Consider the following 57,099-nt stretch of genomic DNA (forward strand, 5'->3'; position numbering starts at 1 on the left):
GTATGGGATTCAAGGCGATAGAAAATACTGAAAAACAGAGGGCGAGTCCAGATGATGCAAAGAAGTACCTTACCAATGCGTGATACTTTCGGTAGATTATTAGCTGAATTGGGAGAGAAAAATAAAGATATAATAGTTATTACTGCAGATGTTGGAAACTCTACTAGAGCTATGTACTTTAGGGAGAAATTCCCAGACAGATATTTTAATGTAGGTATTTCTGAGCAGGATATGGTTAATTTTGCTGCGGGCTTATCGGTTACTGGTTTTAAACCGATAGTCGTTGGGTTTGCAATGTTTGTAATGAGAGCATGGGAGCAAATAAGAAACTCTATTGCTAGAATGAATTTAGATGTAAAAATAATGGTTACTCATTCTGGATATAGTGATAGTGGTGATGGTTCTAGTCATCAAGCCTTAGAGGATATAGCTTTAATGAGAGTGTTACCAAATATGAAAGTAATTATTCCAGCTGATTCGGAGGATGTAAAAAGGTCTTTACCAGTAGTAGTTAATGAACTTAGAGGTCCATTATATTATAGAATGGGAAGGGATTATACGCCAGTAATTACAGAAGGATTAGATTATGACTTTAAATTGGGCAAAGCTTACGTGTTAAGAGATGGAGAAGATTTAGCAATTATGGGTGCTGGAGTTGTTCTAGCTGATGCCTTAAAAGCTGCTGAGGAATTAGAAAAGATGGGTATAAGTGCTGCCGTTATAAACTTAATGAGTATAAAGCCTATTGACGAAGATTTAATAGAATATTATGCGAGAAAAACCGGGAGAATAATTACAATAGAAGAGCATTCTATATACGGTGGTATAGGTTCAGCTGTAGCTGAAGTTGTAGTAAAGAAGTATCCAGTACCAATGAGATTCATTGGTGCTATTACCTTTGGAAGATCTGCTAGGAGCGAGAGAGATTTACTTGATTTCTATGGTATAAATTATAAGTCTATCTTAAATGCGGTTATGGAATTAGTGAAGTGAATGAGTGCTGAAATTGATGAATTACGAAAAGAAATAGAAGCTATAGATAAACAAATATTAGAATTATTATCAAGAAGATTAAAAATTTCTGCTAAAATAGGAGAGATTAAGAGTAGAATAGGCAAAGATGTTACAGATGAGAAAAGAGAGCAGAAAGTCAGAGAGTATTGGTACAATTACGCTAGAAATTTAGGAATTCCAGATTCTATGGTAGAGAGTATTTTACCTATTTTATTTTCTTATTCAAAGATGGTTCAAATCAACCCTGGAAAAAAGAAAAACATTACAGTTATTGGATATGGTGGAATGGCAAGATCACTAATTTCTTTGTTCTCGTTAGTTGGTCATAATGTGGTCGTAACTGGTAGAAACAAAGAGAAAGCTGAAAGATTAGCTTCTGAATTTAAAGTAGTTTATATGGACTTAGATTCTGCCTTAAATTGGGGAGAGTACATAATTTTAGCCCTTTCTCCTTCTTCTTTTGATTACATTCTAAGAATTTCACCTAAATTCACAAGTAAAGTAGTAATGGATATTTTTTCTTCTAAAAATGAGATTTTTAAGGAATTAGAAAAATTATCTGAAATTTATTCTTTTAATTATATCTCTACTCATCCACTATTTGGTCCTATAACTTATCCAGTAGGAGAAAGAATAGTGATTATTCCTTCAAAAACATCCAAAAATGTTAATGAAATAGTAAACTTCTGGAGAGAATGTGGACTAAATACAACTGTTTCCACAGTTGAAGAACATGAAAAAGCCATGGCTATAGTACAAGTTTTAGCTCATTTTTACATTTTAGGTTTACACAGGAGCATAGATGAATTAAGAAAGGAGTTAGGTATAGAAAATCTTTCCAATTTTTATACGACCAATTTTAAAGAATTAAATAAAATTATAGAAAAAGTAAGCAACATTCTTCCAGTAATTTTAGAAATACAAAAATCAAACCCTTATGCTTATAAAGTTAGAGATATAGGAGTAAACGAATTACAAAAAATAAAAGAAGAATTGGGTGGTTAAATGATTTTCATATTAAGAGAAAAAGCGGATTATTCTGTATTAAGAGAAAAATTACAAGATTCATCTGCCTCTTATAAGTTTCTAGATCTTTATGGTAAAAAAATTGTAGTAGCATGGCCAGACGAATATGTATCAAATATTGTAGATCCAAGTATTGAAATAACAGTAAAACCGAAAAAGCCTTATCAATTAGTGAGTAATGAATGGAAAAAAGAACCAACAAAAGTTAAAGTGAAAGATGCTGAAATTGGAGATAATAAAGTAATAGTAGCCGCTGGACCTTGTGCTGTTGAAAACGAAGAACAAGTTTTAACAGTTGCTAAGGCAGTAAAGAGGGCTGGAGCATCGATTTTAAGAGGCGGAGCATATAAACCTAGGACTAGTCCTTATTCTTTTCAAGGTCTAGGAGAAGAAGGTTTGAAGATATTGAAAAAAGCATCAGAAGAAACTGGTTTACCTATAGTTTCTGAGATTATGGACACTAGAGATATAGAAATTTTTAAAAAATATGTAGATATGATGCAAATAGGGGCAAGAAATGCACAGAACTTTGACCTACTAAAAGAGGTTGGAAAAGCTGGTTTACCAGTATTACTAAAAAGAGGAATGGCAAATACTGTTGAAGAGTGGTTACTTACAGCTGAATATATATTATTAGAAGGGAATGGAAATGTAGTTTTATGTGAAAGAGGTATAAGAACTTTTGAAAAAGCTACGAGATTTACAATAGATATAGGAGGAATGGTTGCGGCTAAATTACAGACTCACTTACCAATTTGTGCTGATCCTAGTCATCCAGCAGGTAAAAGAGAACTCGTTCATTCATTAGCTTTGGCAGCAGTAGCTGCTGGTGCAGATATGTTACTTATTGAAGTTCATCCTCATCCAGAAAAAGCATTAAGTGATTCAGAACAACAATTAACCCCAGAGTCCTTTGAAGTATTAATGAATAGGATTAGGGCATTAGCTAATGCACTAGGTAGAACTGCATGAGGATAGTAAATGAGAATTTATGTAATAATGAGATTTCTATAGTAATTGGAAAAGGAGCCTTATCTGCATTAGAGGAATTAAAAGATAAGAAGGTTGCCCTTTTTTATTCACAAAAAATTGATCCCTCTAGAGTGAAGAGTCATCTGAAGAGTTTTATCGAAATACCAATTATTGACGGTGAAGGTGCTAAAGACATTCAATATGCATTAAAGCTTGTGAAACTTCTTTTTGAAAATGGCTTTGATAGAGGAGATTATGTTATTGCTTTAGGTGGTGGTACAGTAACAGATGTGGTAGGTTTTGTTGCGTCTATCTATATGAGAGGGATAAATCTAATCAATATTCCAACTACTCTTCTAGGTATGGTAGATGCGGCTATTGGTGGAAAGACCGGTGTAAATTTTGAAAATGTGAAAAATGTTTTAGGTACATTTTATCAGCCAACTATGATAATATCAGATTTAAATTTTTTAGAAACTCTTCCATTAGAAGAGATAAAGAAGGGCTTAGCTGAAGTTATTAAATATGGTTTAGTTCTAGATAAAGATCTATATGATTATCTGGCTATGAATAAAGAGAAGATTTTTGCTAAAGATGAAAGTGCATTAGAGGAAATTATATATAAATCAAGTGTAGATAAGTTTTCTGTAGTAAAGGCTGATGAAAGGGAGACAAAGGGTATTAGAATTGTATTAAATTTTGGTCACACAATAGGTCATGCTATAGAAGCAGGAAGCAACTTTACTGTACCGCATGGTTATGCTATATCTGTTGGCATGGTTTGCGAAGCTAAGATGGCCGAAGAAGTAGGGTATGCCGAAGAAGGAGTTGTAGAGGACGTTACATGGATATTGTCTCAATATGAATTACCTCTTACCGTGGACTCTCTTAATGCTAAGATTGATGTTAAGAAAGCTATTGATGCAATTACAAAGGATAAAAAAGTAAGAGGTGGATATGTAATGATGCCTTTTCCAACTAGGATAGGTGATTGGAAAAGAGTAGATGTACCGATAGAAACTTTAAAGGGGTTTGCAGAGCAATGCTTGAGATAAATTATGATACGAAACTTTTAGGTGTAGTTGGCGAAAATATATCATATACATTATCACCAGCGATACACAATTATTCTTTTCAAGAATTAGGTATTAATGCTGTTTATTTAGCATTTGATATAAAAAGTGATGAATTTAAAGAAATATTCCCTGGGTTAGTCAAAATAGCATATGGTTTGAATATTACTATACCTTATAAGGAAATTGCAATAAAATATGTAGAAGCTCAGAGTGAAGCAAAAAGAATTGGTGCAATAAATACTATTTTTAATGGCAAAGGATATAACACAGATTATATTGCAATTAAGAGTTTGGTACAAGAGAGAATAGATAAATTTGAAACGTGTACTATATTCGGTGCTGGTGGGGCAGCTAGGGCAGCTATTTTTGCTTTACATGATTTAGATTGCTCAATTAATGTTATAAATAGGAGTAAAGAGAAAGCTGAAAAATTAATAGAAGAAATGAGGAATAAAAATATAGAAATAAAAATTACATATAATTGCAAAAGTGATATAATAGTTAATTCGACTCCTAATCCAGATTTTGTTCCAGATGAGTGTGTTAATGGTAAATTAGTAATCGATTTTGTCTATAAACCAGTCATAACTTCATTGATCAAGAGGGCTCAGAATAAGAATATAAAAACAATAAACGGTATCGAAATCCTTGTAAGGCAAGCAATGGAAGCTGAAAAAATTTGGTTTGGAAAATCATTAGAAGATGAAGAAGTGGTGAATTATCTTTATGCCAGGAAACTCATTTGGTGAATTATTTAGAATAACAACTTTCGGAGAGAGTCATGGTCCTATGGTTGGTGTCGTGATAGATGGAGTACCAGCAGGATTACCAATAAAAAAAGAAGACATAGAATTTGAATTGTCCTTTAGGAGACCTGGTAGACAATTCGTTACTGGTAGAAGAGAAAAAGATGAACCAGAAATTGTTAGTGGGGTTTATAACGGAAGAACAACAGGTGCTCCTATTACTATTTTGGTTAAAAATACTGATGTTATCTCATCCTTATATGAAGAAATACATTACAAGCCTAGACCTGGTCACGCTGATCTCCCTTATATTATGAAATACGGGTTTGAAAATTGGGATTATAGAGGTGGTGGAAGGGCAAGTGCAAGAGAAACAGTTGGTAGGGTAGCTGCGTCTGCAATAGCAAAGAAGTTATTAATGTTAACTGATACATGGATTGCCGGGCATTTAAAAAGCCTAGGATATGTTGAACTGAATGAACCGGTAACTTTTGAAGAGGTTTTATGTTCAAAGTACAGTCCAGTTAGAGCTAGTAAGAAGTGGTTAGAGAAAAAATATGAAGAATTAGTAAAGCAAGCTACAGTAGAGGGTGATAGTTGGGGAGGAATAGCTGAAATAATAGTTAGAAATCCACCAATAGGCCTCGGAGAACCAGTATTTGATAAACTTAAAGCTGATTTGGCTAAAGCTCTATTATCTATTCCAGCCGTAATGGGATTTGAATATGGGCTAGGATTCAATGCAGCGAAGATGAAAGGAAGTGAGGCAAATGATGAAATAGTAAAGAAAGGAGATAAATACAGATGGAAATTTAATAATTCTGGAGGTATTTTGGGAGGTTTATCTACTGGAGAGGATATACTGGTTCGTTGCGCATTTAAACCTACTAGTTCCATAAGAAAACCCCAGAAAACAATAGATTTAAGGACTGGAGAGGAGACTACGATTTCTGTGATTGGAAGACATGACCCGGCTGTAGCCATTAGGGGTGTTTCCGTAGCTGAGGCAATGGTCTCTTTAGTTATTGTCGATCATGCAATGAGAGCGGGATATATTCCTACAGTTAGGATTTCAGATGATCAAATAAAAATAATAGAGGAAAGATGGAATAAGTATATTAGCTTATGCAAACCTACGCAGGTATCTCAGTAGTTAACGCTTTACCTAGCTGGTATGGTTCGTCAATGGCAGTAAATTTAACAGTTAGTGTAAGCATAAAAGAGGCAGAAAAATGCAAAAAGAATGATATACTTATAGATACTATTCTGAATTTCTTTCATGAAAAATATGGAATTCCATGCCTAGATATAAATGTAGAGTCACAAATACCAGAAAAAAGTGGTTTAAAAAGTAGTAGTGCTGTATCAACTGCATTAATTGGTGAAATATCTAAAAAGTTCGGAATAGAGATTGATGTTCCTAAATATTCAGCTATTTTATCATTAAAAGCTGGTGTTTCATACACTGGGGCTTTAGATGACGCAACATCATCATATTATGGTGGTGTTAGTTTCACTTATAATAAAGAATTTAAAATAATAGATATAAAAGATCCTCCAGAATTATCTGCAATTATATTGCCTAGAGGGGGTAGAAATATTAAGATAGATCTACAGAATCTTAAAAAATATAGATTAATATTCGAAGAAATATTTAGAGTATCTAGACAAAATATTGTTTTAGGCATGAAGTTAAATGGAATTCTTGTAGCAAATATTTTAGGTTATGATACAAATGAAATAGAAGTAGCACTTAAAAAAGGTGCTTTAGCGGCTGGAATAACTGGAAACGGTCCTTCAATATTTGCGGTAACAAAAATAGGTGAAGAAGGACCTATTGTAGACGCTTTATCAAAATTCGGAAACGTAATTGTAACGAGGTCTGTAGGGTATGTTAGTAGAGATTAATCCTTCAAAAATTTATGGGAAAGTTAAAGCCCCTCAGTCAAAAAGTTTTGGAATAAGACTAGTTCTATATTCATTATTAAAAGAAAGTAAGCTAGACAACTTAATACCTTCTGATGACGTTAATGTGGCTATTAATGTTGTTAAACAGCTAGGAGTTAGTGTTGAAGGCACTTACTTTAAGAGGGAAAAAGAGCTTGTAACCCCAAAATTTTTGTATTTCGGTGGTTCTGCAACGACATTAAGGATGAGTATACCAATACTTTCTGTTTTAGGTGTGGATACAATAATCGATGGAGATGAAACTTTGAGAAAAAGACCATTAAATGCTATTATTAAGGCATTAGAGGGTAGTGTTTCTTTTTCTTCGTCATTACTTCCGACAAAAATTAGTGGAAAGCTTAAGGAGAATTTTGTACGAATAGAAGGTGGAGAAAGTAGTCAATACATATCTGGATTCATCTATGCTTTTTCATTAGTAGGTGGTGGAGAAATAGAAATAATTCCACCTATATCCTCTAAGAGTTATATTTATCTCACAATCGAATTATTAAATAGTCTAGGCGGAAATATAAAAATGAAAGGAAATAAAATATACGTTGAAAAGGGAGATTTCAAACCTTATATAGGTAAAGTTCCAGGAGATTATGCTTTAGCTTCATTTTATGCTTCCTCCAGTATAGTTTCAGGAGGGGAAATTGTAATCGAGGACGTTTATGAGTTACCTAATTTTGATGGAGATCATTCTATAGTTAATTTTTATAAGATGATGGGGGCAGAATCTTATGTTAAAGATAATAAATGGATTGTAAAGAGTAGTGAAAAGCTAAACGGTATTGAGGTCAATGTTGATGATTATCCCGATTTAGCTCCTTCTATTGCATCATTAGCTCCTTTTTCTTCTTCACCTACAATTATAAAGGGTATAAAGAGACTTAAGACAAAGGAAAGTAATAGAGTTGTAACTATTTCAGAAACATTATCAAAATTTGGAGTAAAGGTAGAATATGATGAGGACAAAATCGTTATTTATCCTTCTGAAGTTAAAGCTGGTCATGTAATTTGTCCTAATGATCATAGGATAGCAATGTTAGCATCAGTTTTATCTTTTAAGTCTGGTGGTACAATTGAAAAAGCAGAATGTGTAAATAAGAGCAATCCAAATTTCTGGAAAGATTTAATTTCCTTAAATGGGAGAATAATAATAAGATGACTTTTGTTGTAGCATCTTTACCAATACGTAGTGAAAAGGATTTAGATAAAATTCCGCGATTATTAGATGCTGATTTTGTTGAGCTAAGACTAGATTACTCCACTTCTCTTCCAGAAATACAAGTTATTGAGAAGTATAAAGATAGAATAATTGTGACTATAAGAGATGTAGATGAAGGAGGAATAAACAAAATAGACCCAGAAATAAAAGCGGAGTATTTAATAGAATTAAATAAGAAAAATATACTATATGATGTTGAGGCTAAATTCGCTAAAAAATATAATATTCCGACTAGTAATAAAATTGTTTCAATACATTATCTAGATAGGGTTCCTTCTTACTCAGAAGTTTTTGAGTCACTAAGAGACTTCATAAAAGAAAGTTTTCTGTTAAAAGTTGCTGTAATTGGAAAAGATGGATATAAAGAGCTTTTATCAAAACTTCTGGAACTCGAGAAAATAGCTGTAATGCCTATTGGTGTTAATCCTTTAGAGAGAATAGCGTTTTCAATTTTGGGATCTAAACTGATTTATGGACATGCAGGCGAAGAAACAGCTAAGGGTCAATTTCATTATAAAGTTGCTAAGCAAATACTAGATTATTTAACTTCAATCTCTATTTCGTCTCCTTCAATTTTAACTGGATAAAGTTTTATAGGATTTTTAGTTGCACCCTTTATAGCTCTTCCGTCTTTCAGAGAGAAATGAGTAAAATGGCACTGACATATAAGTTCTTCCCTTATTACTACACCTACTTTTGATAAGTCGCATCCTAGATGCGGACATCTACTATCTAATGCATAGAAATTATTTCCACCTAAATATATTATTAGTATATCTTTACCATTAATAATAATTTTCTTTTTCTCTCCAACTTTGAAATCAGATTTTTTTAATCTCACAAATTATGAATATAGTTTAAATCCTTTAACCCTAATTCTCTAAATTGTAGTAATATCCCTTTTAAGTTACTAAGTATTTATAATATTTCATCAACTTTCATATGCAAAGTATTTATAATGTCAAAATCATATTATATAATAGATAGAAGAGGTGTAATAAGTTGAGTATAAATGAGGAAAAGCTATTAAATAAGATTGACTATAGGATAATAGAAATAAAGAATATTTCACCATCTGCAGAAGTCAGAGCAATAGTAATAACCAACAAACAACCATCAACTGAAATAGTAAATGATATTTCAACTATTGCAAAAGTAGAACTTGTAATGCCATTTCTTTCTACGGTTAAAGTAAAAGCAAAAGCTAAAGATTTACTTACTTTGGCTGAAAAGGATTACGTTAAATTCATTATGTTAGAAGAAGTTTTAGCTAAGCTTGAAGAATTTTAAAAAGTGGAGTTAAGAGATTGGCAAAAGCAATTAAAAGATAAAGTAATAAATGCTGTCAAAGAAGGTTTTTTAGTCGCATTAAACTCCCCTACGGGGAGTGGTAAAACACTTTTTTCTCTTTTAGTTGGTCTTAATACTAAGGGTAAAGTGATCTTTGTAGTTAGAACGCATAATGAATATTTTCCAGTATATAGGGATGTAAAGAAAATTGATCCTTCTCTAAAATTTTCGTTTGTTATAGGTAAGCCTAGTGCTTGTCCCTTTGCAGCTAAGGATGTAGATACTGAAGATATTAATTGTAAATACTGTGAGATAAAAAATGCTATAGAAGTTAAAATAGATAAATCCCCTTTTGAGAAACTTAAAGAATTAAAAGAAAATGGTATAAAAGAAGGGTTCTGTCCCTATTATTCTCTGTTAGAATCAGCAAAGGAAGCTGATATCATTACAATAACGTACCCTTATTTTTTTATTGAAAAATATCTTAGTTTACTTGACATCAACTTAGAAGAATATTTCATAGTAATAGATGAGGCTCATAATATAGATAAAGTAAGTGAAATTGAGGAAAGAACACTAAGTGAATTTATTCTCTCAATGGCAATAAAACAGAGCAAGAGCGAAGAAGTAAGAAGGATATTAGATAGACTCATAAAAGAGTTAAAAACTCTAACTTATCAAGATGAAAAATATATAAAATTAGATAAAGTGCCTGAGTTGTCAGATGAGGAACTCTCACTGTTAGTTGATGAGTACGAAGAATTAAGAAAAGAGGCAATAAAATCGAAAAGCGTGTCTAGAATCTATCTGGGCTCTGTGATCCGTTTTTACGCTACGTATTCTACTGGAAATTTTATACCTTTTTCTTTTTCTAATAAAATTGTCCTAAAAACATTAGAGCTAAACCAATATTACAACTTACTAAATGATGAAAATCTTTCTATTTTATTAATGTCCGGTACTTTACCACCAAAGGAATACTTAGAGAAAGTAATAGGAATTTCTAGAAAAATTTTATATATAAACGTAGAGAAAGAAGTAAAGAAAAAAGTAACAGGCAGTTATCAATGTAAAATAGCGATAGATGTGACTTCTAAATACGATCTAAGAAGTGAAGCAATGTGGAAAAAATATTCCTCGTATTTGTTAAAAATTTACTATCAAGCTAGAAATCATGTGTTAGCAGTATTTCCATCTTATCAGATAATGGAAAAAGTAATGAGTTATGTTAATGTAAATAAAATCTTAGAAAATGAAGGAACAAGAATTGATGATGTTATAAAAATAGTTAAAGAGAGCAGACAAAAATATATAATAGCTGGCGTAGGAAGAGGAAAAATAACTGAGGGTGTAGAGATAACGGATAATGATAGAAGTTTAATTTCAGATGTAGTCTTAGTTGGTGTCCCTTATCCTCCAGAAGATGATTATATGAAATTACTTTCTAAGAAAATTTCAGAAAAACTGGGAGGAAAAGAGAAAGAATATCTAATAATGATACCGGCTTTAATTACTGTAAAACAAGCTATAGGTAGGTCTATAAGAAATATAAATGATACTGCATTAGTTTGGTTACTAGATAAACGATATGATTCCTTATGGTGGAAGAAAAACCTAAATTGTTTTAATTCAACAAAAATAAGGCTATGAAAGTAGAAATATTTACTCACAAGAATTGTATTGAGTGTAATTTTCTAATTGAATTTTTAGAAAAGAAAGGACTTTTGAGTAAGGTAACGATAATTGATACAGAACTTTATCCATTTTTAGCATTTGAGAGAGGAGTAATTTCTACTCCGTCAATATTTGTTGATGGAAAGTTAATATTTGCTGGTGTTGTTGATTATGATGAGTTACTAAAGATATTATCTGGAGAAAAAGTAAGTGTAAAAATAAATAAAGAAGAACTTATCGACAAACTAATGTTTGGGATAATTAATTCATTCGCTGCAACGGCTTGGTTATATGTTAATAAAGATTTTGACGCTCTAATGGCTCAAAAGGATTTTGTATTTGCCATAACTGGGTTAGCACTAATAAGTGAAAGTGAAGCTGAGGAAATGTATAATTATCTTAGGAATGTTATTGTAAAGGAAGGAGATATTTATTTCGAGAAATGGAAAGATACAATGAAAAGAGTAATTTCATCTAACTTTATCAGGGAACTATATTGGTTATATGAGAAGAAGTTGGAGAAAGAATATGTAATGTCAAAATATCCTATTGAAGTTTTTGCACATTGGCTTATGGTTAGAGGAGGTGCAGTGGGTAGAGTTGGTTTAAGGATTCATTCTCTTAGTGAAAAAGAAATTATAACACGCATTAGTGAAGTTTATATTTATTTATTCAATAATTACGATAGTTTATGGGATAAAGTAATTAAAGAACAAGAAGAAATTCGTAAATCAAATAAAGAGCAAGTTAGATTCTTAAATTTTTAAACACTCAATACTAATATGAAGTATGTCACAGCAATTAAAACTAGATCTAAGAGGTAAGCCTTGTGAAGAATATATTTTAGAAATATCAAAAATTCTAGTATCTATGAAAGCAGGAGACGTATTAATTGTTATAGCAGATCAAGATAGGATAATTTGTACGCATCAGCTTTTAAGAAATTCCCCTAGATATCTTTTCAAGGCCGATATAGTTGGTGACCATGCTGAAATTACGATAAGACGATTAAGATAAACTAAGAACTTAAAAATAAATTTTATTCTTTTGTGTTAATTCCTACACGGATTTTATTTCCGTTAATTTCTGCTTTAAATCCTTTTTTATTTAAAAGCGCTATAATAAAGTTAGCATAATTTTCATTAATACCAATATCACTTAGATTTATTTCACCAGTTTCCAAAATTTGTGGCAATAAAGTATCTACTAATTCGCTTAACTGTGTTAGAGTATCTTTATTGTTAGCCAATTCTATAGCCTCCTTTAATTCAGAAATTGAACTATATAATCTGGATATTTTTTCACAATAAGGCATTTCTGAAGTTTGAAGAGTCTGTATTTCTATGTTTATTAGACTTATCATATTATCTATTTCTGCACTCTTATAAATAGTTGATATAGTTTTTAAAGTATTCTGTAATTCGATTAGCTCTACTAGAAGAAAATTATTTAGTTTTTCTAGTAATTTAGTTGCATTTCCTACTTTGTTTATAGTGAATGGTTGTAATGGGATATCTGCTAAAGATTTCTTTATCTCATAACTTTCTTCCTCAGTGAAAAGCTGGATAACCTCTAATGCTTTACTAGCACATAAGTCTAATTTTTTACTTAGAATTTGAACATCCATATTATTTAATCTTTCACTGATATAGTTCATATTAATAATGTTTAATTTATCTAAATTTACTCCGATTGTCTTGTTTGTATTTTCAACAAATGCATTTAGGAGGTTAGTTGCTAAAATTATGTTTGTTTCAATTGTTTGTTTTAGATGTCTATAAAAATCTATAAACTGTTCTAATTTTATTTCTTCCTTTGGATACTCAATTTCTGATAAATTTATCCCAATTTTCTTTAGTTTCAATGTAAAATCGTTATATCCTCTTATTTTGTCGAAAATTAAGTTGTTAATTTCTATCGTTAAAATTCTTTTCTGGCTAAGTAACTCGTCATTTACCTCACTAAGGCAATTTATATTTTTACATTCATTCAGTTTATTTTGTATAGCAGATATAGAACTAAAAGTTCCATCTATAATTTTAATTAAATCTCCCCCTTCTTTTCCTATTTCACTTCTTAAAGAATATAATACTGCCTGTATATTCTTTATTTCTTCATTAATTCTATTTTTTAAATTAGCGGTAGCTTCTCTGTTTTCATTTATAGTTTTAGTAAAGTTAATTACTCTATCTATTATATTTATAGCTAAACTTAAAATAATACCATAAAAGAAATATGGAGAATTAAAAAGAGTAGAAAAGTAATAAGCAGAAATAGTAATAGGAATAATTCCAACTACGCTATAAAATTTTGAGTTAATTGAATATAGAATTGAACCTATTAAAATTAATATGATTGATTCTAGAATTACATGATTATTAAAATTTACGGTAAGTAAATAGATGAAGGGTAAAAAGGAAAATATTCCATCTACATAAGATTCATTGAATGAAACACCAGAATAATATAGGATAGCTGCTATGGTTGGATTAAAGTTCTGAAGAATTAAGTTCCCAGCTGTTATCAAAGACCTAGAATTTCTTCTTATCGCTAAATGTATTAAAGGAATGATAAGTAAAAAAACTAATAAGAAAGCTATTTTTTCTATGTTAGGAAAAGAGACTATACCATTAATAATTTCTTCAAGTAAATTAAGATTAGATACAACTATTGATGAAATTATTAAAACTGGTAGTAAAATATTCTCTATTAGAAATGATATTGCAAATACCAAACCTAGTGTAATATATGCAAAATTTAGATTTGTGAAATGTAATGCAATATAAAAACTTAGCACACCATTAATTATCATTATTATGATCTTCTTAGTTAATTCTTTAGCGTCATTAATTAAGATACTCATTTCAAAATAAATATAATAGTAGAACATAAATAAATTTTATTAGTTCAATTTAACGTATTATAGTTCTCTCTTCTGTAAAAAATCTAAAAATGTTGTTAAACTCTATCATAAAAGAAGAATTTTCATAAGATTATTTGCAAATAATTATTAGCGTTTATAATATGTTAAAAAGCCTTTCCCCTTAGATTAAGTAATATAAAAATTTTAAATAACTCTTTTTGGATTGCCAAGAATTTATGTAGCGCTAGGATCAGAAGAACAATTATTATGGTATCATCCTAACTCATTCTAATATCTAAATATTATTCCTTTTATTACGAATATAAGATTACGAGTATTAAACAAAGGAAGAAAATCTTTAAATAATAATGTTTTTCTATATTCTTATTGAAAAGTTCATATATTGACTCGTCAATTATACAACTAAAATCAAACTAGTATTTAGTAGTTATTCTAAATAAGATATTTAATCTACTATCCAAAATCTCTTTTATGGCAATACAAATACAATTCAAAAAGTACGAACTACCTCCACTTCCATATAAGGTAGATGCATTAGAACCATATATAAGTAAAGATATTATAGATGTTCATTATAACGGGCATCATAAGGGCTATGTTAACGGTGCAAACTCATTTTTAGAGAGACTAGAGAAGATAATTAGAGGTGAAATCACTTCTGGACAGTACGATATACAAGGGTTATTAAGAGGATTAGTATTCAATATTAATGGACATAAGCTTCATGCATTATACTGGCAGAACATGGCTCCAGCTGGTAAGGGTGGAGGAAAACCTGGTGGTGCCTTAGCAGATTTGATAGATAAACAGTATGGTAGTTTTGATAAATTTAAGCAGTTATTCACAGAAGCTGCTAATAGCTTACCAGGTACTGGTTGGACAGTCTTGTATTATGACACGGAGTCCGGTAATTTAGAAATAATGACATTCGAGAACCATTTCCAGAACCATATAGCTGAATTACCAATAATATTGATATTAGATGAGTTTGAGCACGCATACTACTTACAGTATAAGAATAAGAGAGCTGATTATGTGAACGCATGGTGGAATTTAGTAAATTGGGACGAAGCAGATAAAAAATTGCAGAAATATCTTAATAAGTAATTTTTTTATCTTTGTATCCTATATTTCTTATGGTCTCAGCTATAGTATTAGCTGGAGGATATGCAACTAGATTAAGACCGTTAAGTCTCACAAAACCTAAAGCTCTTTTACCCATTTTGGATAAGCCTCTTTTGGATTATATTTTAGATTCATTAGAAATAGCTGGAATAAATGAGGTATATTTATCCCTTCGTGTTATGGCAGACAAAATTTTGTCTCATATTGAAGGTGAAAATAGAAAAGTAATTCCAGTAATAGAGAAAGAGAGACTAGGAGATGCAGGACCATTGAAATTGATCTCACAAAGATATAATCTATCTGATGATGTTCTTGTAATATACGGAGATATTTATAATGAATTGGATATAAAATCATTACTTAAATTTCATGAAAAAGAAGGTTGTGATGCAACGATAGTAGGAAAACCTGTAGAAGATCCTAGAAGATATGGTGTTTTAATAACGGAGGGAGAACGCTTAGTACAAATAATAGAAAAACCAAAGAATCCGGTATCTAACCTTATAAATGCGGGTATATATGTATTTAAGAAAAAATTATTAGAAAAAATAGATGGGCAAAGCATAGCTAAGAATTTTCTACCAAAACTTCTATCTGATAATACTTGTATAGCTGTTTATAAATATGATGGATTATGGATGGATATTGGAGTACCATCAGATTACATAAGAATAAATTTACAACTTCTATCTTTAAAATATCCTAAGGGATATATTAATGAAGAAGCAAAAGTGAGTGAAAAAGTTAACCTAATTCCACCTTATTATATAAGTAGTGGCGTAAATATAAGTGAGGACTCATTCATATTTAATAGTATTATTGGTAAGAATACGTCAATTGGTAATGGTGTTTATATAGACCAAAGTATATTAATGGAAGATGTTAAAGTCGATAGTTTTAGTTATATTAGAGATAGTATCTTAGGTGATAAAGATAATTTAGGAAAATGGGTTAGATTAGATTCAGTTATTTTGGGTGATGAGGTAGTAATATATGATGGTGTATTTGTAAATAGAGATACAATAATTTTACCCTATAAAGAAGTTAATGAGTCCGTATACGATAAGGGAAAAATAATATTGTGACTCTACTCTCTTCTTTTAATACTCTAGAGATATTATGTGAGAAAGCTTCTGCTATCACTATTAATTATTTTAATATTTGTAGCATTATCTAGCACGGTAACTAATAGTTATGCACTAAAGATAATTATTAAAGGACCCGTGGAAGTCTTAGTAATTACCAATGACTCATCGATTTTCCTACATAATTCTACTCTCCTAACTTTTAATAGAAGTGTAATAATTTCAGTTTCTCCTCTAAATCCAAGTTACTATGTGGAGATAAATGGGACAAGGTACATCGAATACACTAGAGCTATAAATAGTTCTGAAACACTTAATATTACAGCCATACCAGAATTTGTAAAAGTTTCTTTAAATCTTAATGGATCTGGAAATATTAGAGTAACTTTTAGTAATGGGTCTTCGCTTATAATAAATAAATCAACAGAGTTTTATGCTTTAAATAATTCTCTTCTTTATATTTATTCATCAAAAACTATGTTTATTAACAATATTACTACAAATTTTTATATTCTAGCTCTTAATAATAATATAACATTAAATATAACTTTCCTTAATGATAAAAGCTCTAGTGCGGATAACGTATCTAATTCTCAGGGATTTATTGGTATAGGACTTGGTTTAATAGCTTTATCATTCTATTTGTTTCTTAAAAAGAGACAACAATAATCCAAACAAATTTATTCTAATACATCATTAAAATATGTTAATGAATAGGTTAAAAGAAAGTAAAAGTGCATTTCTTTTACAAGCTGTGAATAGTCCTATTGATTGGTATCCTTGGGGAGAGGAAGCTTTTGAGAGAGCTAAAAAAGAAGATAAACCAGTACTGGTTGATGTGGGTGCTTCTTGGTGTCACTGGTGTCATGTGATGGACGAAGAAACTTATAACGATCCAGAAGTCGTGAAAATAATAAATGAAAATTTTGTTGCGATAAAAGTAGATAGGGATGAACTTCCAGATTTGGATAGAGAGCTACAAAATCTAGTAAGCGCAATCACCGGAGAATCTGGTTGGCCATTAACAGTATTTATGACACCAGATAAGAAAGTGTTTTTCGGAGGGACTTATTTCCCTCCAGAAGATAGATACGGAAGAATTGGTTTTAAGAGACTTTTAAGAGAAATTCTGAGAGTATGGAAAGAAGATAGAGAAAAGATATTAGAAGTTACTAAGGCTACTTCATCTCTGAAACTGCAATTTAATACTATGACTCCAGAATGGGAAGTAATAGAAAACTCTATTTCAAGTATTGTTTCTGTTTATGATTTCGAGAATGGTGGACTTCAAGGAGAAATGAAATTTCCGCATCCTACAGTAGATGAGCTTTTACTAGGTTACTCTTTTTATACTAGTAGTGATACGGAAAGAAAGCTTTCTCTCTTTACTTTGAAGAAAATGTTCTATGGAGGAATATTCGATCAAGTTGGTGGTGGTTTTCACAGATATACGGTGGACAATGAATGGTATGTTCCTCATTTTGAAAAATTACTTATAGATAATGCTGAGCTTTTATTAGACTATTTACAAGCATACCAACTAACGCAAGATTCAGACATATACGACTGTTTGAGGCTTATGTATAATTTTCTTGTTAGAGATATGAAAATTGAAGGAGGTTTTGCAAACAGTCTTGACGCTGATTCTGAAGGCATAGAGGGTTATTATTATACATGGACTGAAGGAGAATTTTCTGATGCGCTAAAAGGTGAAGATATTGATTTTTGGTTCAAATTCTTTAATTTAAAGCTAGGTAAAGAGGTAGAAGGAAGAAAAGTCTTAAGGAGGACTATAGACTCTAGAGATCTTGCAAAATATTATTCCGTGGAAAAATTAAACGAAATAAGGAATAAACTTCTAGAGTATAGAGAGAAGAATAGGAAAAAGCCTTTTAGGGACGAGAATTTATATACTTATCCTAATTCTAGGGTAGCAGAAGCTTTACTATATACTTATCCAATACTAAAAGCTGGATTAAATGATGCATTAGAAATTGTAAGTAAGTTAAGTAAGAACATTACAAGAAGACTTGAAGGAGGCAAAGAAGGATTACTGGAAGACTATGCGTCATCTACTTTAGCACTAATAGCTGCTTATGAGGTAACTGGAAATGATAAGTATAAAGATATGGCTTTATCCCTTTCACAAACACTAAAAGATAAAGAGGGTTATGTGCTCGATTCCCCTAATGAGTCACCAGAATCATTAAGGCTGAAAGCTCTCATTAAGCTCTCTCAAATAACGGAGGAAAAAATAGACGTAAAAATTTATGAAAGTTCTCCTGCTTTTACTTCTGGTGTTTTGTTTAGTGTAATGAGCTTTCTTAAAGGAGTAGCTCATATAGTTATTGTAGATGAAAAGGATGGCAAAGCTGAAGGGTTACATGATACAGCTTTAACCTTATATTATCCGATGAAGGTTGTAGAATTAATAGATGACTCAAAGAAAGACTACCTTCCGTCATATATGCGTTCTATGATAAATTATAATAAAGGAGTAAGTAGAGCCTTTGTATGTATAGGAAATAAATGCAGTATGCCTATAATATCTGGGGATAAATTAAAAACATACTTAGGTGGGGTAAGATGAGACTAAAAGGAAGACGCGTATTAATTGTTGGAGTGAGCAAAGGATTAGGCTATGCTCTTGCATACTTTCTACTTAAGGAGGGAGCCAGTGTTGTAATTAATTCTCGTAATGAAGAGAAACTAAAAGAAATAAAGAAGAGTCTAGAGAGTATAGGTGAGATAACTTATGTTGTCGGAGATGTATCAACGCTGGAAAAGGCTAGGGAAGTTGTTGAAAAGGCTGGTAATTTTACTGACTTAGTTGTAACTGTTGGAGGTTACATAGAAGATACTGTAGAAGATTTAAAAGCTTTAGATGAGATGATAAATAACCATATTAAAATTCCTTTATATGTTGTACACTATTCTTTAAGTAAATTAAAAGAAGGTTCAACTATAGTTCTAGTTTCAGCAATTAGGGGTATTTATACAGCTTATCCTACACAACTTTCTTATGCTGTTGGAAAGGCAGGTTTAGCTAAAGAAGTTGAAATTTTAGCCTCTGAATTGCTGAGTAGAGGAATTAGGGTTGTAGGAATTGCTCCAAGTTTTATAGATGGAGACTTTGTACCAGACAGGGACTGGAAGAAATTGAGGAAGCTTGGCGATTTTAAAGCTCCTCCCGAAGATTTTGCAAGGGTTATCGTTTGGTTATTAACTGAAGAGGCTGAATGGGTTAATGGTGTTGTTATACCAGTAGATGGTGGTGCTAGACTAAAATTATAAGTGTAGATTTTCCGATAAAACCAAGTTGATTATCTACCTTTTTTATTTCGATCTCTATTTTACCATGTATAAATGGGATAAAAATTTTCTCCCCTTCATATATAGGTTGTTTAAATAAAATTTTCCTTATATAATCTTCTAATCCATCTATCCTTAAAGGCGTTTTTATAACTACTTCTCTAGACTCTTCTATCTTCTTTGGTTCAACCTCAGCTTCATCTTCCCCTGATATAAAAAGTCTACTAATTCCTATCTCGTTATCATCAATTTTATTACTGACACCTACTTTGAGTACGATCTCCTTGGTTTTAGTTATAATCCTTGCATAATCTCCTAGATACTCCGCGTTCTTTTTTGAAACTACTGCATACCTCTTTCCTTTATATGGTGAGGGAGGCGGTACAATCTTTAATTTCATCAATTTAATATTAGAATTCAAAGTTTTAAATTCAAACAATATTAACAATCATATTATATTCTGTACCTAATGAGTGAAGTTAGTTTTCATTTTAAGTGTAATCAAGACTCTATATTATTCAATTGCAACTATAAACTCTACAGTATGGAGTATAGCAAGTTAAATAATGACATAATAATTAGACTTAATTCACCTAAATTCAGGGTTAGCTTTGAGAAAGGAAAATTCTTTGATATGCACAATTTGCTAGTAAAAAAAGGTGTTGAAGGAGAGGAAAAAATAAAGCCTATAGTTAGAGAATTTTCTGAAATTATGAAGGAAGGTATAGCTCAATTTTCTCTTCAAAATAATTTACCTCTTTCAATTCTCATGAAATTCTTAGATGAAATGCAAGATATTTATCTAGATCCTAGAAAATATCTTGATTTTGAAGTTATAAGTATATTAATAGATGTTAATAAAGAATTTATGAAAGATAAACCCGGATTTACTACTAATAGAAAAATAACTATGGAATTGCAATCACAAAAGGGTTGTGCTAAAGTTATCATACCAGAAGATGGAAATATAACTCATTTCTACTCTCTAGACTGTAAAGAGTGGATTGAAGATTTTTCAATGTATAGAAATTTACTCTACTCTCTTCATCCAACAATTAGTGAAATAAATGAAATAGTCAATTTCATGAAAAAAGTTATTTAAGCAATTTCCCCTAGTAATACTGTGACTCAAGTATTACTAAATCCTAGTTTGGAGGAAGCATACCATTTTCTTGTTAAAAACATGTATAACAATCTTATAACGTTGTTTGGTGATTGCGAAATTCAATACGAAGGAAGAGCTTATTCTCATGCTTCTCTCGCTTCTAGGCTAATAATAATTAAGGTTGATGGCAGTGTAATTGTTCATGAACACACTAAAAGGGAACCAATAAATTGGCAACCTCCTGGTAGTGTAATAGTTGTGAGAAAAGAGTCTGGAGTATTAAGTATAGAGTCTATAAGAAAGAGACCGAAAGAGAGACTATATATTATTCTTAGAAGACTCTATTATCTTACCTCTGCTGAAGTAAATAGCGGTAATTTCGATATTAAAGGAACAGAGAAAGATATAGTAGACCTAGTACTGGAAAATCCTAATTTAATAGAAGAAGGATTTAAACCCATACAGAGAGAATATAGAATACCTTATGGTATAGTTGATCTTTTTGGATATGATAAGTTTGGAACGCCTTTTGTATTAGAGTTCAAGAGGAGTAAGGCAACACTTCAAGCGGTTTCTCAACTTCACAGATACTACATGTTCTTTTTGGAGAGTTATGGAAAGGCAAGAGGTGCGTTAGTATCTCCCGGTATATCTGAAAAAGCTTTAAATCTGATTGAGAAGTTAAGATTAGAGTATATTGATGCTAATAGAATTTTTGATTCCATTACCAATTCTAGCAGATATACTATTAATATATCAAATATACAAAGAAGTTGAGCTAAAGAAAATTAACGGTGACTTTAATGGGTTCGCATCAGTAATTATACCAATCAAAGGATTAGATGTTAATCTTGAAGAAAATATAAAATCCCTCTTAGCGCAAGATTATCCCCGTTACGAAGTTATATATGTAGTTGATGATTACGAGGATCCTTCAGTACCTATTCTTAAAAAATATAGTGTGAAAATAATAAAGAGTGAAGATGTATGTAGTTTATGTAGCGGAAAAATAAAGGCACAATTAACTGGCCTTAAATATGCTTCAGGCAATATCATAGTGTTCGCTGATTCAGATACATGGTATCCAAGCTATTGGCTTAAGGAACTTGTGAAACCTTTATCTAATTTTGTAGCTACAACAGTTTTCTCATGGCCTAAACCATATAAATTAACTTTAAGAAATTTCATAAGGGCAGGGTTTTGGACTTTTGGCTTTGAGTCACAAGCTGTAGGAGGTACATTCCTTTGGGGAGGAAGTATGGCATTCAGAAGAGATTTCTTCGATAAATATGTTATTGAAGAGCTCAGTAAGAACTGGTGTGACGATTGCACTTTAACAAGAATTGCAAAGGAGAGAGGAAATATAGGATTTATAATTAATGCTGTTCCGCTCAATATATTTGATGAAAGAAATTTAATAAAATGGTCAGAACGTCAGATGATAACTGTATATATGTATTCAAGAAGAGGGTTTCATGCATTTATTCTTCTCTCTGTTTTCATGCTAGTTTTTCTTATTTTATCTTTTTTATCCCCTATCTATAGCACTCCTTTAATACTATGGGTTCTAAAAAATATTATAAGGGGTTATCGTACAGGATATTATATTATTCCTGCAATAGCATCATTATTTGCTATTTTCTATGCTCTTATTCTTACTCCTTTTGCGTTAAGACAAAAATATATATTTTGGCGAGGAAACAAATATAAAGTGTGAAATGGAAAAAAATATTAATTATTGGAATTTTCTTACTATTGTTCTCTATAGGATTAGGGGATTATCTGCTTACTCTAAATTATAATGAGATTGTATTAAAACCGTATCAATCTACAACTATTTCCCAAGCGGAAGTTTTAGCTAACGGACCTATACGTGCTCAATCAATTGCTGGAACTTTAGTTGAGGGGACAAACACGTATAGTGTAATTAGCGGACCTGCAGTTCTCATTAATAATAATACTAAGCCTATCAGTTTAGTTGTGATTCCTAACAATTTATTGTTAGAAATTGATTATTTACTTATATTGATAAGTTTTGGTATGATACTACTTTCTGCTCTACTTCTTTTTTACAACAAAGTGACAAAGAAGAGATAGTTCTAATAAAAAATTTTTATGTTGAAAGCATCCGTAGCGTAATACGACATTAGATTTTTCCATTTTCTTTAGCTACTTTTTCTGCAACTTGAAAGAGGTCTGGATACATTTCTTTTAAGCCTCTTTCTAAGGCTTCCTTAGCAGTTCTACTCATTTTGAACCCTGGGACTGTATTATAGAGGTATTGTAGAACAAGGTATGAAGGATAGCTCCATATACCAATTTTTGGATCTTTATCTATAAATTTTTTCATTATTTCTTCTATATTATTATTCGAAACTTCATTTGCGTTTGTCGTGATACTTTTATTCTCTTCTACGGTTTTTTCTACTTGTATTTCAGTCTCTTTCTTTTCTTCTTTTTTCTTTCTACCAAAAATAAGATCTAATTCACTCAACTTTCTAACACCAGTTTCGCTAATTCTTCAAAAATTGGTGAGAATTTTAATTTCTTGACTCTAAACTCTTCATATCTGACTGCTGGAACTCCGAGTCTAGAGGCTTCATAAAAGAGTTTAGAGGGAGGAATAGAAATCTCTACACTCTTCACAGAAGAGAATTCAATCTTTACAGCTCTCTTTGACATATTAGTAAAAGCTATGGCTTGTTTTTTCAGAGTAGTAAGTCTAGAGTCTAAATTCTTAGCAGCTTCTATTGACAAAGGTTGTGGAGTTATTGGGGAAATAATCTTATCAGCTGCTATCATTGCCGAAACCGAAAGTGTACCTAAATTTGGAGGCGTATCTATAACTAAAACATCATAAGAATTCGATAATTTCTTTAAATCATTTACTATAGTTTCAATGTCACCATTTAGTTCTAGTTGAAGTAAACCTATATGAGAAGGGAAAACCTCGACGTTAAATATATTTACACTTTTTTCTCCAAGTTTAAGTTCTTTCTTATCTCTCTTCATACCAAAAGAGATTGTTGCTCCTCCCTCTGGGTCTAAGTCCATTAAAGCTACGTTATTTTTTATTTTACTAAACGTATAAGCTAAGTTGACCGAAGTTGTAGTTTTTCCTACACCACCTTTTTGGTTAATAACTGTAACTATCATGTCTAGAGTCTTAAGTTAGGACTCTTAATTTTAGATTCTTCACATAATACTCTTCTTAGTCAGTTTGCAAATTACCAGTTAAAAAAGGTTGTAATAAAAGCAAAAATCCTTAAAAATATTAAAGGAGGTCTGCTATATGAATTGGCTTAAGTCCCATTTTAATAAAAGCCAATGAGCAACTAGGATTTGTAGACACTACTGTGTTCACTCCACTTTTTAGAGTCTTCTCTTTCTTTACTTGCATTACCTTCTCAGAAATTTCTTCATGAAATAGGAAATAATCACCACCAGCTCCGCACTCGAAGGAAGGTTCCTCCGATTCACTAATTTCAACTCCCATCTTGCTAAGAACTTCTCTTGTATACTTATTTAACCCTAGAATATTAGCGTGACAAGGTTCGTGAATAGTTAGCCTTCTTTCTACTTTCGGTAAAGGTAGATTAAATTTGATTATAAATTCTGGAAAATCATATACTTCTAAACCATTCTCTTTCATATGGGCTGAACAGTTAGAAGATAAGGAAACAATTGTCCTTCCATGAAACTCCTTCCTTAATTTTTCTATCAGCTCTTTACTTCTATTTAATTCACCAGCATTCTTATGTGCTAAACCACAACAACCATTATATATCTTTACTCTATAGCCTAGACTCTTCAAATAATTTAGTGTTTTTTGCACAGTTTCTTTAAAGAAAATTGAGGTTATACATCCGGGGAAGAGAATTATCTCTTCATTATTGTCTCTATACTCTATAGGTTTCTCAGCCTTAACTGGAATCTTTTTAGCATATTCTCCTCGTATAAAATAAGGAAGAATATGAGGTCTCTCTAATAGTCTTAACATTACTTTTTGTATTGTATTTGGTTTTCTAACTCTTGTTATAATCTCAGAATATATTACTCCACTAGGGCAAGCTAGCTCACATCTTCTACAATACATACACGTATTAATACCCTCACTAAGAATGTTTAGTTTTACAGCAGTTATTCTGCCTCTTGGAGAGTGAACTTCAGATCTTGTTACTACATAAGTAGGGCAAGCTTCTAGGCAAAAACCACAATGTACGCATTTTTTTAGTTCCTCTTCTAATCCCATTCCCAAAGCACCTTAATTTCTTTACTTTTTATTTCGCATCCTCCAAACATTTTACAAGGATTGAATAAATTATTTGGATCAAATTTGTTCTTAATCATCTTTAGTATTTCCAATTCCTTTTCATTGTAGTAAATATTCATATATTTAATTTTTTCAATACCAATTCCGTGTTCTCCCGACGGAACTCCTCCATGTTCTATTACAAACTTTTCGATCTCATCGCTAGCTCTTACAGCTCTCATAAAACTATCAAAATCATCTGGATCATATGAGATTAAGGGATGTAAGTTTCCATCACCAGCGTGAAATACGTTAGCGATATAGACTCTATACCTTTCAGCTACACTTGATATAAACTCTAAAACATTTGGCAAATCACTTCGTAGAACATTACAATCTAATGTAATATAGGCTGGAGAAATAGTTCCCATAGCTGGAAATGCTCCTTTCCTCGCATTCCAGAATCTAGAGTCATCAGTTGGTATTATTACTTCTCCCTCATTCTCTTCTATTGCTCTCTTCACTCTACTCTCTTCCTCATTTACCTGAATATTATGACCATCTAATTCTATGAGAAGTATAGCCTCTACATCTGGAATCCCAGCTTTATATCTACTTTTTTCTATAGCCCTTATAGCATTTCTATCCATTAATTCTAATGCAGATGGTATTACACCATTTTCAAAAACACTAATAATCGCTTTACCCGCATCTTTTATACTATTAAATATTCCAATCACAGTCTTCTTAGATAATGGCTTTGGGAATAAGCGCAATTTTGCTCTTAATATTGCACCTAAAGTCCCTTCAGCCCCTATGAATAAGCTAGATAGGTTCAAATATGGAGTTGGATAGAATTCTTCGACTTCGCCATTTGGTAGAATAACTTTAAGCGAGATTACGCTATTAAACGTTGGACCATATTTCACTACATGAATACCACCAGAATCATGGGATATATTTCCTCCAATACTAGATACCTGAAAACTAGCAGGATCTGGTGCATAAAATAAATGAGACGGTGCATTTTTTGTTACCATTGCGTTAACTATACCGGGACCTACTTCTATTTCAAACCCCTTTTGAGAATAAACTTTGTTTAGCCTAGAAAGAGAAACTATATATTCATCCTCTTCTATGGGAACTGTAGCACCACTTAAACTTGTACCCGAACCTCTAATTATAATCTTCTTTTTGTTATGTATAAGTTCACGTATTACTTCTATTGTTTCTTCTTCATTACCAGGTAATATAACGGCTTCTGGTTCTTTTTTAACTGCAGTTAGGCCATCAAATCCATATAACTTTTTATCCTCAGTAGTGATCACCCATCTATCGCCAACGATTTCTTTTAACTTTTTTAGCATCAGTAGTGATTGATTTATGTAGTTTAAATTGCTTATACATAATGCTGATTGTAAAGAAATATATTACCCCTCTTCTTATGAAGAAGTAGTTAATTTGATTAGAAAGGCTAACGAGCAGAAATTAACTGTACATCCTTTCGGATTAGGGACAAATCATATAGGTAAACAGCTTTTTGCAGATGTTTGTATTTCTATGTCTAAATTGAATAAAATAATAGAAATTTCAAAATCAGATTTATATGTTGTTGCTCAAGCGGGAGTCTCTGTGGATATGCTAGAAGAAGCTATAAAGAGCGAGGGATTATTTCTTCCATTTACTTATTCTGGTACTTTAGGTGGTTTAGCCTCTACAAATAAACCATCGATTTTTTCATTACTTTACCCTTATCCTAAAGACTTCATATTAGGTGCAAAAATAGTAACTGGCAATGGAGAAATAATAAGAAGTGGAAGTAAAACAACAAAATTTTCTAGCGGATATAAAATATGGAAAGTCTTATCTGGAGCTTTAGGTAGCCTCGGAATTTACTTAGAGTTAATATTTCGTCTAATTCCAAAACCTGAAATGATAGCATATGCTGAGGTAGAAGATCCTTTTAGATATATTTCTCTTAGACCGTGGGGAATACTATCAACTGTAAATAGTGCTAAAATTACAAATTACTTAATATTTGGTGGGTTTGCCAATTTTATAAAGAAAGTGAGCGAAGAATATTCAATTAACTTTAGTGAAGGCTTACCAAAAATAGACTTAGAATGTGAAAAAATACTCGGAATAATAACTGCTAGGGGGGAAGAAATTGAAGTATTAAGGCTATTTCAAAAAGGAATAGCATATGTGGGTGCAGGTTACGTTAGAGTTTGTGACCCTAATGCTTTAAAATTAAGAGACAAGGGATATACAGTGATAATAGAAAAAGGTTGCCAAGATGATGAAAAATGTTTTGGTTTTTCATATTCAACATTTAAATTAATTAAGTCAGCATTAGATCCTAACAATATTTTCATAGCGGGGTTGGATTAATGAGCGAGTATTTTCTTAATTTTAATGGAGAAAAAATCTTTGTTATACTTATAGGTCATGCTGAGAATAAATACTATCTTTATTATCCAAAAGGAGATACTTTAGTAATACTAGATGATAAAGGAAATATTGAAATGAAAGAAATCCTTGAAGTAATAGGCGAAGCCCCTTCGGGCTTTAAGGTAGCCGAATTATCCGAGCCTTGGGAAAAAGTGAAGAATAGAAAAGTAGTATGGAATATAGTTAATGAGGAAATTGAAGGAGATAACGTATATGTGGTTGTTAAGAACGTAAAAGATTACAGAATAATTGAAAATTCATCTGCTCCAGATAGATTAAAATACTACATATTTAAAGATGCAGATCCGTGGGAATTTAAGGATTGGTGTTGTGTACTAATAGTCTCGACAAAGGATATTAATGAGCTTCCTCCATCATTTAAAAAAGTATATTTTGATGAGAAAAAATAAAATTCTAGGATTTATGATTGATCAATTCTTTTTCTAAAAAAGTAAAAAAGTTAAATTAAATCAACTAAAATTAGTCTACTTCCCTTTCTTTTAGTAACGGGTCAATTATAGTGGTTAATTTTCCTTCTTTTTCGATTAATTGTTTAGCGGGTGTATAATCAAGATATGCTGGTGAATTAGCTTTTATACGCTCCTCATAACTGGGCACTAGTTCATTTTGGTAAAATATTCCAATTGGTATTCTGTCTCCCCATTCTAAGCTCTTATCAATTGCTCTCTTTATTTTTTCATTTACTTCTTCTGGTTTTTTAACTACTGGATCCCAGTCTGGCAATGTGTCTAATTTATAAATTCTTTTGTCATACCACTCTTTAGTATTTATATCGTTGTAAGTAGGACAAGGTTGAAGTACATCAATTAGGGCTAATCCTTTATGTTTTATAGCACTCTTTATCAATTCTTTTAGATGTTTTACATCATAAGCATAACCTCTTGCCACGAAAGTATAACCACTTGATATTGCTAAAGCTATTGGGTTTACTGCATCATTTATGTTAGGTCTAGGTAAAGACTTAGGTTTTTCTCCTCTTTTTAATGTGGGTGAAGCTTGTCCCTTTGTTAAACCATAAACTCCATTATCATGAAGAATAACAACCATGTCAACATTTCTTCTTCCTGCAGCAACAAAATGTCCCGCACCTATTCCTAATAGATCACCATCTCCTCCATTTACGATAACTACTAAATCTGGATTAGATAACTTTATTCCAGTAGCGAAAGCAATTGCTCTTCCGTGTAGAGTATGGACTCCAGAGATTGGAGTTCTAAAGAAATGCGGTATTTTACCAGAGCAACCAATTCCCGATACCACTACTACATTCTTGGTATCTACTCCAAGCTCAACTATCGCTTGTTGTTCAGCATTTAAAATTCCGAAATTACCGCATCCAGGGCACCAATCATTCCATTGAGGTTTAAATGCCGCCATTTAACACCACCCTCTTTTCCCCATCTTTAATAACTTTAATTAATGCTTCTTCTAATTCATCTCTTAAGAATGGTCTACCATTCCATTTTAGAATTGAATTAGTAACGTCTTTACCAGTATACATTTTTACTAAGAGGGAAGTTTGAGCAAGATAGTTTCCTTCTACAGTAATTATCTTATCTCTACCCTCCATAAGCTTACTCACTAAATTCTTAGGGAATGGAGAGAACATTCTAATTTGTAGTAGGGTAAAATCGAAGTTTGATTCTTCAAGTATATCCCTTAGTACTCCAGTGGGTGATCCCCAAGTGATTATTAAGTTTCTTGAGTTCAAATCACCATAAATCTTCACTCTACTCTCTTCTGGTATTTCTTTATCTGCAACTTCAAGTTTCTTCATTCTCTTTTCATACATCATAGTTCTGTTAACTACATCCTCTGATATATGTCCCTCTTCATTATGTTCATCACCAGTATAGTACATTGTTGCCTTACCTAAGAAAGCTCTTGGAGAAATTCCATCTTCAGTAAACTTAAACCTCTTATAACTAATATCTCCAGACTCTACAATCTTCCCTCTTTCCGCTTTTAATTTATCCAATTCAAGTTCCTCATAAGGAATCGTTGAATAAGAGTTTGCCAAAGTTTTCTCAACAAGATGAATAACTGGTGTTTGATATTTTTCTGCTAGGTTCAATGCCCAGATAGCATCCTTAAATGCTTCGGCATGATCTCCAGATGCTAAAACAATCTTTGGAAATTCTCCATGTCCAGCAAATATAGGGAATATTAAATCGGATTGAGCAGTTCTAGTAGGTAAACCTGTTGAAGGACCTCCTCTAATATAATAAGTAATTACAACTGGAACCTCATTCATTCCAGCCCATCCTAATCCTTCAACCATTAAAGAGAAACCTGGACCAGAAGTAGCTGTTGCAGCTCTAACTCCAGTTAGTGCTGCACCAATAGCCATATTTATTGCGGCTAATTCATCTTCAGCTTGGACTACAACGATAGTACCCTTCTTTTTATCTCCAGTTATTGGATCCTCCATTAAAACATCCTGATGGGCCTCTATATATACACTTTCATCTGAGGCTGGAGTTATCGGATAATATGATTGAAATCTTACTCCTCCATAAATCTTTCCTATGGCCACAGCAGTGTTACCATCTAACCAGAATCTTCTTCTCTCCTTTGAACTCGGTTTTAGATTGTATCTTGATTCAACTATATCATAAGAATCTTTAACCGCAAGTTCATTCATTTTCCTATAAAGATCTTGCTTAAAAGTACTGTTTATAGCTTCAATAAGGTAATTTACATCTAGACCAAGTAACTTATATGAGATTGTAATTCCTACAATATTTTTAACTCTCTCAGTAACTGATAAAGGAACTTTCATCTCATCAGCGACTTTCTTAGCTATTTCGTCATAGTTAACTGGTATTAGTGTCACGTTATTTTTACTTGCATATTCAAGAGCTCCCTTAACTGTAGTTTCATACCCTTGTTTAGTTAGAAAATCCTTTATTCTTTCAGCTAGTTCTGGTTCCATTGATTGTACAGCATCGATTTTTGTTGTTTCTACTGCCTTATTATAAATTAGAATATCTTTAACGTCATAGAAATGTTGAAATACAGTTTCTGCATCAAAAGATACTAAAATATCAATCTTTTGAGTATTACTCCTTACTCTTTTGTCACTAATTGTTAAAGAGAAATAGCTATGTCTTCCTTTTATATTAGAGTAATACTCTCTGTTTCCATATATATAATAACCAGCTGAGGCTACTGCATTTCCAAAAATATTAGCGGCCGTATCAATCCCAGTACCTTGTGCTCCTCCTATAACCCAACTAAGTCTCATAATTGTCAATATTCTTATTCTTTTTGAGGTATATAAGTAAATTTGAAAAATAATTAATATTTCACTACATATTTTTAAAACATATTTACATTAGAATTTGAAGTATGATGTTTAATTTATTAGTATTGTATTTTTAATTAAAAACTAGGTAATTTGTAAATTAAACCATTTAATATAATTTCTTTGTTTATACTGTTTTTCTTATAGTCGTAATATAACTCGGCTTTGCTTTCTGCTGTTAAAGTAGTACCATTTATAACATCGTCTCTTGTAGCCTTTCCCTGGATTATATTAAAGTGGAATTCTCCATCTCTTATATTAATTTCTATTTTATTTTTATAGGGGTACACATTATTACTTAGAATCGTAAGATAAAATATTGATTTTAGTGATGTGAATAAATTTACACTAACTTTATTTCGAGATTGTAATACTTGTGTAACACTCCTAAAATCTGTAAATATATTCCTTTTTCTATCGTAGTTTTTCACAATTCCATTTTCAAATTCAACAATTATGTCATCATCATTTTGGGTTTTTATTGCTTTTTCCATGTCTTCTATATTTGAATAAGGCATAAAAGTGAACCTCACTTTTCCATTTAATATTACAGCTCTAGGAGGAATCCAATTATTTTTAATTATCATAATTTCAGTTTTTTCACTTATTGGTATAGCATAATAAATAAAATGAGTAAAAATTTCTTCTGGTTCAGTATTTAATATCTTTTTTGCTTCTTTTATGAATAAATCTCTACTATAGCTATATTTTTTGAAAATATCCTTTAATTTAGAATCTAGCATTTTTACTAATTTTTTTAATAAATCATCTTCTAAATAGAATGAGATTAGCGGAACCAAATTGTTTTTCTCTGAAAAATCTAAAGCTTCCCTAACTACTGATTTTAAGCTATTGACTTCCATGAGAAGTTCTACTGACTGCACAAATAGAGATTTTGGGATTAATTAAAAACTCTATTTCTCTATATAGGTAGATGTAATTCATGATTTATATAGTTAAAAAATAGTTTAATTATAGCATTTCATTACTGAAACAGAGTGAAATAGAGATAAATATTTAAAAACGAAACGTTTTACCAAAGAGTGATGAAAGCACTATTAATTGGATTAATAGCAATGGTAGCTGTAGCTGCAGGGATTTTTGTAGCTGGAGTGAATGGATATGGTCCATTAGCATATATCTCTTATCATGTGCAAGTAAGTAATTCAACGTCTCAGATAATTCCAGCATATATTAATCTAGGAAATATAACTCCTGGAGAAAAAGGAAATATTACATCAAACGCCACTGTGATTGTCTCAAGTAATGGAACTTACGTTATTCAACTACTTCATTCAGAGAAATTAAGTAAAGTATTTACTGAGTTTAATATAACTATTGAAATAGGAAATAAAACATTATTACTTAATTTATATCAAACAAAAGTTAATGTTAATTTAACGGCAGGAAAATATATAGTTTATATAAAAATATTTTATCAAGTCTCGGAGAATCCTAAGGGAGATCTTAACGTCGTAAAAGAACCATTGTTAATAATTCATCCTAAAGATAATGAATAAAGTAAAATATTTTTTCCTCCTTTCAGTTTTCTGTTTATGATGACCGCGTCCTTAACTGATTTATGAAGAGATCCACCGGGACTGATCATTCTAACTCCTTAATATCAAACTGTTTATATTCTTTAAGCCTTTCAATTCTAAAACTCATATAGGAAAGAGGATTAATATCAATAACAATTTGTCCTTCTTTATCTCCTAATTCACCTATAGGTTTTGCCTCAATAAATCTTCCTCTGAGCGAAGGTATGTATGCTATGCTCATACCTAGATACTCTGGAGGAGAAAAAGCATTTGCATTAACTAGAGCTATTCTATTTTCTAAAACTCTTACTTTCAAATATTCTCTCCATAAATCTATTCCATCCTTAGGAATTTTTGAGGGTACTAGTAGTATTTCCACTCCTCGTAAAAACATTTCTCTAACTATTTCTGGAAAGTCTACATCATAACATATCGCTATTCCTATCTTTATTCCTCTATATTTAAAAATTATAGCTGAACTGCCTGAAAGTAATCTATTTTTTTCATCTCCGAAGAGATGTATTTTCTTAGCTATAGCTTTTATTTCTCCATTTGGGTCAATTAGAGGGGAGATAATTGAAACTCCATCTTCTATTGCCCCTGGTATGATATACGCTGTATATTTCTTAGCTAATTGTTGAAAATTATGTAATGGTAAATCATCTAGCGTTCTTATCCATTTTTCTGGTAATAGTACTATCTCTGCTCCCGACTTTAGAGACTCCTCAGTAAGATATAATGCATTAGTTGTATTTAATGGTTGGACTATACCAATCTTCAACCTTCCTCTGCCTTTGGCTTTCTTCCTTTCGCTTCAATTTTCTTTAACTCTCTAGTTACTCTTTCCTCTAATTTTTCTACTGCTTTCCTAACAGCAGTTACTGGATCCCAATCAGAGTCTTTACTTATGAAATCACCAATCTTTGTTACTGCTCTTGCAGTTACTTGGTAAACTTTCTTATCTTGACTTTTAGCAACTTCTTTGAAGGTAACTTTAAAGTTTATCACTTCTGTTAACTTTTCGAGTCTTGCCAAATATCTCTCTAGAATACCGTCAATCATTGCTTTAACGTCTCCTTGCTTTAATTCTCCACTTAGTTTAGCCTCTATTGGCATCTCAAGTTCAAATTTCTTTGCAATAAGATTTACAACATCAATACCACTAAACATTCCCACTATCAAGTCACCTTCAATGACTGGCATACCAGATATCTTTCTCCTTAACAAGGTCTCTAAGGCTTGCTTAACGTTCTGATTTCCATCTGTAGTAATAACTGGATATGTCATAATTTCTCTGACTGGGAGTGCCATTAATCTTTCTTCTTCAGTTAGAATTGATGATTTCTTTTTACCTCCTTCTGAATATAGTCTGTTTACAATATCTCTGGTCGTAACAATTCCTACAAGTTTTTTGTTTTCCAAGACCGGTAATTTAGATACATGATTATTACTCATAAGCCATCTAGCTCTTGCAACCGAATCGTTAGCATCTATCGTAATAACTGGACTGTTCATCACTTCTCTAACTTTTGCGTCTGGTATTTCCCCCCTGCTAAGATAATATGATAAAAATCCTTCTCTACTTATAATGCCAACTAATCTTTTCTTATCATCGACGACTATTAAGGCTCTAGATTTAGTTGTATAAAATTTTGCTACAACTCTTGCTTCATCTTCACTTTCTAAAACATTATTAGAAGGTATCATTAAATTTATTACCTTAGATTCTGGACTTACTTTCCTTCTAAGCAACTCATTATAACTTATAACTCCTATAACAACCTTATCTCTAACTACTGGAACAACCCACTGATTATTTTCTTGCATTCTGGAAATGACTTCCCTTACTCTATCATTATATGATGCAACTACCTTAGGCTCTTCCAAAAGCTCTTTTGGTATCATTAAGGAAAAATCCAGATGTGCATTTATATAGTTTTTCAACGAGTATAATATGTGTGCATAAGACAGCGTTTGTATGGGATGATAGATACTTAAACTATTCCTTTCCAGGTAATCATCCTTTTAAATCTCTTAGAGAAGCAATGACTAAGAAACTCTTAGAAGAAAGAGGAGCATTTCACGAAATAGATATAGTACCTCCTAAGGTAATTAGCGAAGAATTATTATCTCTTATACATACAAAAGAATATATAGAATTTATTAAGAGAAAGAGCGAAGAGGGTAGTGGATTATTAGATGAAGGAGACACTCCAGCATTTAAAGGAATTTTTGAAGCTGCTCTTATTAGAGTGAGTGGTACTGTTACAGCTGTAGAGCTTCTACAATCTTATGATCATACTATAAATATTGGAGGCGGATTTCATCATGCTAAAAGATCCCAAGCGTCTGGTTTTTGTGTGTTTAATGATGTAGCGTTAGCTATAAAGTTGGCAGAGAGAAGTTTCAAAAAAATTGCATTAGTGGATATTGATGGTCATCATGGCGATGGAACTCAATACTTGCTTTATGATGACCCAAAAGTTTTGAAAGTCTCTCTTCATATGTTTCATCCAAGATTTTTCCCTGGTACTGGAGATGAATATGAGATAGGTTCTGGAGAGGGAAAAGGTATGACTATTAATATTCCGTTGCCTCCAGGGACTGGAGATGATATGTATCTTTACGCGTTTAATGAAATAGTTGTTCCAAAGATTAAGGAGTTTAAGCCAGATTTGATATTTCTTCTTAATGGTGGAGATTCTTACTACGAAGATCCTCTTGTAGAGCTTAAACTTTCTACAAAAGGTTATCTTGAAGTAGTAAGGACTGTTCACTCGCTTGCCCATCAATTTGCTAATGGTAAGTTAGTTATGACAGGTGGTGGAGGATATAATTATGAAGCTACAGCAAGAATATGGGCTTTATCAATAGCAGAAATAGCTGGATTGGATTTTACTGAATTTGAAACTTTAGAGGATTGTTGTTTAATAGCTTCTAGTGAATTTGTCAAGAAAAGAGTATTAGAAATAGTAGATAAATTAAAGAAAATACATGGTCTAAGTAACTAGGACTAATGAAGCTGCTTTCCTTGCTTTTTCCTTTGCTTCCTCTACTGTATTACCAGTAGCTAATACCACTCCCATTCTTCTTTTATAATACGTTGATGGTTTTCCGAATAGCCTTATTTGAACACCAGGAATTTGCAAAGCTTTTTCTACATTTAAAAATTTAGGTGCCCATCCTTCATTATTTGCCAAAATAACGTGTGCAGCAGCTGGCGAAACTATCTTCACCTCAGGTGTAGGTAAACCTAATGCACTCCTAACGTGAATTTGAAATTCATTAATATCTAGGCTTGCCATTGTAACTAATCCAGTATCATGAGGCCTTGGGGATACTTCACTGAATAATACCCTATTCCCAGAGACTATTATTTCTACACCAAATATACCGAAACCGCCTAATTCATTAACAACTCTTGTAGCATATTCTTGGGCTCTTTCTATTATATCTTTATCCACTGTTGAGGGGTGCCAAGATTCCACGTAGTAATACACATCTGAGGGTCTTTGATGTTCAATTGGGGTAATTGTCTTAGTTACAACTCCTTTATCATCTAAATACCTATAGGTTAAAACTGTAAGTTCTCTGTCAATTTTAACGTATTCTTCTACTATTACTTGTTCGCTTTTTCCTCTTGCGTGTGTAATAGCTTCTTTAAACTTTTGTTCTACTTCAGATTCATTATATACAACCTCATGCCCGTGTCCACTAGAACTCATTTCTGGTTTTATTATACAAGGATATCCAATATCCTTGCAAATTTTCTTTACTTCTTCAGGATTTTCAGCAAATCCATACTGTGTTGTTGGTACTTTAACTTTTTCCGCCGCTAACTTCCTTAATTCAATTCTATTCATGCAGATTTTTACGGCCTTAGCGTTAGGAATTACTTTGTATCCTTCACTTTCTAACTCTAATAGCGCATCTGTGTTTATAGCCTCAATTTCTGTAATTATTGCGTCTGGGTTCTCTTTCTTTATAATACTCTTTATTGCGTTTCCGTCTAACATATTAACAACGTATTTTCTATGGGCTACGTGCATAGCTGGGGCCATATCATACCTATCAACTACAACTGTCTCTATACCCATTCTTTGTGCCTCAATTACCATTTCTTTTCCTAACTCTCCTCCACCTAGCCAGAGAAGTTTCTTTGCTCCTTCGAATAAAGGAGTACCTATCTCCATGAAATTCATTTACTTAAACTATGTAATAAATTTATCTTTCTACTTGTGGTTTTTTACTTAATTATGTAAAACTCAATCCATCTAAGCAATCTCTCTGGATCTTTAACAAAATAGTAAAAACAAATCCACTTACTCGCTTTACAATTTCCACTCCAAGGAAATACTATTGCACCTATGGGAAACTTCTTTTCATATTCTCTTATCTGTTCATTGTTATAATCTCCAACTTTTGCTTCTATTGCTATTTTTCCTTCAACAATAAAATCTGGTTTATTATGAACTTTCATACCGTATATGTAGTCATAAATTTTCTTATTTCTCTCTACTTTATAATATTTCGAAAGAACAGAGAATACATATTCTTCAAACACATAACCAATTAACTGGTTTAGTTTTAATCTTCTAGATCTAATGTCAGGATAAGCAAGTGCATAATTAACATCAACTTTAACTCCAGTAATTTTTTCTAATTCATTCAATTTCTCTAATAACAAACTTTCGTCACCTAAAAAAGAAAAAGAATAGTTAGTTATTTCATTTCCGTTTTTATTAAAAACTTTAACACCAATTCTATCTACAATAACTATTATATCACCATTATCATGTGGAACTAATTTATTTCCATTCATTTTGTATAAAAATACTTGCATGATGAAATATAGGTGAACTTATAAATAAACAGTGATCTTTCATATTGTATGCCTCTTTTGACATTAGCTGACATATTATGGGGAGTTATACTTACAATTTGGGTCGGTATTGTTACCTTATACATTTCCAAGATAATTAGTAAGTATACAAGTGTTTACGTAGCAAGAAAAGCCATTCATATGCTGGGTGGTGGTGTAGTTGCGGTATTATCCCCATTTGTATTTACGTCTCCTCTGGTTCCTATTATAGCATCTTATACATTGATGACATACCTTATAGTAAGGAGGATTAAAGATGGTATTATGGGATGGTTCCAAGAAAAAGATAATTATGGAGAGATATTTTATACTTTCTCATATGGTACATTACTATTAATAATGTGGGTTATTGATGGAAACTATTGGTCTACTAAAGATGTTTTCATACCATTACTTCCAATATTTTATATGTCATTTGGTGATGGAGTTACTGGTATAATAAGGAATTATGTATATAAGCGAAGAGTAAAAGGTTTTTGGGGAAGTCTAGGTATGGCTATTGTTTGTATCCCCCTTGGTTATTATCTCTTTGGTCTTTACGGTGCTATTTCTGGTATAATAGCTACTATAGTTGAAGCTCTACCTTTAGTTGATGATAACTTAAGTATACCATTTGTTTCTTTCTTGTTCCTATATTCCGTCATAAAATTGTTTTAGATTGTAAAAGCTTTTATTATCTATAATGTTTATTTTCATAACCTTAGAATTTATGGTAATAATTCCATTAATTTTACTATTTTTAACATCGTTTAACGTGATATCTGGAGTCTTGGAATACTTTCTTATCAGTCTCATCAAATTTCTAATTTCATCTTCCGATCTTTCATTTGGATCCTTTAGTAACTCCTTAGGAATTGGAGGCAAGTAAAAAGAAGGTACTGCAATATAGAATTCATTCGCAATATTACTATAGCGGGATATTTTTAAAGCTAATCTACTCATTAAGAATTCTTCTGGATTAATAGCATTAATAGGTGGAACATACCCAGTTTCCACTTCAATGCCAATATCTGTACCTTTAATTGCATAAATATCTATTACTCCTCCACTTACCTCTACTTCTACATAAACTCGAAATCCGCGATTAATTAGGAATCCGGATAAAATAAGTTCTAAGATGGAATGATTTATATTTAGAATTCCTACCTTACTTAAACCTAATAACTTCTTGTAAATATCTTCTATATTCACATTTTTTCCAAAGTAATTAGTCACTTTTTCATACATTATCTGTAAATCTTTAGAGTGATCTCCTCTCATTTTAATCACTCAGACTGGGAAGCGCTCTTCATCAGTCTGTAAACCGTCGTGTCATCATTAATTGAAAAATCATTTATCATTCAAGCTTAAAAATAATATACATGATAAGTTGGTTACTAGGTTCTCCTCCTCCACCTTGGCATTACCTAGATGATGTATTTCAAGAGTATAGTAATGTAGCTGTATATCTTAATGCTTATGGTAATATCGAGATCATAAAAGTCAGCGATATTGATGAATTTCATGCACCCACTTCAGTATTAATTAGTGGGTATTATTTGTTAACACTCAAACCATATTATATAAAGCTTAGGAAATTTGTTGCATTTCCAACTAGAAGATTACCAGTTATTAAGCGATTAATCAAATATCCTAGATGGAGGTCAATGGAATACTATTATAAAGACGAATTTCTAATTGGATGGTTAATATACGATTGTGATAACTGCAAAGAAAAACAAAGACTCCATTTAGAAGTTAATGAAGAAATTATGTCTGATGATGAAATAGTAGAAAAGCATTTACAGATTTATAATTCATGAGGTTCTTTACCTAATTCAAAATCTGAGACGTTAGAGAAACGATCTATTATATATTCTTTCTCTTCTGTACCTTTTGTTATGAAGTCAACTAATAATTTAGCAATCCCAGGACCTACTTCTGCACCGTAACCGTTCAATCCACCTGCAATATAAACTTTATCAGTTATTCTACCGTAAACCGGTTTCATATCTGGAGTACCTTCACAATACCCTTCTCCTCTAAATAAAGGTCTCAATTCCCCAACTCTCTCAGTTGCCTTTTTAACTGGGGATAGATCTCCAAATCTCTTAGTAAAAGGATCACTTACTATGGTATCTCCATCTCCTACAATATTAAGCTTCATTCCCAATCCAAATAGAGGTCTTGAATAATATCCTAATTCATAGTCATATATGAAGACTTTATCTAGAAGAGAATTAGTATTACTAGTAACCCATGCCCAGCAATAATACGATTTTAGGGGAAGTTTGAAATCAGTTATATAACTATTCCAGGCACCAGCAGTTAAAATTATAATATCAGCGTTTACTGTTTTACCATCAACTTCTACTACACTATTTTTTATTTTTGCTACTCCATCAATATAAGGTACTTTATCGATCAACTTTTTTATTGCTACGAGGCTATCGGTATTTTTTCCTACTATTGCATAAGAATTTAGCCAGTTTATGTATTTTTCCTCTACGTTAAAACCATAGGACATCCAATCATCAATTATTTTCTTATCAATTTTTCCTATGGTATACGATGGATATTTAATTGAAGGAATTTTATACTTTTCATAAAATTTTTTACTTTCAATTGCTAACTCTATATCTTTTCCTTTAAGTAGAAGTGAGTGAATTAACGTAGGATAAAACTTTCTAAATCCAGATTCTACTACAATGACTGAATGACCAAGATCTTTTAGCATATAATATAAAGAACTTCCTACTATTCCTCTTCCTATTATTAGTATTTTCACAATTTTTAAAACCTAGCTAAGAGGATTAAAAACTAATGATTATTGAAGGATATATGTTGAAATATGCCAATATTATATGGGCCGTAAAAGGTTGTTTTCACCCTGAAGGTTATGCGGTAGCTGTTCCTAGAGTTTATAAAGGTGAAAAAATAAAGAAAATGAGTGAAGCTTTAAAAATAGTCAAAGAGAAATTCCCTTTCTTGTTAAGATACGTCCCAGAAATAGGCTTTAAAGTTCCATTAGTTCCGTTAAAAGATGCTATAGTACTTGATCCGTTTAGCAAGGAAGTAGATGATGAATTACCAAGGAGATTTATAAGTTATTTTAAAGGAAAAATTGGAGTAACTGGAAGTTTGTTATATTCAAATGAGTATAATGACATCGATCTTTTAAGCTTTGATGAATCACATTATATTACCCTTAAAGAATTAAGAGAAAAGGGAATTACAAGTCCTCTTAATAAAACAAATTTAGATGAAATAGAAATACTAGAAGAAGAAGATTTTAGAATACTTAAAGAGAAAAGAGTATTAGAAGGGGTATATAAGGGTAAACCCTATACTTTTAAGATTGTAAAATGTGTTGATTTTGGTTACGTGATGAATAAAGAAGAATTCAAGGGTGTCATAAAAATTACCAAAGCAATAAAACCTTACTCGTTACCAGTTATTTACCTAACAGATTTAGGCTATTATTTAACTTCATTTAGAATAAGATTTGCTGAACTTAAAGAGGGGATTTCGCTTTACGTTGTTGGCACATTGTTAAAAAGGGATAAATTCCTAGATTTAGATTTAGACATTGCTAAAGAGGTAAAGCTCTATGAGTCACGCCCATAAGAAGCATAAAGAAAATGCTCCTAAATCACTCAATTTCTATGTTATTACTATAAGTACCTCAAGATATGAAAAACTCTTAAAAAAAGAGCCTATAGTGGATGAATCTGGTGACATAATAAAGCAATTACTCATAGAAAATGGACATAAAATAATCGGCTATTCTTTAGTCCCAGACGATAAAATAAAAATTCTTAAGGCATTTACTGATGCCTTATCTATAGATGAAGTTGACGTCATAATCTCAACTGGAGGTACTGGTTATTCACCTACTGATATTACAGTAGAGACTATCAGAAAGCTTTTCGATAGAGAGATTGAAGGTTTTTCTGATGTCTTTAGGTTAGTTAGCTTTAACGATCCGGAAGTAAAAGCTGCTGCATACTTAACAAAAGCTTCAGCAGGAATTATAGGTAAAAAGATAGTTTACTTATTACCTGGCTCTCCAGATGCTGTGAAGTTAGCTCTTAAAGAGCTAATACTACCGGAGGTAGGCCACTTAGTTTATTTAGTAAGAAGTTGAATAATTTTTTCCTCTAAGATTTTCTTTTCTTCCGATGAGAATTCATCTATTCTATCTATGTAAAAATATAGTATTAATGCCTCTTCTAATGGAATTTCTTTCAAAGCGTATAAAAATAAACTATCAGTCACTTCACGATATATATCATCTGCTATACCGTAGTACCATTTAGCATCGTCTAATAATTGAGCAGAGTTCTCAAGAGATTTCCTAATTTTCGAAGCTATTAGATCAATAATATTTAGGTTAATTTGTGGTATTACAATATCTAAAGGTGTCTTTATATTAAGCTTCTCCGAAGTAAAGGGACAAAGAGTAATTTCAGCATTTATTTTGCTTGGTGTATTTTTATTGTTTAACAAATCAAGAAAAGCAAAGCTGCATTTACTTGGTTTTATTTTCTTTTCTAAATCTCTAAAATAACAAGGTATATGTAACTTACTTTTATCAATTTCAACATCAGACATTACATAATTTTCTATGTAGTCTATATCTAAAACTGAATAGCGTTTTAAAGGTTGTAAATAATAATACTCTTCTGGTGTTATAGTTATTATTAAGTTTATTCCGCTAAATTGATTAGAGAGTAATTTCCAGTCAATTTGATTTTTAACAAGTCTTTGAATATCTAAGTCTATATATTTTAATCCCACCTTTAATCCTTTAGAATATAAATACAATAATGATTTCAGTATTCTTTCTTCAAATCTACTACTTATAGGGGTAATTAGTATTACTTTTTCTGACTTCAGTTCTTTAAGCTTATTTTCCGTTCTAACATTACTTATATCATATACGGCAGATTTAGAGATATCGGAAATTATATCTAGATTAGCAGGGCATACGTCTACGCATTTTCCACACATATGACAATTAATTTGAACTGACGATCCTAAACTTTGTAAAACATAAAACCCTAAGGGGGAGTAAATTTTTGATTTTGTGTATTCAACGTAAGGGCATACGTCTACGCATTTTCCACACATTATACAGCCATTTAAATTATTTTCACCAGAAGTATCTGAAAAGTTTGACAGTTCTACATCAGGAGGAAAGATAAGAGAAGTATTGGAATAAATAGAGAAATAAACCTTGTTAAAACTAATTCTTAGATATGCCTCTATCGAGTTTGTAATCTGATCTTTAATTTTATATAAATTATCAATTGTTGTTGTACCAAAATATCGATATTTATGAGGAAAACTAAGATCTTCATAGATTATTTTTCCGTCAGATAAATCAGTAATAAATTTCTTTAATAATTCCTCTCTTAATCTAGGATAAGTGGCACTTAGCTCAAATTTTCCATCTCTCCAAACTAATGTTATATCCCTAAATGGAGGTATACTACTACTAAACCATGATTTTAGCTTATAGTAAATAACGTCAAATTCTTGACTTGTTAAACTTTTCACTATCAACTCTTTATTTTCCTTCTTAACTAAGACTGCATAGATTATACCTCCTTTATATCTCCCAGCATACTTCTCTCCGTTTAAATAAGCTTCTACCTCAACTCTATCTTTGATAAATCTAAACTCATTAAACCCAAAGCCTGCATCACCATACTCAACAGATCCTCCAACGGAAAAATTCAAGTTACCAAATAATTCTGGCTTAAACCCTATAACTTCTTTCCAAAGTGTTCCAGCTAAGATTCTTAGTTTATCATCTTTTTCTTCTATTCCCCTTAATGAAGTTAAATCTACTATAACTTTTCCCTCAACACCCCTTGAATATTCATATCTACCGATACCTTCAGTGATATTTTTTAAATCTTCTTCTGATTGTATAGTTATTATTTTTTCTGGAATTAGTGATGATCTTCTAGTTAAAGATAATCTTGAGTAAAATAAGTTTAACATTCTACATAAGAGGTTTAAGATAAGAATATAATAACTTTTCTACAAATTTTATACTATTGGGTTTCCAAATAGATCTTCTTCTTTATTAACGTTAATTGCTCTATTTTCTTTTAAAAATTTTATAAGTCTAAAGGATTTTTTCCTAGATAGAAATTTATTATTATTACCACAGTAAGGACTATAAATACACTTAGGACATCCATCTTCACAGTCGCACTTACCAGTTATATCCAGTGAAATATCGTAACTTTCTTCGAGTCTGTCAAATAAAAGCTTACTAACGCCACTTCCACCTATAACTGCATCATAAATAACTACATGACCGCTAGGATAACTTATACCGGCTAAATCAGTTAATGAAGCACCAGCAGTAACTCTGGCTGCACTAATTAAAACATGTTCTGTAGCGTGAAAAGCTTCAATTGCATCAAACTCACTAAATTCTGCAAGAATTGGATGTTTAATTATAATTCCTTTTGTTTGATAAGAAAATGTTATTGGTTCTTTATAATATCTCTCTTCTCTAGGTTTATTCTTCTTACTCATTATGTCATAAACTACAAAGCCATCAACTGAAATCATTATCTCAATTTCACCGTATTTTACTGGTAAACCTAATACTTCTTTACTTTCTATTTCTTTGAACGAAAGAAGATGGGTACTATATAAAGGCTTTGTATAATATGTTGTATCATCTGAAATCCTCCTAACTTTAGCAGTTAAATGGGATAGATCAACGCTTTCTACTGTATAAGTTCTTTTAGATATTAAATAAACAGCCTCTGGATAAAGATCATAAAGCGCAACTGGTAACTCTCTTTCCCCAATCTTTTTGTCTCCATCGTATATTTTCACCATAGGACCGGTAGATCTTATTGAAGTAGATTTAACAAATTTAACAAGTTCTGGTGTAGAGTAAGCATAATCTCCAGATATTTTCACTGGTAAAGAGCTAAGTGACTTTACCCAAAGTTTAGGGAGCGATGAAATTCTAACCTTTCCCTTTTCTACAACTAATGCTGCCGCATGGGCTTTTATAACTTCCATATTTGTTGTATCAAATGGTAAAGGAGTGAGCTTCCTCTTAAAGAACTCTTGAGGTCTACGATTGTAATATGCATCAATTGGATCCTCCCCAAGAAGGGTAAAAACATAACCTATCTTATTTCTTCTTCCTGCTCTCCCTGCCCTTTGTAAATATTTAACGTAACTAGGTGGATTTTCAGCCAATATAACAGCGTCTAAATCTCCTATATCTATGCCTAGTTCTAAAGTAGGTGTAGCGACCACGCCCATTATTCTTCCTCTTTTAAAATCTTCCTCAACCTTTATCCTCTCTTCTGGGTTAATACCAGCTCTATGCACTGGGATATCAAATCCGAATCTCTTTATTATTTTTCCTAAAACTTCCGCCATTTGTTGAGAGTCGACAAAGACTAAAACCTTAAGCCCTTTTTTCATTAAGAATGAAGCTAAATAGGCAGCAATAGTCCATCTACTTAAAGAACCTATATCTAAAAGAACATGAAAAGCAACACCTTTTCTTCTATTAGTACCTTGAATTATTTCTCCTTTTACGCCAAATAGCTCCTCAAACAAATAAGGAGATGCACCAATAGTAGCACTAGAGGCTATAACATGATAATCTCCAAATTCCCTAATTCTATCACTAATCATTCTAAGATGTGAACCTAATACGCCTTCATAAACGTGAACTTCATCAAAGACAAAATGTTCTGCTGTTCTTAACAATTTTCGAAATCTATGGCTTAATGCTAATCCTATATGAATCATATCAGGATTAGTTATCAGAATATGTGGAGGATTCTCATATAGTTTTTCCCTTTCTTTTTCTGGTGTATCTCCATCAAAAACACCTACAGTAACACCTAGTTCTGTTGTAAACTTAAGAATTCTTTCAAGCTGGTCTCTAGCTAGAGCTTTTGTAGGATAAACTAAAACACTCCTTTCTCCTTTTAGAGAAAAATCAAGAATCGGTATCAAAAAAGCTTCAGTCTTTCCTGTTCCTGTACCAGATACTATCATAATGTTCTTTCTATCTAAAATTTTATGTAGTGCTTCTTCTTGATACTTATAAAGTCTTTCAATTCCATGTTTTTTGAGGCTATCCTTTATTTTACTATTAATGTTAAGAGTATCTACAGAATCACCGAATTCGGGATCAAACGCAGTTTCCGTGTAAACATGTCTAATTTTAACGTTAAAGTAGTCTAAAGCATTCTTTACTTCATCAATTATATCCATAAATAACAAGATTGTGATAAGAAAATTTATTTTTAAATCCTCCATTATACGAATGTGTGTAGTGTAACTGGAGTACTAATAATTAAGCCAGAAAATTATGAAAAAATAGAAAAAAAGCTTATTCAGATTCTCAAGAGGGCAGAGGATAGAGGAAGAGACAGTTTTGGTGTTATAGTTATAGAGAAGGATGGAAGTGTAAGAAAAGTTAAAGCTTTAGGCAGGCCTTCAACTCAAGAAGAGAAGTTATATGGTATATTAGATGAGAATTCTAAGGTGATAATAGCTAATAATAGAGCAGAACCAACCACAGAATATGTAAGACAAAAGACAGAAGAGGATATTCAACCCTTTGAGGGAGAAAGATATATAGTTACGCACAACGGAATAATTGCTAACGACTTAGAATTAGAGAAAAAGTATAATGTAATAAGGAGAACTAAAATTGACAGTGCAGTTGTTCCACCAATTTTGGATAAATATTGGAATGGAGAAATAGAACAATTAAAGAAAATACTAAATGACATTAAAGGGAGTTTTGCGTTTATAATAGGTGATAAGAAGAGACCTAACAGAATTTACATTGCTCAGAATTTTAAGCCGGTATATATGATGTATGATAGAGAGTTAGGTGCTATATTCTTTACATCGCTTGATGATTATTTTGATGCCTCTGCATTTGATTCAGTAACGAAATTAGACCCTTACTCTATAGTAGAAGTTAATGACAATCTGGAAATTAGAAAAATTCAATTACTCGATAAGAAAATTAAAAAGGTTCTTGTAATTGCAAGTGGTGGATTGGACTCTACTGTAGCCGCAACATACTTACTAAGGCAAGGATATGAAATCACTCTTCTACATTTTAATTATCATCATAAAGCTGAGGAGAGAGAAAGAGAAGCCGTAAAGAAGATTGCAGAATATTTACAAGTACCATTAATAGAGATTGATACTGACTTGTTTAAAATTATAGGACATACCACATTACTTAAGGGTGGTGGGGAAATTGTTAAAGATAGGCTCGGGGAAGAAGGTGCAGAATTTGCTCATGAATGGGTGCCAGCAAGGAATTTGATCTTCTATTCTGTTGCTTTAGCATTAGCTGAGGCTTATGGGTATGATGCTATAGCTTCTGGAATAAATCTTGAAGAAGCTGGAGCTTATCCAGATAATGAAATGGAGTTTGTACGATTATTTGCTAAACTATCTCCTTATGCTACTGGACCTAATAAAAAAGTTGAAGTTATGATGCCAGTAGGCAATTTGGTAAAGCATGAAATTGTAAAACTTGGTGTTGAAATAGGTGCTCCACTTCATCTAACATGGAGTTGTTACGAAGGTGGACAAAAACATTGTGGAAAATGCGGACCTTGCTATATGAGGAAAATGGCATTTAGAATTAATGGACTTAATGATCCAGTAGAATATGAAAATTAGCCTTGATAATAGAAATATCTTCCTTTTCTTATCACCTTGTTTTCTCTCATTAATTGGACTAGTGCTGAATTAACTTCAGAAGCTGGAAAATTAACATATTTTATTAAATCACTAAATGTTATCCATTCTCTTTCTTTTAATATTTTTTCAACAATGTTTTTTATTTCCTCATTTTTACTTGAATTCATACCCATCTAATCTGTTCCGTTCCAAATAAATTTTGTGCCAAGTTGAAGAAGCAATAAGAATATATACTGTGTATTAAAAATATCCATATGAAGTTATTTATTCCCCTGATAGGTAGTGCTATGACACTATCGCTAGGCGGAATTTTACTTATAAATAAGGTTCCTTTTATTATATCTCTAGGAACTTTAATAGCCGTTTTATTATTTCTTACTTCATCCCTTCTTATCTATAAAGAGCATAAATCCGGTTATTATCTTGGTCTTGTTCTTAGCATCTTATCTATATTAGCTTCTGCGACTTCAACAACTCATGATAGAGCTTTATTAGCATTTGGTTCTTCTTTATATATTTCTATTTTAGATATATTAATGCTATTAGGTTTCTATTTTTTCCCAGTTCTTTATATTATACTTTTTGCAAAAAAGTTAAAAAGGAGTATGACTAATAAGTAAAGTAATGCAGACTCAAGTACCTATATTGTCACCTTCAGCTAGAGTAGCAGATTTGTTAGGTTTATTGACAGTATTATATAATAGCTTTGAAGGCAAAACAGACATTTACTTACTAGAGAAAGAATTGGAAGTGGACATAGATGATTTTATGCCCATAGTTTATGCTGCTAATACTCTAGGGTTTGTAACAATAGGGGACGGGGATATAATAATAACAGATAAAGGGATAGAATTTTTAAAAGGAAACATAAGAAAAAGAAAAGAACTATTAAGAGAGTCTTTACATAAAATTGAACCTTTCGCTACAGCTAAAGAACTTGGAAAGTTTAAAATTGAGGAATTACTAAGGAAATTGGAAGAAAAAGGAATTACAGCTTATTCTGGTCCTACAGGATATCATGATTTGCAAGTTATTTTAGCAGAATGGGGTGTATATTCTGGATTCCTAAAGTTAATTGACGATGAATATGAGGTAACAATTAGTTAATTTACGATATGGCGTAATCCAAGAATGTTTTATAAGGTTTTGTTAAAAACTGTAAATCATGGAGAATGAAAAAGTAGAAGAACCCGTACTACATTATACTCATGAAGCTGATGTATTTAGAACTAGAGTATTTGGTATCCAGGATGGACTTATTGGTGTAGGAGCCATAGCGCTAGGTGCAGCTGGGTATTCTCAAGATCCCTTGCTTGTATTAGTTACTGGATTGATAGCAACTATAGCACAAGCTTTTTCTATGGGTATTGGTGAGTACATATCTACGAGGGTAAGAAATCAAATAATAGAAAATGAAATACAAAAAGAACGTTATGAAATTGAAAAATATCCTGAAAAAGAGAAAGAAGAACTTAAGCAATTTTACTTAAGTAAAGGATTACCTGAAAAGGAGGCTGAAGAAATTGCTGAAAGGCTAATGAAAAATAAGGATATTGTGCTTCATGAAATGATGATCCATGAATTAAAACTATTTCCAGAAGAATTTGAGAAACCATTGAAATTAGGTTTTATTATGGCTTTATATTTAATTATCGGTGGGTTAATTCCCTTAGTTCCATTTATTTTATCCTTATTTGTAAAAATTCCCTTTATGTTTTCTATAATTTCCTCCATTCTTCTTGTTTTATTAACCCTAGGTGTATTTGGTTCAATGACTAGTAAGTATACTGGATTAAGTAAATTTAGAGGTGCATTTGAACAGATAGGAACTGGATTATTAGCACTCGTCGGTAGTTATATTGGTGGTGCAATAATTGGCTACTTTTTACCAATTCATGTTGCTATTTAATTATCTCCGGCATGTAATAATTTAGCTAATCCTCTAGGAATCCTAGCTGGTTTATTTTCTTTTTTGAATAGTTCCCTTCTATGAGCTTCAAGTAGATTTGGTTCTACCCCTAAATATTCAGCCGCTGAGATTACCTTAACTCCAAAATCTTTTGCCACCTCTTTTACTGGTTTTAATACATTTTCATGATTTAAATCCCTTAATACGTGATGATCGATTATAGCGTATTGAAGTCCGTTCTTTACTATAGACTCCATATTTTTTATTGATTTATCTAAGTCTTCTTCTGACAAAGCTCTACCTAATAAATAACTCAATGGTCCGTCTATTATAATAAAATTAGGTGAGATTTTTTTGGTAAAATCTAAATGTTGTTCTTTTGGAGCTCCCTCGATATCAGATGTAAAAAGCACTGTACCATCTTTGTCGTTTATACCCAGCTGAATAACATAACCTAGTCTTTCATCTGCTCCATGAGGTACAGCTTTTGAAAAAATTAATTTTGTTGAACCAAAAATAAATTCTTTTCCATCCGCAACTTCTATTTTATTAGGAATATCTTTCAGTGCTCTGAGAAATTTGGGCGCTCTTCTATATTTCTGGCTATTATTTATGTTATTTGTGGGATCTTTAATAAAAACCATTTTATTACTATATATCTCAATTGGAATAACATAACCTGGATCGTGATGATCATAATGATAGTGTGTTATGACTATAATGTCTACATCCTTAGATATTTCATAGATTTTTTTAGCTAATTCGGTCAACTTGTCTACTTCTAATTGGTGAGGAGGAAGTCCATATCTTCTTGGAGCTAAAGATACTGCGGGATCAATTAGGATTCTAACATCCTTAGTTTCAACTAAGGTTGCTTGCGATCTAACCCCTAGGCTCTCAAATGCTAATGGCGTAACTTTCATCTTTTCACAATTATAATCTTATGCTACTAATATCTAATATTGCTTCTCTTAATCTTCTCTTGAATTCTTCTAAATCTTGATATGCTAATCTAAGTCCATAATTTGTGTTTTTCTTTTCCATGTATTTTCCTACCCCATATAATGTTAAGCCAGATATTGTAGTTAGATGGAAGGGATCATCAAGTCCAAAAGCTATAAACTTTCCCACTGCTTGTAACGTTTTTCCTTTTGGTTCATAATCACCTAAAATTTCTTTCATATAAAATAAATTTTGTTTTACTAGATATAAGAAGTATGGGAATATAATATGGTATTTGCTTGTCCAAAACTATTTGAGTATTATACGATAAAAATCTCATCTTTCTGTAAATTATTCATTACAACAGCCTTACTATTGACATAAACCATATCCTCTATTCTAATACCAAATTTCTCAGGAAGATAAATTCCAGGTTCAATTGTAAATACCATATTTTTCTCAATCTTTCTCTTATAATTTGGTGCAATATAAGGTTCCTCATGAACATCAATGCCAATTCCGTGCCCAGTTCTATGTATGAAATATTTACTAAAACCATAGTTTGATATAACTTGTCTTGCAACTTTATCTATCTCACAAGCTTGTACATTTTCTTTTATCATATCTTCTGCCTTTTGTTGTGCTTCCTTAACTATTTCAAAGATTTTTACTATTTCTTCAATAGGTTTTCCAATACTAACTACCCTAGTAGTATCAGTAGAATACCCCTTATATTTTATTCCAAAGTCAAAAATCAGTATATCTCCTTGTTTTATTTCTCTAGTAGTAGATCTTAAGTGTGGCATAGATGTATTAGGTCCAGAAGTTACTATTGGTTCAAAAGACACACCATCAGCACCATTATTTAGGAATTCGTCCACTAGCATTTTAGCTATTTTCTTCTCATTCAAACCTGGCTTTATGTGATTTATTGCATTGAGAAATGATTTCTCAGCTATTCTAACTCCTTCCTTCATTATTTCAATTTCTTCATCTTGTTTAATTATTCGTAATTCCTTCATTATTTCATTTGCCTTAATAATTTGTGAAGGTGAAAAATTATTTATTATGTCTATTGTAAATGAGGACCAAAGAGTGTCATCAATTGCAATACTTTTCCCCTTTTCAATATTTAGTTTCTTGTAAGGATTTTCATCATCAGAATAACTTACGACCGGTATGTTAAAATGGGACAATTGTTCTTCATAAAGTTTGGGGGCTAAAAAGTAAACGTTCCAACTATCTATTATAAGAAATAATGGTCTTTCCATTTGTTCTTCAGTAAACCCGGTTAAATAAAACATGTTACTACCAGGCCCAAGAATTACATAATCAATCATTCTCTCTTTCATTAGTTCTCTGAGTCTAGCTATCCTCTTCATATAGCTTTTTTAAGCAAAAGCCCTATATAACTTCTGTGTCTTTAATACCACTAATTTATTCAGATGTTTATTTATTACACAAGCCCAAACATACGCATTCAGAGAATCCAGATAGAATAAAACGTGCTCTGGAAGAGTTAAAAAATTATCCCATAATTTCCCCACAAAAAGTATCAGAAGAAGAAGTTAAATTAATTCATGATGAAGATTACATTAACCTAGTTAAATCATCTAGCGAGAAGGAAAGTATGATTGATGCAGACACTTACACTAGCAAAGAAACATTTAATGTGGCACTCTACGCTCTAGGTGGGGCATTAAAAGCATTTGAGACTAATGGGTTTGGTTTGTTAAGACCACCAGGTCATCATGCTGGTAGGTTTGGAAAGGCATTTGGTGCCCCAACACTAGGTTTTTGTATTTTCAATAATATCGCTTTTCCTATAAGAAAATACGCCTTAACGAAGGTGTTAATTATCGATTTTGATGTGCATTATGGTAACGGAACTCAAGATATATTCTGGAACGATCCGGAGGTTGTACATATAGATATTCATCAAGATCCAAGAACTATATATCCTGGTACTGGATTTCCAGATATGATAGGAGGAAAAGATGCTGAAGGCACAAAGATTAATCTATTAATTCCACCATTAGGAGGGGACGATTTATATGAAGAGTTAATACCTATCATACAATCTGTAATTGATGACTTTAAACCTAAAATAATAGCCTATTCTGCTGGTTTCGATGCTTTTGAGGGTGATGGACTTGCTAGTGTAAGAGCTACTGAGTGGACATATTATAATATGGGTTTACTCTCAAATAGATTTGAAAGGAAATATGCAGTTCTAGAAGGTGGTTATGGTGTAGGTTTAATAAGAGGACTTAAGGCGTTTATATACGGATTACAAGGAGAAAAGAAGGTATATTCTAAAAATACATCATCAGATGCTGTTAAGAGTAGATTCAGAAATTATCTATCTGAAGAAAAGATGATATTAAGAGAATTCTGGAAAATTTAACAGGTATAATAGCATTTTAATGCTAAATTGTATGCAGCATTAAAGTCTCTATCTGCTTTGAATCCGCATGCTGGACATACAAATAAAGGCCCTAAAACTTCTCCTTTTTTGAATCCACAGTTTGAGCAGATTTTACTTGTATTATAAGGATCAACTAACTTATACTTTATACCCCTAGAATATAATTGTTGTTCTAGTTCTATCTCGATATTTCTTAAAGTATTTCCAACCTTATTTTCAAATATTCTTAAATCTTCTAAAGCTACGATCTTAGGGTTTAATTCATCAATGAAATTTACTATATCGATTATTACTTTTTTAACCTTATTTCTAATATTTTTTATTTCACTAACCCCTTGAGGATTTCCTAATATTTTAATCATTTCATCAGTGATCAATTCTTTTCCCCAAAACCTAGTCTTCCATAGTTTTCCGTTTCTCAAAGCTACAATTGTAATTAAATGTCTCACTCCAATATCTACCCCCACGATAGATCGAGGTTTTTCATATGCTAAGTAAACCTTAATGTTGTTTGTAAAATCTATAACCGCGTATAGTGGTATCTCTTCTCTTTCACTTTTTACTATGGCATTTATTCCTTTTAATTTGTAAGGATTATTACCTACTATTTCTATTGGTCCATATTTCACTTCGTTAGAATTTAATGCTAAATAGTACAATTCTTTTGGTATATTATGTGGTGGTGGTCCTACATCTTGTCCTTTCATTTTCAAAATTTTCGAATATTGCCTTATAAATTGGACTTCTTTGTATAATTCCCTCAATGTTCCGTAATCTATAATTTTAGCTTCAACTAATTCCTCGTTCATAAATATAAATTTGATTATCTATTTAAATGTTTTAGCCAGATATCTCATTAATTGAGCTAAAACTTAATTCTTCAACATTCTTACCTAAATAGTATCCAACAGTAGATGAAAATATATAGTTTTCATATCTATAAAGTTTATAATATTCTTCAATTTCTTTCATTCTATTTTTATTATAGTAGTATCCGACAAATATTCTAGGACCTTCTTGGTTATTAAAAGTTAGTAATGCAGAATTAAGACTAGAGGCGTACTGAGAAAGAGTACTTAACGTCTCCAAATAAGCAGTTTTAAAATCATTCTTCAAGGAATAATTTTTTATTATTTCTAGGAAAAACAAATAACTATCAGTTGAAGGGTAGTTAGGTTCGGAAAATGCCTTTCTATTTATAGAACCATTATGAGCGAAATATAAATCATGTGTGGATAATCTATAATAGTAGGGATGATTATGCCTTACACCTAAAAGGAAGTTTTTCCCTGCTTTCCTAGCATGAAATATAGCATATATCTCATCTCCCTTAAGCAAACTTAAGTAATCAAAAAACAGAGGATCTTCATAAATAGGCTCATTAGTCTTGTAATAAAGTACTTTCCACTTACCATTTTTTGAAATAAGTGCTACAAATCCCCAGCCATCTGAATGTGAACCATATTTGAAATAAACGTCATTCTTGCTGGCACTTAGAAAAGCTTTCAAAACTTCAAAATTTGGCTCTCCTTTTGCTTTAAAAGCAAGAATTCTACACATCTACTATCATACCATCATGAGCTATAATATAACCCTTTGCTATTTCTTTAACTTGATTTTCTATTTGGGCTGGAATATGTGTTATAATTAATTTATTGCGATCATACATCTCTATAAGTTGCTTCACTGAAGTATGTCCATATTGCTTACAATTATCTATACAACTACCTTCATGTATAATAAGGTCTGCATCTTTTGCTTCATCTAATACAGTTTCGCAAGGTTCCAAAGTATCTCCAGTGTAAATAATCTTCTTTTCACCATCTGTTATTATATAAGAAACAGCATAAATACTATGGCATGCTTCAACGGAATATATTTCTAGATCACTAATTTTAGCTTTTGGAAGTTCACTTTCTATCACATTTGCTGAAATGTTATTGCCACTTTTAACATATGAATCTAAGACATTAAGAATCCCTGGGGGTGAATAAACTCGTATTTCTTTCATTCTTAATATTTTTCTTTGAACTAAATGGTCAAATAATCCATTTATATGATCTATATGAAGATGTGTAATGAATATTGCTTCAAAATCTAAGAGGTTCAAATCCTCAATCTTAAAATTCGCTCCAGTGCCTAAATCTAGTAATACAGAAGTTCCTTCATTACTTTTAATGTATATAGAAGATTTAACCCTCTTTGAACCATAAGTTGCCCCAGCTCCAGTACCTATAAATATAATCTTCATAGATCATCCCTCTCATTAATATCAACAAGGTCATCACAACAAAGACCTATACATTCATGTCCTTCTGCTTCTTTTTCTTCATCTTTATTAATTCTCATTTTCTTCTTCAATTAAATTCTTCACCTCCTCGTACCTAGGTCCTAAAGCTCCAATAATTGTAGTTGAATATGAAGCTAACTTATTTGCTATTCTTACAGCCGTTCTAAGATCATAGTTTCTCTCTAAATATACAGCAAGTGCAGCGTTGAACACGTCTCCCGCACCAGTTGTATCAATAGGATTTACCTTTATAGTTGGTACTAAAATTTTTTCATGCTTAGTTGCTATTAATGCACCTCTTTCTCCCAGTGTAATTATAACTGCCTTTTTTACTTTCTTTAGCAATAATTGAATCCCAGAATCAATATCATCAGTATTTGTAAGCTCCTTAAATTCTATCTCATTAGGAGTCAAAATGTCAACATAATCTAAAATCGAGAAATCCTTGAGTATTGCTGGTGCAGGATTTAAGATCTTTATTCCATTAAATTCCTTAAGTGCTTTTTTTACAACTTTTTCATCTATCTCAAGTTGAGTAAGCAAAATATCTCCAGACAATGCATTATCTATATCTTCTTCATTTAAAAGGGCATTAGCACCCCTATTTACAACTATCACATTTTCTCCTCTCGAATTTACAATTATGTATGCCGAGCCAGTCACACTATTTTTTATTTTCACATATGCTGTGTCAATTCCTTCATCTTCCCAAAATCTTATTGCATTCTTCCCAAATTCATCATTTCCTACTGCAGCTATTATTCTAACTTTAGCCTTAAGCCTTGATGCAGATACTGCTTGATTTGATCCCTTTCCACCATGATTTATATAGATTTCTTTTGCAAATACAGTTTCTCCTTCATTAGGGAATTCGTCCACTTTAAGAATAAAATCTACATTGTAACTACCAACAACGGTAATCATAACTCTTTAATCCTCCTAAGTTTTTGTAAAATTTCATCTATGGAGTCACCTACTAAATAAACTCCGCCATCAAGCATTACAATATCACTATCTAAACCACTTTCAGATATTTTTAATAATCCTTTTTCTGAAATATTAAGAATCTTTTTAGTTAAAGCAATAGAAATACAAACTCTTTTATTAATCTTTTTTATCTTTGTACTTATATCATTTTCTATATTAATTAAAATAGGCCCATCCAATTTTATCTTATTTAGATATTTTATTATTCCTCCAGCTAAAGTAGCGACATCTCCATAATCGGTTAAGAATGCAACATTGCTTTTAGTATTATCTTCAATCACTTGTAAAAGTAATGATGGATCTTTCTCAAATTCCCATAACAATCTTTCAAGTTCTTCTCTTGCGAATTCCCTTTGTAATATTCTGTCTATTGGTGCAAAAGGATCCACTGGACCATAACCTTGGCCTAAATCTAAGGAGTATTTTATACTTAATGTAACATATTCTTTAGCTTTTATCAATGCATCTTCTAGTTTTTCTCCTTTAGCCAAATATGCTGTTAAAGAAGCAGAAAATACATCACCACTTCCGTGTGTATTTTTTGTGTTTATTGGTTCTCCCTCTAGTTCTAATTCTTTGCCATTTACTATTGCAAAATCTAGTCCACCAAGATGGCTTCCTCCTTTCACTACAACATTCACATTAAACATTTCATAAAGTTTCCTAGTTGCTTCTATGAGTGTTTTCTTATCAGTTATTTTTATTCCAGACAATTTTTCAGCTTCAAATTTATTTGGAGTAATTATTAGTGAGTGCTTAATAAGCTTCTTTAATGCATCAATAGTATCCTCAGTAACTAGGGGTGCACCAGATTTAGCTATCATAACTGGATCTAGCACTAGAGATATGTTATATTGTATGACTTTATTCATGACAGCATTAATTACCTTACTAGAAGCTAACATTCCAGTTTTTGCGTATTTTGGTTTTAAATCTATCATTACCGCATCAAATTGTGCCTCAATAAATTCGGGTGGAACTTCTAAAACATTGGTAACAGAAAAAGTATTTTGCGCTGTTAACCCTGTTACAATAACAGTTCCAAAGACACCTAAACTAGTAAAAGTTTTAAGATCTGCTTGAAGCCCTGCACCACCACCCGAATCACTACCAGCTATTGTCATTGCTACTGGTCTAATCATGAGATAAGAATAAGAATAAAAGAATATTTGTTTTTATTTATTTCTCTTGTAGGGGCATACAGAGGAATAGACGCAATAACCACACTCCCAAGGATATCTAGGTACTTTAGTTCTCTTTAGCGTCTCTTCAGCTAGTCTAATTACTCCTACCTCGTCTGCTGGTTCATTTACTTCATATTCAGTTACTCTGTCTGGAGTTATATACACTAGTAAACCCTTCTTTATTCCAGTCATCCAAAGGTAAATTTGTAATTGAACTTTATGATGCTCGTGTGGTAATCCCTTATCAGCTCTAGCACTTTTTATTTCAATTACTACCTTTTCTCCGTCAATTTCTGCTATTGCGTCAATTCTTCCTTTTATTTTCACTTGCTTATTGTTTACTGGAATTTCTCTTTCTATCTCAACCTCAACTTGAGAATTACTAAAGTTATTTTTAATGAAGTTCTCTAATCCCTCATGTACCATATCGCCTAAAATTGTAGAGGGTGTGAAGACCTCTGAAATTGCTAATTCTTTATACGTTTTTTCATATTGAATTTTCAAGGGGCATCGTATTAAGTCTGTGACGTAAAGTGTATTATCATCTTTTATGTGTGTTAAATAATCTTCCAATTTCTTTTTGAAAATTCTTTCCACTAGCATGTTTTTCATCTCCCTATCTCTGTGAAAACCTTTCCACTTCTTTCTGTTTTAACCCATATTCTAGGTCTTCTAGTAATTTCTAAAAGCAAAGCTGTTATGTT

The 57,099-nt window shown here is 31.7% G+C and carries 65 protein-coding genes (2 of these 65 only partly in view); 36 read left to right on the forward strand and 29 right to left on the reverse strand.

The genetic code is table 11. The annotated features are described in order from the left end of the window. The 10 genes in view from STK_RS12550 to STK_RS12595 are tightly spaced (each overlapping or abutting the next) and all read left to right on the forward strand, a layout consistent with a single transcriptional unit that may run on beyond the window. Positions 1-83, forward strand: the 3' end of a protein-coding gene (locus STK_RS12550; protein ID WP_010980352.1) for a transketolase. 739 nt of this gene lie to the left of the window's left edge; the window shows 83 of its 822 coding nt (coding positions 740-822); the start codon falls outside the window, past its left edge; the stop codon is at positions 81-83. Further along, positions 52-993, forward strand: coding sequence for a transketolase family protein (locus STK_RS12555; protein WP_010980353.1), 942 nt, complete (start codon positions 52-54; stop codon positions 991-993). The genes STK_RS12550 and STK_RS12555 overlap by 32 nt, the downstream gene beginning before the upstream one ends. Beyond that, the gene (locus STK_RS12560) at positions 994-2,019 is read left to right on the forward strand and encodes a chorismate mutase (RefSeq protein WP_010980354.1); all 1,026 of its coding nucleotides are present in this window, start codon (positions 994-996) and stop codon (positions 2,017-2,019) included. Next, positions 2,020-3,012, forward strand: coding sequence for a 3-deoxy-7-phosphoheptulonate synthase (aroF, locus tag STK_RS12565; protein ID WP_010980355.1), 993 nt, complete (start codon positions 2,020-2,022; stop codon positions 3,010-3,012). It abuts the gene before it with no gap. Continuing rightward, positions 3,009-4,067, forward strand: a complete 1,059-nt coding sequence (gene aroB, locus STK_RS12570; protein ID WP_010980356.1) for a 3-dehydroquinate synthase — start codon at positions 3,009-3,011, stop codon at positions 4,065-4,067. Before aroF ends, aroB begins: the two co-directional genes overlap by 4 nt. Continuing rightward, positions 4,055-4,837, forward strand: a complete 783-nt coding sequence (locus STK_RS12575) for a shikimate dehydrogenase family protein (RefSeq protein WP_010980357.1) — start codon at positions 4,055-4,057, stop codon at positions 4,835-4,837. The genes aroB and STK_RS12575 overlap by 13 nt, the downstream gene beginning before the upstream one ends. Further along, a complete protein-coding gene (gene aroC, locus STK_RS12580) occupies positions 4,815-5,987 on the forward strand; it encodes a chorismate synthase (protein WP_010980358.1) in 1,173 nt (390 codons plus the stop codon). The genes STK_RS12575 and aroC overlap by 23 nt, the downstream gene beginning before the upstream one ends. Then, positions 5,960-6,742 (forward strand): shikimate kinase, encoded by a 783-nt coding sequence (locus STK_RS12585; RefSeq protein WP_010980360.1) that lies wholly within the window; start codon positions 5,960-5,962, stop codon positions 6,740-6,742. Before aroC ends, STK_RS12585 begins: the two co-directional genes overlap by 28 nt. Continuing rightward, the gene (gene aroA, locus STK_RS12590; protein WP_010980361.1) at positions 6,726-7,952 is read left to right on the forward strand and encodes a 3-phosphoshikimate 1-carboxyvinyltransferase; all 1,227 of its coding nucleotides are present in this window, start codon (positions 6,726-6,728) and stop codon (positions 7,950-7,952) included. Before STK_RS12585 ends, aroA begins: the two co-directional genes overlap by 17 nt. Next, positions 7,949-8,599: a type I 3-dehydroquinate dehydratase gene (locus STK_RS12595; protein ID WP_010980362.1), complete on the forward strand. Its 651-nt coding sequence runs from the start codon at positions 7,949-7,951 to the stop codon at positions 8,597-8,599. Before aroA ends, STK_RS12595 begins: the two co-directional genes overlap by 4 nt. On the opposite strand, the gene STK_RS12600 is transcribed toward STK_RS12595, so the two are convergent. After that, positions 8,551-8,853 carry a Rieske (2Fe-2S) protein gene (locus STK_RS12600; RefSeq protein ID WP_010980363.1) on the reverse strand — a complete coding sequence of 101 codons (303 nt, stop codon included), beginning with the start codon at positions 8,851-8,853 and terminating at the stop codon, positions 8,551-8,553. The two genes, STK_RS12595 and STK_RS12600, sit on opposite strands and share 49 nt — an antisense overlap. A 161-nt stretch (positions 8,854-9,014) precedes the next feature. On the opposite strand from STK_RS12600, the gene STK_RS12605 reads away from it, so the two are divergent. Genes STK_RS12605 through STK_RS12620 form a run of 4 tightly spaced genes read left to right on the forward strand, consistent with a single transcriptional unit; the run spans position 9,015 to position 11,993 of the window. Continuing rightward, on the forward strand, positions 9,015-9,302 hold the full coding sequence (locus STK_RS12605; protein WP_052846761.1) for a hypothetical protein: 288 nt from the start codon (positions 9,015-9,017) through the stop codon (positions 9,300-9,302). 3 nt (positions 9,303-9,305) lie between these two features. Beyond that, positions 9,306-10,952 (forward strand): helicase C-terminal domain-containing protein, encoded by a 1,647-nt coding sequence (locus tag STK_RS12610; RefSeq protein WP_010980364.1) that lies wholly within the window; start codon positions 9,306-9,308, stop codon positions 10,950-10,952. Further along, positions 10,949-11,743, forward strand: coding sequence for a thioredoxin family protein (locus STK_RS12615; RefSeq protein ID WP_010980365.1), 795 nt, complete (start codon positions 10,949-10,951; stop codon positions 11,741-11,743). Before STK_RS12610 ends, STK_RS12615 begins: the two co-directional genes overlap by 4 nt. A gap of 22 nt (positions 11,744-11,765) precedes the next feature. Further along, on the forward strand, positions 11,766-11,993 hold the full coding sequence (locus tag STK_RS12620; RefSeq protein ID WP_010980366.1) for a sulfurtransferase TusA family protein: 228 nt from the start codon (positions 11,766-11,768) through the stop codon (positions 11,991-11,993). Between the two features lie 22 nt (positions 11,994-12,015). Here STK_RS12620 and STK_RS12625 read toward each other — a convergent pair whose 3' ends face one another. Next, positions 12,016-13,839, reverse strand: a complete 1,824-nt coding sequence (locus tag STK_RS12625; protein WP_052846762.1) for a hypothetical protein — start codon at positions 13,837-13,839, stop codon at positions 12,016-12,018. A gap of 492 nt (positions 13,840-14,331) precedes the next feature. Here STK_RS12625 and STK_RS12630 point away from each other — a divergent pair, with 492 nt between their 5' ends. The 5 genes from STK_RS12630 to STK_RS12650 are packed head-to-tail and all read left to right on the forward strand — an operon-like array spanning position 14,332 to position 19,364. Next, the gene (locus STK_RS12630; protein ID WP_010980368.1) at positions 14,332-14,967 is read left to right on the forward strand and encodes a superoxide dismutase; all 636 of its coding nucleotides are present in this window, start codon (positions 14,332-14,334) and stop codon (positions 14,965-14,967) included. 29 nt (positions 14,968-14,996) lie between these two features. Then, positions 14,997-16,070: a nucleotidyltransferase family protein gene (locus STK_RS12635; protein WP_010980369.1), complete on the forward strand. Its 1,074-nt coding sequence runs from the start codon at positions 14,997-14,999 to the stop codon at positions 16,068-16,070. A 36-nt stretch (positions 16,071-16,106) separates the two neighbouring features. Next, positions 16,107-16,739, forward strand: coding sequence for a hypothetical protein (locus STK_RS12640; protein WP_010980370.1), 633 nt, complete (start codon positions 16,107-16,109; stop codon positions 16,737-16,739). A 34-nt stretch (positions 16,740-16,773) separates the two neighbouring features. Then, a complete protein-coding gene (locus tag STK_RS12645) occupies positions 16,774-18,660 on the forward strand; it encodes a thioredoxin domain-containing protein (RefSeq protein WP_010980371.1) in 1,887 nt (628 codons plus the stop codon). After that, a complete protein-coding gene (locus STK_RS12650; RefSeq protein WP_010980372.1) occupies positions 18,657-19,364 on the forward strand; it encodes an SDR family NAD(P)-dependent oxidoreductase in 708 nt (235 codons plus the stop codon). The genes STK_RS12645 and STK_RS12650 overlap by 4 nt, the downstream gene beginning before the upstream one ends. On the opposite strand, the gene STK_RS12655 is transcribed toward STK_RS12650, so the two are convergent. Continuing rightward, complete coding sequence (locus STK_RS12655) at positions 19,348-19,782, reverse strand: hypothetical protein (RefSeq protein WP_010980373.1); 435 nt, start codon at positions 19,780-19,782, stop codon at positions 19,348-19,350. The two genes, STK_RS12650 and STK_RS12655, sit on opposite strands and share 17 nt — an antisense overlap. Before the next feature lie 144 nt (positions 19,783-19,926). Between STK_RS12655 and STK_RS12660 the strand changes: the two genes are divergently transcribed. The 4 genes from STK_RS12660 to STK_RS12675 are packed head-to-tail and all read left to right on the forward strand — an operon-like array spanning position 19,927 to position 22,584. Further along, the gene (locus STK_RS12660) at positions 19,927-20,484 is read left to right on the forward strand and encodes a hypothetical protein (RefSeq protein ID WP_052846764.1); all 558 of its coding nucleotides are present in this window, start codon (positions 19,927-19,929) and stop codon (positions 20,482-20,484) included. Between the two features lie 21 nt (positions 20,485-20,505). Continuing rightward, a complete protein-coding gene (gene nucS, locus STK_RS12665) occupies positions 20,506-21,264 on the forward strand; it encodes an endonuclease NucS (protein WP_010980375.1) in 759 nt (252 codons plus the stop codon). Continuing rightward, positions 21,188-22,204 carry a glycosyltransferase gene (locus tag STK_RS12670; RefSeq protein WP_010980376.1) on the forward strand — a complete coding sequence of 339 codons (1,017 nt, stop codon included), beginning with the start codon at positions 21,188-21,190 and terminating at the stop codon, positions 22,202-22,204. The genes nucS and STK_RS12670 overlap by 77 nt, the downstream gene beginning before the upstream one ends. Then, positions 22,201-22,584, forward strand: coding sequence for a hypothetical protein (locus tag STK_RS12675; protein WP_010980377.1), 384 nt, complete (start codon positions 22,201-22,203; stop codon positions 22,582-22,584). The genes STK_RS12670 and STK_RS12675 overlap by 4 nt, the downstream gene beginning before the upstream one ends. Positions 22,585-22,633: 49 nt before the next feature. Here STK_RS12675 and STK_RS12680 read toward each other — a convergent pair whose 3' ends face one another. The 4 genes from STK_RS12680 to STK_RS12695 form a co-directional block, all read right to left on the reverse strand. Next, positions 22,634-22,981, reverse strand: a complete 348-nt coding sequence (locus STK_RS12680) for a hypothetical protein (RefSeq protein ID WP_052846765.1) — start codon at positions 22,979-22,981, stop codon at positions 22,634-22,636. Further along, the gene (locus tag STK_RS12685) at positions 22,978-23,643 is read right to left on the reverse strand and encodes a ParA family protein (RefSeq protein WP_010980379.1); all 666 of its coding nucleotides are present in this window, start codon (positions 23,641-23,643) and stop codon (positions 22,978-22,980) included. Before STK_RS12685 ends, STK_RS12680 begins: the two co-directional genes overlap by 4 nt. A gap of 118 nt (positions 23,644-23,761) precedes the next feature. Then, positions 23,762-24,739 carry a (Fe-S)-binding protein gene (locus STK_RS12690; RefSeq protein ID WP_010980380.1) on the reverse strand — a complete coding sequence of 326 codons (978 nt, stop codon included), beginning with the start codon at positions 24,737-24,739 and terminating at the stop codon, positions 23,762-23,764. Beyond that, entirely contained in the window at positions 24,730-26,106 is a 1,377-nt protein-coding gene (locus STK_RS12695; protein WP_010980381.1) for an FAD-binding oxidoreductase, read from the reverse strand. The genes STK_RS12690 and STK_RS12695 overlap by 10 nt, the downstream gene beginning before the upstream one ends. A gap of 28 nt (positions 26,107-26,134) precedes the next feature. Here STK_RS12695 and STK_RS12700 point away from each other — a divergent pair, with 28 nt between their 5' ends. Both STK_RS12700 and STK_RS12705 read left to right on the forward strand, forming a co-directional pair. Beyond that, positions 26,135-27,130 (forward strand): FAD-binding oxidoreductase, encoded by a 996-nt coding sequence (locus tag STK_RS12700; protein WP_232616485.1) that lies wholly within the window; start codon positions 26,135-26,137, stop codon positions 27,128-27,130. Beyond that, positions 27,130-27,600, forward strand: a complete 471-nt coding sequence (locus STK_RS12705; RefSeq protein ID WP_010980383.1) for a hypothetical protein — start codon at positions 27,130-27,132, stop codon at positions 27,598-27,600. The genes STK_RS12700 and STK_RS12705 overlap by 1 nt, the downstream gene beginning before the upstream one ends. Before the next feature lie 70 nt (positions 27,601-27,670). On the opposite strand, the gene STK_RS12710 is transcribed toward STK_RS12705, so the two are convergent. The 3 genes from STK_RS12710 to STK_RS12720 form a co-directional block, all read right to left on the reverse strand. Then, entirely contained in the window at positions 27,671-28,588 is a 918-nt protein-coding gene (locus tag STK_RS12710) for a 2-oxoacid:ferredoxin oxidoreductase subunit beta (protein ID WP_010980384.1), read from the reverse strand. Continuing rightward, positions 28,575-30,458, reverse strand: a complete 1,884-nt coding sequence (locus STK_RS12715; protein ID WP_010980386.1) for a 2-oxoacid:ferredoxin oxidoreductase subunit alpha — start codon at positions 30,456-30,458, stop codon at positions 28,575-28,577. Before STK_RS12715 ends, STK_RS12710 begins: the two co-directional genes overlap by 14 nt. Before the next feature lie 137 nt (positions 30,459-30,595). Then, positions 30,596-31,402 carry a hypothetical protein gene (locus STK_RS12720; RefSeq protein WP_010980387.1) on the reverse strand — a complete coding sequence of 269 codons (807 nt, stop codon included), beginning with the start codon at positions 31,400-31,402 and terminating at the stop codon, positions 30,596-30,598. A gap of 162 nt (positions 31,403-31,564) precedes the next feature. On the opposite strand from STK_RS12720, the gene STK_RS12725 reads away from it, so the two are divergent. Beyond that, a complete protein-coding gene (locus STK_RS12725; protein WP_052846767.1) occupies positions 31,565-32,038 on the forward strand; it encodes a hypothetical protein in 474 nt (157 codons plus the stop codon). Between the two features lie 85 nt (positions 32,039-32,123). Here the strand turns inward: STK_RS12725 and STK_RS12730 are convergent, their stop codons facing one another. Further along, positions 32,124-32,840: a carbon-nitrogen hydrolase family protein gene (locus STK_RS12730; protein ID WP_052846768.1), complete on the reverse strand. Its 717-nt coding sequence runs from the start codon at positions 32,838-32,840 to the stop codon at positions 32,124-32,126. Beyond that, the gene (locus STK_RS12735) at positions 32,837-33,964 is read right to left on the reverse strand and encodes a CBS domain-containing protein (protein WP_010980390.1); all 1,128 of its coding nucleotides are present in this window, start codon (positions 33,962-33,964) and stop codon (positions 32,837-32,839) included. The genes STK_RS12730 and STK_RS12735 overlap by 4 nt, the downstream gene beginning before the upstream one ends. A gap of 53 nt (positions 33,965-34,017) precedes the next feature. On the opposite strand from STK_RS12735, the gene STK_RS12740 reads away from it, so the two are divergent. After that, positions 34,018-35,070: an acetoin utilization protein AcuC gene (locus STK_RS12740; RefSeq protein ID WP_052846769.1), complete on the forward strand. Its 1,053-nt coding sequence runs from the start codon at positions 34,018-34,020 to the stop codon at positions 35,068-35,070. Here the strand turns inward: STK_RS12740 and purT are convergent. Continuing rightward, positions 35,059-36,252: a formate-dependent phosphoribosylglycinamide formyltransferase gene (gene purT, locus STK_RS12745; RefSeq protein ID WP_052846770.1), complete on the reverse strand. Its 1,194-nt coding sequence runs from the start codon at positions 36,250-36,252 to the stop codon at positions 35,059-35,061. The genes STK_RS12740 and purT overlap by 12 nt on opposite strands. 53 nt (positions 36,253-36,305) lie before the next feature. Continuing rightward, a complete protein-coding gene (locus STK_RS12750) occupies positions 36,306-36,902 on the reverse strand; it encodes a hypothetical protein (protein ID WP_010980394.1) in 597 nt (198 codons plus the stop codon). A 48-nt stretch (positions 36,903-36,950) separates the two neighbouring features. Here STK_RS12750 and STK_RS12755 point away from each other — a divergent pair, with 48 nt between their 5' ends. Next, positions 36,951-37,598 carry a phosphatidate cytidylyltransferase gene (locus STK_RS12755; RefSeq protein WP_010980395.1) on the forward strand — a complete coding sequence of 216 codons (648 nt, stop codon included), beginning with the start codon at positions 36,951-36,953 and terminating at the stop codon, positions 37,596-37,598. Here STK_RS12755 and STK_RS12760 read toward each other — a convergent pair. Continuing rightward, positions 37,572-38,201 (reverse strand): hypothetical protein, encoded by a 630-nt coding sequence (locus STK_RS12760; protein WP_069168210.1) that lies wholly within the window; start codon positions 38,199-38,201, stop codon positions 37,572-37,574. The two genes, STK_RS12755 and STK_RS12760, sit on opposite strands and share 27 nt — an antisense overlap. Before the next feature lie 101 nt (positions 38,202-38,302). Between STK_RS12760 and STK_RS12765 the strand changes: the two genes are divergently transcribed. Further along, complete coding sequence (locus STK_RS12765) at positions 38,303-38,743, forward strand: hypothetical protein (RefSeq protein WP_010980397.1); 441 nt, start codon at positions 38,303-38,305, stop codon at positions 38,741-38,743. On the opposite strand, the gene STK_RS12770 is transcribed toward STK_RS12765, so the two are convergent. Then, complete coding sequence (locus tag STK_RS12770; protein WP_010980398.1) at positions 38,731-39,708, reverse strand: FAD-dependent oxidoreductase; 978 nt, start codon at positions 39,706-39,708, stop codon at positions 38,731-38,733. The two genes, STK_RS12765 and STK_RS12770, sit on opposite strands and share 13 nt — an antisense overlap. Positions 39,709-39,743: 35 nt before the next feature. Here STK_RS12770 and STK_RS12775 point away from each other — a divergent pair, with 35 nt between their 5' ends. Both STK_RS12775 and STK_RS12780 read left to right on the forward strand, forming a co-directional pair. Then, positions 39,744-40,547: a hypothetical protein gene (locus STK_RS12775; RefSeq protein ID WP_010980399.1), complete on the forward strand. Its 804-nt coding sequence runs from the start codon at positions 39,744-39,746 to the stop codon at positions 40,545-40,547. Then, the gene (locus STK_RS12780) at positions 40,531-41,067 is read left to right on the forward strand and encodes a MogA/MoaB family molybdenum cofactor biosynthesis protein (RefSeq protein WP_010980400.1); all 537 of its coding nucleotides are present in this window, start codon (positions 40,531-40,533) and stop codon (positions 41,065-41,067) included. Before STK_RS12775 ends, STK_RS12780 begins: the two co-directional genes overlap by 17 nt. Here the strand turns inward: STK_RS12780 and STK_RS12785 are convergent. Together STK_RS12785 and STK_RS12790 are read right to left on the reverse strand one after the other, a co-directional pair. Further along, the gene (locus STK_RS12785) at positions 41,049-42,932 is read right to left on the reverse strand and encodes a 4Fe-4S dicluster domain-containing protein (protein ID WP_010980401.1); all 1,884 of its coding nucleotides are present in this window, start codon (positions 42,930-42,932) and stop codon (positions 41,049-41,051) included. The two genes, STK_RS12780 and STK_RS12785, sit on opposite strands and share 19 nt — an antisense overlap. 48 nt (positions 42,933-42,980) lie before the next feature. Beyond that, entirely contained in the window at positions 42,981-45,197 is a 2,217-nt protein-coding gene (locus STK_RS12790) for a DEAD/DEAH box helicase (protein ID WP_052846772.1), read from the reverse strand. Between the two features lie 54 nt (positions 45,198-45,251). Between STK_RS12790 and queC the strand changes: the two genes are divergently transcribed. Next, on the forward strand, positions 45,252-46,634 hold the full coding sequence (gene queC / locus STK_RS12795; protein WP_010980403.1) for a 7-cyano-7-deazaguanine synthase QueC: 1,383 nt from the start codon (positions 45,252-45,254) through the stop codon (positions 46,632-46,634). On the opposite strand, the gene sul7s is transcribed toward queC, so the two are convergent. Then, entirely contained in the window at positions 46,631-46,822 is a 192-nt protein-coding gene (sul7s, locus tag STK_RS12800) for a winged-helix single-stranded DNA-binding protein Sul7s (protein WP_052846773.1), read from the reverse strand. The two genes, queC and sul7s, sit on opposite strands and share 4 nt — an antisense overlap. An 87-nt stretch (positions 46,823-46,909) precedes the next feature. Here sul7s and STK_RS12805 point away from each other — a divergent pair, with 87 nt between their 5' ends. From STK_RS12805 to STK_RS12815, 3 genes are read left to right on the forward strand one after another with little or no spacing between them, the layout of a single operon-like run. Then, positions 46,910-47,275, forward strand: a complete 366-nt coding sequence (locus STK_RS12805; protein ID WP_010980405.1) for a hypothetical protein — start codon at positions 46,910-46,912, stop codon at positions 47,273-47,275. A 4-nt stretch (positions 47,276-47,279) separates the two neighbouring features. Continuing rightward, positions 47,280-47,762: an AAA-associated domain-containing protein gene (locus tag STK_RS12810; protein WP_010980406.1), complete on the forward strand. Its 483-nt coding sequence runs from the start codon at positions 47,280-47,282 to the stop codon at positions 47,760-47,762. 58 nt (positions 47,763-47,820) lie between these two features. Next, positions 47,821-48,564, forward strand: coding sequence for a VIT1/CCC1 transporter family protein (locus STK_RS12815; RefSeq protein WP_010980407.1), 744 nt, complete (start codon positions 47,821-47,823; stop codon positions 48,562-48,564). Here the strand turns inward: STK_RS12815 and STK_RS12820 are convergent. The 3 genes from STK_RS12820 to STK_RS12830 all read right to left on the reverse strand — a co-directional run bounded on the left by STK_RS12820 (position 48,561) and on the right by STK_RS12830 (position 50,888). Continuing rightward, entirely contained in the window at positions 48,561-49,487 is a 927-nt protein-coding gene (locus tag STK_RS12820) for an MBL fold metallo-hydrolase (RefSeq protein WP_010980408.1), read from the reverse strand. The two genes, STK_RS12815 and STK_RS12820, sit on opposite strands and share 4 nt — an antisense overlap. Positions 49,488-49,497: 10 nt before the next feature. Beyond that, positions 49,498-49,746 (reverse strand): hypothetical protein, encoded by a 249-nt coding sequence (locus STK_RS12825; protein WP_052846774.1) that lies wholly within the window; start codon positions 49,744-49,746, stop codon positions 49,498-49,500. An 80-nt stretch (positions 49,747-49,826) separates the two neighbouring features. Beyond that, positions 49,827-50,888 (reverse strand): M24 family metallopeptidase, encoded by a 1,062-nt coding sequence (locus STK_RS12830; RefSeq protein ID WP_010980409.1) that lies wholly within the window; start codon positions 50,886-50,888, stop codon positions 49,827-49,829. Positions 50,889-50,923: 35 nt separating this feature from the next. Here STK_RS12830 and STK_RS12835 point away from each other — a divergent pair, with 35 nt between their 5' ends. Next, positions 50,924-51,913 carry a histone deacetylase family protein gene (locus STK_RS12835; protein ID WP_010980410.1) on the forward strand — a complete coding sequence of 330 codons (990 nt, stop codon included), beginning with the start codon at positions 50,924-50,926 and terminating at the stop codon, positions 51,911-51,913. On the opposite strand, the gene STK_RS12840 is transcribed toward STK_RS12835, so the two are convergent. The 7 genes from STK_RS12840 to STK_RS12870 all read right to left on the reverse strand — a co-directional run. Further along, complete coding sequence (locus STK_RS12840; protein WP_010980411.1) at positions 51,910-52,743, reverse strand: zinc ribbon domain-containing protein; 834 nt, start codon at positions 52,741-52,743, stop codon at positions 51,910-51,912. The genes STK_RS12835 and STK_RS12840 overlap by 4 nt on opposite strands. A gap of 31 nt (positions 52,744-52,774) precedes the next feature. After that, positions 52,775-53,494 (reverse strand): class II glutamine amidotransferase, encoded by a 720-nt coding sequence (locus tag STK_RS12845; protein ID WP_010980412.1) that lies wholly within the window; start codon positions 53,492-53,494, stop codon positions 52,775-52,777. Continuing rightward, entirely contained in the window at positions 53,487-54,185 is a 699-nt protein-coding gene (locus STK_RS12850; RefSeq protein ID WP_010980413.1) for an MBL fold metallo-hydrolase, read from the reverse strand. Before STK_RS12850 ends, STK_RS12845 begins: the two co-directional genes overlap by 8 nt. An 87-nt stretch (positions 54,186-54,272) precedes the next feature. Next, entirely contained in the window at positions 54,273-55,148 is an 876-nt protein-coding gene (gene rbsK / locus STK_RS12855) for a ribokinase (protein ID WP_010980414.1), read from the reverse strand. Continuing rightward, positions 55,145-56,353, reverse strand: coding sequence for a bifunctional hydroxymethylpyrimidine kinase/phosphomethylpyrimidine kinase (thiD, locus tag STK_RS12860; protein ID WP_010980415.1), 1,209 nt, complete (start codon positions 56,351-56,353; stop codon positions 55,145-55,147). Before thiD ends, rbsK begins: the two co-directional genes overlap by 4 nt. A 33-nt stretch (positions 56,354-56,386) precedes the next feature. After that, on the reverse strand, positions 56,387-56,998 hold the full coding sequence (gene cas4, locus STK_RS12865) for a CRISPR-associated protein Cas4 (RefSeq protein ID WP_052847033.1): 612 nt from the start codon (positions 56,996-56,998) through the stop codon (positions 56,387-56,389). Positions 56,999-57,003: 5 nt separating this feature from the next. Beyond that, positions 57,004-57,099 carry the end of a glycosyltransferase gene (locus STK_RS12870; RefSeq protein ID WP_010980417.1) on the reverse strand. The gene runs 1,089 nt beyond the window's last position, so the window shows 96 of its 1,185 coding nt (coding positions 1,090-1,185); the start codon falls outside the window, past its right edge; its stop codon occupies positions 57,004-57,006.

This window comes from Sulfurisphaera tokodaii str. 7, assembly GCF_000011205.1.
Lineage (GTDB): Archaea > Thermoproteota > Thermoprotei_A > Sulfolobales > Sulfolobaceae > Sulfurisphaera > Sulfurisphaera tokodaii.

What these genes read in the sequence shown, in the direction of transcription:
- STK_RS12725 (WP_052846767.1), top strand. Translation starts at nt 31,565, where the DNA reads ATGAAAGCACTATTAATTGGATTAATAGCAATGGTAGCTGTAGCTGCA.
- STK_RS12625 (WP_052846762.1), bottom strand. Translation starts at nt 13,839, where the DNA reads ATGAGTATCTTAATTAATGACGCTAAAGAATTAACTAAGAAGATCATA.
- STK_RS12735 (WP_010980390.1), bottom strand. Translation starts at nt 33,964, where the DNA reads ATGATACCAAAAGAGCTTTTGGAAGAGCCTAAGGTAGTTGCATCATAT.
- STK_RS12555 (WP_010980353.1), top strand. Translation starts at nt 52, where the DNA reads ATGATGCAAAGAAGTACCTTACCAATGCGTGATACTTTCGGTAGATTA.
- STK_RS12655 (WP_010980373.1), bottom strand. Translation starts at nt 19,782, where the DNA reads ATGAAATTAAAGATTGTACCGCCTCCCTCACCATATAAAGGAAAGAGG.
- STK_RS12845 (WP_010980412.1), bottom strand. Translation starts at nt 53,494, where the DNA reads ATGTGTAGAATTCTTGCTTTTAAAGCAAAAGGAGAGCCAAATTTTGAA.
- STK_RS12650 (WP_010980372.1), top strand. Translation starts at nt 18,657, where the DNA reads ATGAGACTAAAAGGAAGACGCGTATTAATTGTTGGAGTGAGCAAAGGA.
- aroC (WP_010980358.1), top strand. Translation starts at nt 4,815, where the DNA reads ATGCCAGGAAACTCATTTGGTGAATTATTTAGAATAACAACTTTCGGA.
- STK_RS12830 (WP_010980409.1), bottom strand. Translation starts at nt 50,888, where the DNA reads ATGAAGAGGATAGCTAGACTCAGAGAACTAATGAAAGAGAGAATGATT.
- STK_RS12635 (WP_010980369.1), top strand. Translation starts at nt 14,997, where the DNA reads ATGGTCTCAGCTATAGTATTAGCTGGAGGATATGCAACTAGATTAAGA.
- cas4 (WP_052847033.1), bottom strand. Translation starts at nt 56,998, where the DNA reads ATGCTAGTGGAAAGAATTTTCAAAAAGAAATTGGAAGATTATTTAACA.
- STK_RS12585 (WP_010980360.1), top strand. Translation starts at nt 5,960, where the DNA reads ATGCAAACCTACGCAGGTATCTCAGTAGTTAACGCTTTACCTAGCTGG.
- STK_RS12685 (WP_010980379.1), bottom strand. Translation starts at nt 23,643, where the DNA reads ATGATAGTTACAGTTATTAACCAAAAAGGTGGTGTAGGAAAAACTACA.
- STK_RS12825 (WP_052846774.1), bottom strand. Translation starts at nt 49,746, where the DNA reads ATGAAAGAAATTTTAGGTGATTATGAACCAAAAGGAAAAACGTTACAA.
- STK_RS12780 (WP_010980400.1), top strand. Translation starts at nt 40,531, where the DNA reads ATGAGTCACGCCCATAAGAAGCATAAAGAAAATGCTCCTAAATCACTC.
- STK_RS12670 (WP_010980376.1), top strand. Translation starts at nt 21,188, where the DNA reads ATGCTAATAGAATTTTTGATTCCATTACCAATTCTAGCAGATATACTA.
- purT (WP_052846770.1), bottom strand. Translation starts at nt 36,252, where the DNA reads ATGGAGATAGGTACTCCTTTATTCGAAGGAGCAAAGAAACTTCTCTGG.
- STK_RS12645 (WP_010980371.1), top strand. Translation starts at nt 16,774, where the DNA reads ATGTTAATGAATAGGTTAAAAGAAAGTAAAAGTGCATTTCTTTTACAA.
- aroB (WP_010980356.1), top strand. Translation starts at nt 3,009, where the DNA reads ATGAGGATAGTAAATGAGAATTTATGTAATAATGAGATTTCTATAGTA.
- STK_RS12775 (WP_010980399.1), top strand. Translation starts at nt 39,744, where the DNA reads ATGATTATTGAAGGATATATGTTGAAATATGCCAATATTATATGGGCC.
- STK_RS12840 (WP_010980411.1), bottom strand. Translation starts at nt 52,743, where the DNA reads ATGAACGAGGAATTAGTTGAAGCTAAAATTATAGATTACGGAACATTG.
- STK_RS12810 (WP_010980406.1), top strand. Translation starts at nt 47,280, where the DNA reads ATGCAGACTCAAGTACCTATATTGTCACCTTCAGCTAGAGTAGCAGAT.
- aroA (WP_010980361.1), top strand. Translation starts at nt 6,726, where the DNA reads ATGTTAGTAGAGATTAATCCTTCAAAAATTTATGGGAAAGTTAAAGCC.
- STK_RS12710 (WP_010980384.1), bottom strand. Translation starts at nt 28,588, where the DNA reads ATGGCGGCATTTAAACCTCAATGGAATGATTGGTGCCCTGGATGCGGT.
- STK_RS12575 (WP_010980357.1), top strand. Translation starts at nt 4,055, where the DNA reads ATGCTTGAGATAAATTATGATACGAAACTTTTAGGTGTAGTTGGCGAA.
- STK_RS12765 (WP_010980397.1), top strand. Translation starts at nt 38,303, where the DNA reads ATGATAAGTTGGTTACTAGGTTCTCCTCCTCCACCTTGGCATTACCTA.
- STK_RS12705 (WP_010980383.1), top strand. Translation starts at nt 27,130, where the DNA reads ATGAGCGAGTATTTTCTTAATTTTAATGGAGAAAAAATCTTTGTTATA.
- sul7s (WP_052846773.1), bottom strand. Translation starts at nt 46,822, where the DNA reads ATGAATTCAAGTAAAAATGAGGAAATAAAAAACATTGTTGAAAAAATA.
- STK_RS12660 (WP_052846764.1), top strand. Translation starts at nt 19,927, where the DNA reads ATGGAGTATAGCAAGTTAAATAATGACATAATAATTAGACTTAATTCA.
- rbsK (WP_010980414.1), bottom strand. Translation starts at nt 55,148, where the DNA reads ATGATTACCGTTGTTGGTAGTTACAATGTAGATTTTATTCTTAAAGTG.
- STK_RS12820 (WP_010980408.1), bottom strand. Translation starts at nt 49,487, where the DNA reads ATGAAAGTTACGCCATTAGCATTTGAGAGCCTAGGGGTTAGATCGCAA.
- STK_RS12695 (WP_010980381.1), bottom strand. Translation starts at nt 26,106, where the DNA reads ATGCTAAAAAAGTTAAAAGAAATCGTTGGCGATAGATGGGTGATCACT.
- STK_RS12850 (WP_010980413.1), bottom strand. Translation starts at nt 54,185, where the DNA reads ATGAAGATTATATTTATAGGTACTGGAGCTGGGGCAACTTATGGTTCA.
- STK_RS12715 (WP_010980386.1), bottom strand. Translation starts at nt 30,458, where the DNA reads ATGAGACTTAGTTGGGTTATAGGAGGAGCACAAGGTACTGGGATTGAT.
- STK_RS12620 (WP_010980366.1), top strand. Translation starts at nt 11,766, where the DNA reads ATGTCACAGCAATTAAAACTAGATCTAAGAGGTAAGCCTTGTGAAGAA.
- STK_RS12755 (WP_010980395.1), top strand. Translation starts at nt 36,951, where the DNA reads ATGCCTCTTTTGACATTAGCTGACATATTATGGGGAGTTATACTTACA.
- STK_RS12790 (WP_052846772.1), bottom strand. Translation starts at nt 45,197, where the DNA reads ATGGATATAATTGATGAAGTAAAGAATGCTTTAGACTACTTTAACGTT.
- STK_RS12750 (WP_010980394.1), bottom strand. Translation starts at nt 36,902, where the DNA reads ATGCAAGTATTTTTATACAAAATGAATGGAAATAAATTAGTTCCACAT.
- STK_RS12805 (WP_010980405.1), top strand. Translation starts at nt 46,910, where the DNA reads ATGAAGTTATTTATTCCCCTGATAGGTAGTGCTATGACACTATCGCTA.
- STK_RS12690 (WP_010980380.1), bottom strand. Translation starts at nt 24,739, where the DNA reads ATGGGATTAGAAGAGGAACTAAAAAAATGCGTACATTGTGGTTTTTGC.
- thiD (WP_010980415.1), bottom strand. Translation starts at nt 56,353, where the DNA reads ATGATTAGACCAGTAGCAATGACAATAGCTGGTAGTGATTCGGGTGGT.
- STK_RS12560 (WP_010980354.1), top strand. Translation starts at nt 994, where the DNA reads ATGAGTGCTGAAATTGATGAATTACGAAAAGAAATAGAAGCTATAGAT.
- STK_RS12595 (WP_010980362.1), top strand. Translation starts at nt 7,949, where the DNA reads ATGACTTTTGTTGTAGCATCTTTACCAATACGTAGTGAAAAGGATTTA.
- STK_RS12760 (WP_069168210.1), bottom strand. Translation starts at nt 38,201, where the DNA reads ATGAGAGGAGATCACTCTAAAGATTTACAGATAATGTATGAAAAAGTG.
- aroF (WP_010980355.1), top strand. Translation starts at nt 2,020, where the DNA reads ATGATTTTCATATTAAGAGAAAAAGCGGATTATTCTGTATTAAGAGAA.
- STK_RS12815 (WP_010980407.1), top strand. Translation starts at nt 47,821, where the DNA reads ATGGAGAATGAAAAAGTAGAAGAACCCGTACTACATTATACTCATGAA.
- STK_RS12630 (WP_010980368.1), top strand. Translation starts at nt 14,332, where the DNA reads ATGGCAATACAAATACAATTCAAAAAGTACGAACTACCTCCACTTCCA.
- STK_RS12615 (WP_010980365.1), top strand. Translation starts at nt 10,949, where the DNA reads ATGAAAGTAGAAATATTTACTCACAAGAATTGTATTGAGTGTAATTTT.
- STK_RS12785 (WP_010980401.1), bottom strand. Translation starts at nt 42,932, where the DNA reads ATGTTAAACTTATTTTACTCAAGATTATCTTTAACTAGAAGATCATCA.